We start from the raw sequence: 57671 nt of genomic DNA on the forward strand, positions 1-57671 counted from the left end.
AGGATAGCTTTTTTTCAAAACTATCAACTTCCAATCCTTGAATATACGACCCAGAAGTAATGACGTTTTTAATTTTTTTATCAATAGTGGATGCATGACTATTATACATTGAAACCACATCTACCATATGAATTTTTTTCATAACACTTATTTTACATTAATGTAAATCTTAAACTAACACCCACGTTGGTGTTTGATGTAGGAAATGACGATGAAACAACATAATCAGTCACTACTTGATCATAAAATAATTTTAAATTAACTCTATTATTCACTACATAATCAGCTGAAAACTTCAATGTAATTAAAGACTGACCAGAAGTTGGTTGATTACTTTCTTCTTCAATACGGCGAATAATTGTTTTGTTATTTCTGATAGAAATATCTGCTCTTAAATCTAAGTCACTACTAACTTGCTTTTGACCAGAACCACCATCAAACATAAGTTGAACACCTTGCACACGATAACCAAAACCAAATACATACTCATATCCTTTAACTTCTGTAATTTGACTATTTGATAAACTCAAACTGATTGTTCTATCTTGCTTATACTCAAAGCGAGTAGTCATACTATTTTTCATTGTTAAATCTAATTTGAAAAAAGGAGCAAACTGCTCAGTTATATTAATTTGATCAATTTGAAATTCACTTATAAAATTATTATTCGAGTCATATAATTGGTCCTCAAATAATAAGTTACTTATAAATGAACCAACTGAGTAGCTAGAACGATAGCTATGGCTCATAGTTACGTTCTTAAATGATCGTTTAATCCATGGAACTTTTGTAAAACCATTAAAATTAATATTCCAATTAGGCATAGGAATGGAGGGAAATTTATTTAAAAATTGTTTATTGGGATTAACACCCGAATAAGCGGCTAAAAATGCTGGAATCATTACATCTTGTGAATTTGGTCCATAGCCATCAGGGTATGAGTTAGTATTATTATTAAAGGCTGTACCATCAGCTAATCTTTGAGCAATATCATATCTATAATTAATGAAGTTGTCAAACAAAGAAGATGAATTATCAATTCGATCTTTTACAAATGCAGTTTTTATGGGTAAAAAAGAAATATTAAAATTACCGGTTCTAGAGTTACTTACATGTTCAAAAATCGGACTACCAGCAATTGCACTAGGAGAGTTTCTAAAATACTCATTTTCATTTATTGTATATCTTCTAGATGCAGTTAACATAATTTTAAAACGACTTATTGGCTCAACTGTAGCTCTAATATTAAGATTATTTGAAAATGTATTTGTATATAAATTGTTTAAATCTGGATTTGATGTAATCCAATTATTATTTGCTGCGGGGATTCTAATATCATTTTGACTTCCTAGTACAAAACCCAATGTTGGAGCAGAACTAGATAAAGGATTATTTAAACCAAAGAAATCTGCTTGTGGTAAGAATCCAGGTAATAAAGTTCCATTTGTTTCGGTGTAAGAAAAGGAAATATTTTTTAAACTAAACACACTTTTGACAATTGATTTTAAGATTACACTGCTTTTTTGATTAGTTTCTTTTTGATTAGTTATATTTTGACTTCTGGAGTTAATTCTTGATCTATCTTGTGAGTTGTTAGTGGATAACATTTTTTTCAAGAATGGAACTTTATTATATAAGGATGTTAAGTTAAACTGTGTATTTACTCGAGTGGAATTATTATTCTGAATAGTGTTTCCAAAATCTTCTGCTGCTAATGAACTAGATCTCCAATCATAGCCAGCATCATAATTTACACTTGTATTAATCCAACTCAAAATAGGAATTTTACTAATAGGCAAATTATAACGAATATCAAAGTTATGATGATATTCTGTAGGGCGACCGAGAGAAAAGATATTCGAAAATAAACTATCACGCTTTTGTTTTGTATCGATTCTACCATAAGGTTCATCAACGATTGAATGACTTCTTGCAGAGAAATTTAATTTAACAGACCTTGACAAATCATACTTCATATTATAGATTCGACTCATCGTAAACAACTTACTATACATCTCAGGCAAATCTATATCAACATTAGATGTGTTTCTCATTTTTGTTTCTAAATAAGATCTATTTAGGTCTGTTCTAAATGAAAATTGTTTAGGTAAAGTATAAAAATTTAAATCCTTTATTAATCTTAAATACTTTGCTTTTTTTAAAAACTTAACTTTAGAAAAAGGTTTAATATTTTTAGGTTGAGTATTGAAATTATAACCTAAACCACCATTAAAATCCTTTCTAATAGAGTACTCTGTATTTATACTTCGACTAAAGATTTCATTATAAGAATAACTCAAAGTAAAGTTTTCTATGTCATAAATTTTTGAATTATTTTGGCCAAGTGCACGCTCTTTTCTAACATTAGTAAAATTAATACTTTTTATTTTGGTATAATCCTGTACAATTTGTTTTATCGAATCTTTTTCTGACTTTGTATCATATGCATCTAAACTAGCACTTAACAAAATATCTGGATCCAATGGATTATATTGTGGATTTTCAACAGATTCTGAAACAGATATATACATTGGAAGTTTAATATTAGACTTTTCAGGAAATAACTCTCCTAATTCTAGACTAGCTGTTAAATTATAACGCTTGGATTCGTTAAGATTTCTTTCAGAAATATTTTTTTCCAAACTACCAAAACCAACAGTACTCATCGACCCTGCAAAAGCTAAATTTGCAAAGTCAGCTAATCTCAATCTCACCTGAGTTCTAGCTGCCCAGCCACCCTTTTCGTTAAAATCGCTTAATCTTAATTCATTAACCCAAACTTCACCCGATTTAGATGTACCGTTACCAGACCCAGGATTTCTGACTCCAATCATTATTGTTTTTACATTTCCTAGATTTGGATTTCCTTTTATTGAAATAGTATTTTCATTTTCGTCAAAACTATATATATCTTGATATGTAAATTCACTATTCACACGCATAGAATCATTTCTTAATTGTTTTACTGATTGTAATAATTCAAGAGGTATGTTAATTCTATTTTGTGATGGCCATATCAACTGTGGGTCTGAATCACCCCATTGAGTAATTTTTAATGGTATTTCATATTCATAATAATTACTAATATAGTCTGTGCCTATTCGTAAAAACAAATTCAAAGAATCATCTTCTAAACCATTCTCCTGAATACTTTCTAAGTGACTATACATTTCAATTGTTTTATAATTACGCATATCCATACTAACATTTTTAAATGCTGCACGGGAATCGCCATCCTCTAAATCAATTATTTTTAAGACCATTGACTGTTCATTTTGTTGCTGCAGGCTAGTTGCACCATAATATGTTTCTCTTTGAATACCGGGTGGGAGTACATATGGAACAGGAAAACGTGATCCATTTTCTTCAAAATTTACAACCGATATATCAAATTGCGTGGTACCATTATTAATATCCAAATCATTCAAATCATTTAAATATCTACGCCATTCTCCTCTTACTAAATCAAATGATGCAAACCTACATACTATGCTTTCATTAAATCCACTAAAAAATGTTCTAATAAATCTAATCGACTTAAAATCCTGAATACTACCAATTTTATCACTGTAAGATTGTATAGGAATTTTAAACTGTATCCATCTAGCATTATTATTTGGTCCTACATTATCAATTATGTCATTTATATAATTTGAACCTATTTCTAAACTTTCAGGTTTTAATGAAATTTTATATTGATAATAACTCTCAACTTCACTTAAAGTTTGGTCGTTATTAATATCCTCAACATCTGGTAAATTTGTAGAAGATGTTGGATATTCCTCAGTTGATTGCTCTGAAGTTGGTGAATTTCCTTGAACTCCGTTATAATTCTTATATCTTTCTAAGATTGATGTTTCATTATTATCAAAATCCGAACTTCTAAAATATTTAAAATTATCAGATGAAGGATCCTCAAATGCTTTTTGGTATGCTAATGTATTCTCTCCAAAATAATTAAAAACTCGGTCTACATAAGAAATATTAACACCTCCATTTTCGTATGTAAATGATCTTTCATTTTCATCATCTAATCCATCATAACCTAAATCTTGATTAATTCTTGCACCCTCATTATTATCAAAAGCATTTACTAAAGATTGAATTGATGGGACCCGTCCCCAAACTGTCGTATCTATATTATTATCCGAACCATCAATAGATAATCCGTTCTCAAAACTTTTTCTTGAATCCTTTAAAATATCCTCCGATATATTCCCTAAATTGAGGTATAAATAACCTCCGTCATGATTTGGATTGTCTAGAAAGGGATCTAACATCCAGAACTCTATAAACTCAATGTTGGCTGCTTCGAAGTCATTAGTTTCTATTTTTCTTGTTATACCACCCCATCTACTTTCAGGTGAATTTAAATCTCCAAACTCATTAATACCTGCAGAATAAATTGAAGGTTCAACATCAAAATTATATGGACCTCTTTCAGCAGGATAAAAAGCTACATCAAAGGTTCTTAATCTTTGTGGTTGACCATTAACAATATCTTTGTTTGGAAAAATTTCAGTTATTAAAACCTCTCTTACATAATTGTTTTCTTGTTGACCAGGATCATTACTAATGTGTGATGGAGTTATTGAGCTATTTCTTTGAAATAAAGGGTCTATTACATACCATGCTAATTTGGCTCTATTATATCCATATTCAATATTATTGCTTTGAAATGCCTCAGCGAAATACCCCTCTGCATTATTTAAATTGCCTGTAGGGGCAGAAGATAAAGACCATGCAGTTGAATTTCTAATATCAATAACAGACTGACTATTTTCAAAATCATCAATGTAAGAAGTACCCGTGTCATCAATATTTATGGAATTCGGATGTCCAGGAATAAAATAAGCAAATTCTGAGTTTACCGCAATATTAGATGTTTCCTTTGTTTCTATTAATGGTAATTTATCAATTAATTTTGTTAAAAAACGTGAATCTCTTGAGAAGGAACTATTTAAACCTACTATTGTATTTGAAATTGGCTCATCTCCAATATTAATTTTTTGAGTTAGGGGCTTTTCTGTTAAGTTTAAAGCACTTACTCCTAAAATGAAATCTTTATTGAATCTATAATCTAAATGTGCACCCATAAATCTCTTTGATTGGAAATTAAATAAAGAATTATTTTCTAATGTGATTCTGATTGGTTCAGAAGAACTTAACACACCCTCATCAATAATCCTAACTCTACCCATTGTATAATCAACAGTATAATGGATATTTTCCTCTAAGGATCGGCCTCCAGATGTAACTTTAACTGAACCATCAGGAATATTCATTGCATTTAATGATATCTCAGACCCGATAGATGATTTGTACTGACCACGAAGTAAAAATTTATTTAATTCTGCCAACTGTTGTGCGGCAGCTTGTGTTGAGTCATAGAGTGCATCAAAACAATAATTATTTGCAAGATTATCAGTACTTGGAAAATCACAATTATCACCAAATTTCTCCCTCAAGTAACAACCAAATGGCTCCAACATTGGAAAATATACTCGTCCGTTTGATGAATTAATTAATATGCCATCGAGAAAATCAAAAACACCATCAGATCCTGGGTCATTATTAGAATTTAAATTATCAACATTAAAAACTTGTAATAAAGGAGTGTTAATAATACCTTGCGGTCCTTCAGTTAAAAAGTTGACTGGTGCTCCAAGCTCTGGATTTTCATATAAAATGTCTAAAATAAAATCTTGTTGATTTATTTGATACGCACCTAAAGAATAAACATTTTTCATTAATAAATTCCAATTAGGCTCATTTACGTCTAGCACTGTAGATTTCAACAATTTCAACATTAAAGTATTGGGTGATGTCAAGTCAGTAGAAAACTCCCCTACTTGATATGTAACTCCTCCACTAGTGTATTGAAAGGCTACCGCTAACACTTCATCCGAATTTAATGCTTGATTTAATGAAATAAAACCTAACTGGGCATGATAAGAATACTCAGAACTTGATAATCTTCTTGCATTTTCTATTTTCTCATAATCAATTGCTTGATCAAAAAAATTATTACCATCTAAGGTATACTGTGAAAAAGCAGATGTAATTTCATCAATTAATCTTATAGAATCACCCGTTTCGGAAGCCACATTTTCAATAAAACTACCATTAGGATTTAATGAATTATTTGCATTGCTGGGATAATAAGGAGGAAAAGCAACCTGATCGACTACAACGAGCGGACTAGACAGGTTTTGAGCTTCTCCAAGATCTTGAAATGCTAATATATTCCTTGTATTTATAGTTGAAGAATTTTTATTAGTAATATAAACTTCTATTTTAGTGATATTTATTGGTGAAGTAATAATAGGCAAGTTCTGCATGGCCGCATTATAATTCTCATAAAAGTACTGTGACAAGAAAAAATGTTTATTAGATTCATAATTATCAATCGATAGCTCAAAATCTGTCAATTGTGCCCCTCCTTGAATTTCAATCGATGAAGTCTCACTTTTTTGTTCAGAAAAAACAGTAGTTAATGTTGTTTTACCAAATTGGAACTTGGTTTTTACCCCAAATAAACTTTGGGCACCTGTAATTAAAGAACCAGCTAATGGTAAGCTAACATTACCTAACTCAATTTTTTTTACTATATCATCATCATCACCCGTATACTCTAATTTAATTTCATTTTCGAATTCAAATGTAGCTTCTGTGTCATAATTTGCACGCAATTGCAATTTGTCACCAATTGTTCCAACTACATTCATTTGTATTCTTTCATCAAAATTAAAAGATGTTGTTTTTCTTTGTTGTTCTGGTAATGCGGGGTTATCTATTTTATTTATGACACCCGAAAAAATTAACTCTGCTGAACCTTGAGGTTTAATATCAACAAGAGAACCACCGAAAACCTTATTAATTAATTGACCACTAGAATTTACTTTCCCTAAATCATCACTAATTCTGTTTCTACTAATTCGTTCTTTCCAGTAATTATTAAATTTTTGTTTAAATAGATACTTACGATATTCCTCAACTGAAAAATATCTAGGTAAAGACATAGTGTGTCCTCCTATAAATTTAGTGATAAATATCAAATCACTATCATCATCATATTGTACGCTATCAATAAAATTTTCAGGGGATTCTATCCAATTTAAATTGAGCCCAGAATTGGGTATGCTATCATTTTGACAGAACATTTTTCCATAACAAAAAACAACTAGTAACAATACTGTGAGTCTTATATTTTTAGCAAAGAAAACCAAATTTTAAAGATGTTTTAAGGCCATTTTAATTACTTCTTCAACGGAAAAATTCGGATTTTCTTGTGTAATTTTTTCAACAACCTGATTTGTCTTTTTTGTTGAAAAACCTAATTTTTCTAATGCATACAATGTTTCTTGCTTTACAACACTTTTAGCAGAAACAGAACTGTCAGATGTAAATGTGGTATTGTTACTAATCTTATCTTTTAAATCAATTATAATCCTTTGAGCAGATTTCAAACCTATACCTTTAACACTTTTTAATGCACTTACGTCCTCAGTAACAATTACTTTTTCTAGTTCATTAGGACTAAGAGAAGATAGAATCATTCTTGCAGTGGATGCACCAACACCAGAAACTGATAATAATAAAATAAAACATTCCCTCTCTTTCTTATCTAAAAAACCAAATAAAGTATGGGAATCTTCTTTAACCGAAAGATAGGTGTAAAACATATAAATGTCCGATTTTTTTTTATCAAACTGTGTATATGTATTTAAAGAAATGTTTAAAAAATAACCTATCCCATTACAATCTAAGACAACATATGTTGGGGATATCTCTACTATATTTCCTTTTAAAAAAGTAATCATAATTTATTTTCTTTCGTTTGCATCCACTGAAGCAATAGTTGCCATGTGGACTATTTCATTAACACTACTTTCTAATTGCAAAATATGAACTGATTTTTTCATACCCAGTAAAACAGGGCCCATGGTCTCTACATTTGATAATTCCTGTAGAATTTTATATGCAACATTTCCAGCAACTAAATTGGGAAAAATTAAAGTATTCACTTTTTTATCTTGAAGTTTAGAAAATGGAAACACCCCTTTTCTTTTTTCTGAATTTAAGGCAAAATTAGCCTGCATTTCTCCATCAACAATTAAAGAAGGATAATCTGCTTGTATGCGTTTAACAACTTTTTGAATTTTTAATGTTTCTTTATCTCTAGATGAACCAAAATTAGAATAAGATAGGAGAGATATAACAGGTTTTATCCCAAATCTTTTTACTGCATCTGCAGTTAATAAAGTAATCTCTAATAACTGATCTTCAGTGGGATTTTTATTAATAGTGGTATCAGCGAAAAAAATAGGTCCTTTTTTAGTCACGACAATATATATACCTGCCAATATATTAGACTGTTTACCTACAATTTCTAGAGGGGGTTTAAGTGCCTCGGGGTAACTCCTTGTACTACCAGACAATAATACATCTGCCTCATTATTGACTAACATCATAGAGCCAAAATATGACCTGTCCCTCATAATTCTTCTAGCTTGATTTTTAGTAACTCCTTTTCTTTCTCTCATATTCCAATACAAATCAGCAAAGGCGTGCCGTTTTAATCTCATCTTTTCACTTTTAACATCAATAACATCAATTCCTTCTAAATTTATACCTGCTTCTTCAGATAAACTATTAATAAATGACTTATTTCCGAGTAAAATTGGTGTACACAAGTTTTCAGTTTTTAATATCTCAGCAGCTTTTAAAATGTTGTAATTATCTGCTTCTACAAATAAAACTTTCTTTCTATTTTCCTTAGCAATCCTATTAAAACCTCTTATTAACTGATTATCTAAACCTAACTTATCAATTAAATGGTCTTCATATTTTTGCCAATCAGTTATTTCTTTTTTTGCAACACCAGATTTTATTGCTGCTTTTGCAACTGCAATTGATACTCTGGTTATTAACCTAGGGTCATTTGGCTTTGGTATGATATAATCCGGTCCAAATGTTAAATTTTTACCATGATAAGCTAAATTAACATCTTCAGGAACATTTTCTTTAGCAAGGGATGAAATTGCACGAACAGCTGCAAGCTTCATAGATTCATTAATTTCAGTTGCTCTAACATCAAGTGCCCCTCGAAAAATATATGGAAATCCGAGCACATTATTTACTTGATTAGGATAGTCAGATCTTCCAGTAGCCATGATGGCATCAGGTCTAGCTTTTTTTGCATCATTATAAGGTATCTCGGGGTCTGGGTTAGCCATTGCAAACACTAGTGGATCTTTTTTCATGGTTTTTAGCATTTTTTTAGTAACTGTATTACCAACCGATAACCCAATAAAAACATCTGCGTTTTTTATTGCATCTGACAAAGTATATAATCTTCTATTTATAGAAAACTTCTTTTTTTCTTTATTCAAATCCAACCTGTCCTTTCTAACAACCCCCTTACTGTCGCATAAAACTATATTTTTTCTTTTAACTCCTAATCTAATATAAAGCTTTAAACATGATATAGCTGCTGCTCCTGCTCCATTAACAACTACTTTTATTTTATCAATTTTTTTATTTGTAAGTTCTAATCCATTTAATAAAGCAGCTGCAGATATAATAGCTGTGCCATGTTGGTCATCATGCATTACAGGAATAGAAAGTTCATCACTTAATCTTTTTTCAATTTCAAAACACTCAGGGGATTTAATGTCTTCTAAATTGATACCACCAAAAGTAGGAGAGATTGCCTTGACAGTTTGAACAAATGATTCAATATCATCAACATTCAGTTCAATATCAAAAACATCTATATCTGCATATATTTTAAATAACAAACCTTTACCCTCCATAACAGGTTTTGCTGCTTCTGGTCCAATATCACCTAATCCTAACACGGCTGAACCATTCGTAACAACAGCAACTAAATTTCCTTTAGATGTATATTTGTAAACATCGCTTTTTCTTTTAGCAATGCTCTTACACGGTTCCGCAACACCTGGAGAGTATGCGAGCGCTAAATCTCTTTGTGTTCTATATCTCTTTGTAGGAACTACTTCAATTTTTCCAGGTCTTTTCTTAGAGTGAAAATCTAGTGCTTCTCTTCTGTTTATTTCAGGCATAAATTATTCTTTTTTTAATTAACAGTGTATGTAATATTTACCTGCGTATTTTGCACAGGATTATTTTGAAGATAAAACCTATATGTAACTTCGTATACTCCTGGAATATCAGTCTGTAAGTAAGCCTTAAAATAATCATCTTCTTCAAATGGATTTAATGATAAAGGATTTGGTGCTGTATCGGTTGATGAAGGGAAACAAATTTCATTAAAACAAAAGTATACTGTCACATCCTCTTTTAATTGATTATTAAAAATTTTTCTAACAATTAAGTCATTCATTATCTCACAAGAAGAATTTCTTAGATATATTTTTGCAACAAGTTCATCACCTACTGAACCCAAAATTTGATCCTCTAAGTATGTAATTTCAATCGGATTAGGCAGTGCATCTGATTCATAAAAACAATCGTTATTATTACACAAAGCCTCTATATTGTAATTACAAGCAGCTGAATCAGTACAACCATCTGGCAAAATACACGAACCATCATCCTCAGTTGCAGAAGCATCATAATTACATGCTGTATTATCAATACAGCCAAGAACTGGACCCTCTGGAGGACAAGCAATAAAAATTAACATACTAAAGGCAAACATATATTTGATAAATAAAACTTTCATAGAATAATTAATTTTAAGTTGACATGTTAACAAATTTAATCATTATTAGAGTATTTCACTGCAATTAACAGAATATATAGTTTATATTTACTATATTAGTGGACTGATTATTAACGAACTTTTAAACAAAAAATTATGAAAAAACTATTACTATTTGCCATGTGCACATTTTTTTACTGCTCATATGCGCAATTGCCTCCTAATAGCTTTGGTGAAGACTTTACACTAACAGATATTAATGGTAACGAATTTAATTTACATTCTACTCTGGATGAAGGAAAGACCGTAATACTAGATTTGTTTGCTACATGGTGTGGACCTTGTTGGAGCTACGCTGAAACGGGTGTACTAGAAGATTTGCAACAAGCATATCCGGACGATGTAGTTGTAGTCGCAGTTGAAGCAGATGCTACTACTGCTGCTTCTACAATTTACAATAGTGCTAATGGTGATTGGACAACTGTGATTGATTATTTGTTAATGGATGACCCGAGCGGTGATGTTGCAGTAGATTATGCACTTGCATATTACCCAACTATATATAAAATATGTCCTGACAGAATGGTAACTGAAGTTGGTCAAATTGCAAGTGTAAATGCATTTATGACAGAAATAAATTCCTGTACTAGTGCTCAATACAGCAAAGATGCTAGAATTTTAAGTTATAATGGAGCAATGACATTTTGTGGTGGAAGTTTAGACGGTGGATCTGTATCAATTCAAAATTACAGTATTGGTGCATCCATGACATCCTGTGATATTTTAACAAAAGTTAACGGACAAACAGTTTCAACAACTCCATGGTCTGGGTCAATAGACACATACCAAACTGCCACAATTAACTTAAGCTCATTAAATAATATTCCCGATGGTGCAAATATTACCTTTGAAATAGATTATGAAGGTGATATGGATTCAAGCAACAACACCTTGAATCCTGGAATTCTTGGGTCAACAGGTGCTTCTAATACAATATCATTGTCTTTAACAACTGACAACTGGGGCTCTGAAACATCTTGGGAATTAATTGGTCCAAATGGAACTGAAGCTTCAGGTAGTGGTTACGGAAATTACGAAACTATTAATTTAAATTGGGACCTAACACCAGGATGCTATATCTTTAACATATACGATTCATATGGAGATGGTCTAGAAGCATCAATATGGGGCGCTTATGATGACGGACAAGTTTCATTAACTGATAATAATTCTGGAGATGTAATTTGGTCAGCAGTTGCCTATGAATCTCAAGGGTCTGTTGCCTTTGAAGTATTAGCTCAATTTGATATTTCGGAAGAACAATCTATGTTTGAAATTTCTCTATTTCCAAATCCATTTAAAGATTTTACAACAATCTCAATAAACTACTCAAAAAGCAATCATCTTCATAGACACATGCCTTTAGATGATGCAGATATAAGTGTTTACAATAATGTCGGAAAAATAGTTTATTCTGAGAATATTACTCTAAATCCGGGTTTGAACAATATTAGATTTGAGACAAATGATATCTTACCGGGTCTATATTATTTAAATGTAAACTTTGATGGTAAAAACAACCTTAAAACATTAAATATTATTAGATAAAAAATATATTTAACAAAAAAAAAGCCACTCTTGGGTGGCTTTTTTTTTAAAACTTAAATTAGAAAATATGAGAAACTTATTTTTTTTGTTTTGCCTAATTATCAATTACAATACTTTTTCCCAAATACCTTCTGTTAATATTAAAACAGTTGATGGAGGGATAATTAATACTTCTGAATTCAATAATGATGGTCATCCTATGGTTATTAGTTTCTGGGCAACATGGTGTAAGCCTTGTAAAGAAGAATTGGATAATATTCATGAAGTTTATGAAGATTGGAGAGATGAAACAAATGTAAAATTAATTGCCATTAGTATTGATGATGCACGAAATGCCTCTAAAATAAAACCACTTGCAAACTCTAAAAGATGGGACTACGAGGTTTACCATGATAGTAATAGTGAATTTGCAACTCAAATGGGAGTAAAACCTATACCTCACACATTTCTGTTAAACGGTGATAAAAAAATTATATGGAATCATACGGGCTATACTGATGGAGACGAAGAAGAGTTATATGATAAAATTTTAGAACTCCTAGAGTAAAAAAATGAAAACCTATTTTTTTATAATAACATCAATTATATACCTACATGTCAATGGGCAGAAATTTGGGAATATTTCAGGAAATGCCGAATTAAGCATTCAAACATTTCAAGAAGATTCTACTATAAACGCTGAAGCAAGAAATTCGTATACAAAAAGCTATGTTAATTTAATATATAATTATAAAAACATCATAGTTGGTTCTAGGTTTGAATTTTATAATAACGCCATTCCAGGATTGACAGATTATGAGGGTGCAGGGTTAGCTAATAAATTTATACAATATAAAAATCAATTTATTGATATTACTTTAGGAAATTTTTATGATGAATTTGGCAATGGACTTATTCTCAGAACCTATTATGACTCTAATTTAGGAATTGATAATTCAATCAATGGATTTAGACTAAAAACAGTTCCTTCAATAGGCGTATACCTCACTGCTATAATAGGACGGCAAAGATCTTATTGGGAATTATCCAATACAATAATAAAAGCATTGAACACAGATATCTTACTAAATGACATTTTACTAAAAAACTGGTCCTCAACTGTTAATTTAGGAGCAAGTTTTGTAACTAAAAAAGAAGAAGATGACAATCCTTTATATATCTTACCTGAAAATATTGGAGCTTTTAATGGACGATTAAATCTTACAAAAGGTAAAATTAATCTGAATTTTGATTACGCCCACAAAATTAACGATCCATCTGCTGACAATAATTATATTTACAAAACTGGAAATGCTATAATTATCACCAGCAATTACTCAGTTAAAGGTCTAGGCTTGTCACTAGGTTTAAAAAGACTAGAAAACATGAGCTTTAGAAGTGAACGAAATGCCATACTTCAAGATTTAAATATCAATTTCATTACTCCTTTTACTAAACAGCAAAGCTATTCACTTGCAACAATTTACCCTTACACTAGTCAACCAAATGGTGAAATTGGGACTCAATTTGATCTATATTATACAATTCCCAAAAAAACTAAATTAGGTGGAAAATACGGAACAAGTATAAATATTAATTTTTCAAATGTATATGACATTGATAGAAGAATGATAAATGGAGCATCCACAATAAACGAAAGTGGAACATTGGGATACAATTCAAATTACTTCAAAAAAGGCGAAAAGCTTTTTCAAGAACTAAATATAGAGATAGTTAAAAAATTTAATAAAAAATTAAAATTTATTGGATCATATATTTATCTAGAAAACAATGATAAGGTAATTAAATCTCAACCATTATTAAATAACCAAAATCATGAATATATCTATGCGAAAATTGCTATTATAGAATTTCTATATAAGATTAAACCTAAAAATTCTACAAGAATAGAATTACAACACCTTTCAACTAAACAGCACTTTGGCAATTGGATAATGGGACTTTTAGAATATAAATTAGCTCCTAACTGGTTTTGGTCAGTTCAAGATCTTTATAATTATGGACACCCAAATCAACCTCACTACTATTCTATATCTTCAGGTTACACAAAAGGTGCAAATAGACTATCAATTACATATGGAAAACAAAGAGCAGGCTTATTTTGTGTAGGGGGAGTATGCAGAGAAGTGCCTGCATCTAATGGATTCTCCATTAATTTAACTAGTTCATTTTAAATCTATGAAAAATTATATATTCATCATATGTGGATTTCTTTTAACATGTTGCGACACAATTGAACCACCATTTTTACAGAGCAATTCTCAAACAAGCCAAAAAATTATTATGATTGAGAAATTTACGGGCCATAAATGCAGTAATTGTCCAGCTGCAACAATAAAAATAAAAGAATTGCAAGAATTATATCAAGATGCAATAATTCCTGTTTCAATTCATCCAGGTGGTCTTCCTGAATTTACTAACACAGATAACAATTACACCTACGATTTTACAACAAATTCTAGTAATATAATCGCTGATGATATGGGAGCAACTTTTTTACCACTAGGTACTGTAAATCGTGTGGAAGAAGGTATTTCTAACAGATGTTTTACAAAAGATCAATGGGCATCTGAAATTGAAAATCTTCTATATGACTCAAAAGGATTACCTAGACCAAAAAAGTTTGATATTGAAATTTCAACCATTTTCAATAATTCAACAAGAGAACTAACAATTGAAACAAATGTAGCTTCCTTATCATCATTACAAAATTTTTTCAAACTAGCCATAATTGTAATAGAAGATGGAATTATTGCTCCACAAATTGATGGCACTGAATATATTGAAAACTATGAACACAACAATATTTACAGATGTGATGTAAACGGTACATATGGAGAAATTATAAATGATTTAAAAGGTTTAGATGAAGAATTTGTATTTGAATCTTCATATATAATCACCTTAAATCAAAACCTAAATTCTAATTGGACAAATGATTGGGATAATATAAATAATTGCTTTATCGTGGCATATGTGTATGATGCAGAATCATTAATTATTCAGGATGTTGTTAAAAAAGCAATCATAAATGAATAAGTTTTTTATAACTCTATTTTATTTTTTATTTAGTACAATCTGTATTAGTCAAAATTTTCATGGAGGGATTATTGTAGGTGCATCAACAAGTCAAGTTTCTGGAGATGGATTAAGTGGATTTAACAAAATAGGGCCTAGATTTGGAATATATATTAATCAAGAAATTGACTGGTATGGATTACAATTAGAATTACAATATATAACAAAAGGAAGTAAAAAAAAAACTGACTCAAGCAACCCAAATGACAATATTAATAACTTATCATTTAATTCTTTAAATAATTATAACTTCCATTTAGAGTATATCGGAGTCCCTATTTTATTCTTTTCAAGAATTAAAAAAAACATAAAACTAGAGTTAGGAACATCTTTTAATTTTATTATTAAACAGAGTGAAGAAATTGACTTTTATTTAGATAATTCCAATGAAGTACATAACTTTGAATCAGACATCATTTTAGGAATAACATACCCAATAAATAATAAAATACTACTCAACACAAGAATTTCAAACTCTATTTCCCCAATTCGTCCTCATGCATCTGGAGAGACATATCGATTAAATAGAGGACAGTATAATACTGTTTTATGTTTTAGTTTATATTATAAATTATATTAAAAACTAGAAAATTTTTACTTGTGCACCTGGTAAATTTTTATTTAAATAATCATACGCCTTTTTTGTAGCTTGTCTTCCCCTAGGTGTTCTCTCAAGATAACCTTGTTGAATTAAAAATGGCTCTATCACTTCTTCCAAGGTGTCAGACTCTTCAGCAACAGCAGTAGAAATAGTAGTTAATCCAACAGGACCACCATTAAATTTATCAATTATACAAGTAAGAATTCTTTTATCCATTCTATTAAGTCCATTTTTATCTACATGTAATGAAGCTAAAGCAGTTTCTGTAATTTCTAAATCGATAGCTCCTGTTCCTTTAACTTGTGCAAAATCCCGAACTCGTTTGACATATTGATTAGCAATCCTCGGAGTTCCTCTACTTCTACTAGCAATCTCAACTGCTGCATTATCACTGATTTGGATGCCTAAAATATCCGACGATCTCTTAACAATTTTTGTAAGTGTAGTAGCATCATAATAATCTAAACGACAAGGAATACTAAATCTATCTCTTAAAGGCTGAGTTAATAAACCTGCACGTGTTGTAGCACCAATTAAAGTAAAGTGATTGAGATTAATCTGAACAGATCTTGCACTTGGACCACTTTCTATCATAACATCAATCCTAAAATCTTCCATGGCAGAATATAAATATTCTTCAACAACTGTACTTAATCTATGTATTTCATCAATAAATAAGACATCTCTTTCTTCTAAACTAGTTAATAAACCCGCTAAATCACCAGGTTTCTCAATAACAGGGCCAGATGTTATTTTTAAATTAGAACCTAATTCTTTTTTAATAATATGTGCAAGAGTTGTTTTTCCCAAGCCTGGTGGACCGTGTAATAAAACATGGTCTAACGCCTCACCTCTTTGATTAGCTGCAGTTACAAATATTTTTAAATTTTTTAAAATTTCGTTTTGACCAGAAAAATCTTCAAAAGAAAGTGGTCGCAATTTATTGTCAAATTCTAAATATTCAGAGTTTGAGTCATTAAGTTCATCATACTTATCATTTTCTTCCATAAATATTTAAGTTATGAATTATTAATTAAATAAAAGACGAAAAGCTTAATGCGCCTCTTCCTCACCCTTTTTGAGTGGAACTATCTGTGAAACAAAATCATCATCCATACCAGGTTTAGAATAATCATATGCCCACCTGTGCACTTTTGGTATTTCGCCCGGCCAATTTCCGTGGATATGTTCAACTGGAGTAGTCCATTCCAGTGTGTTAGATTTCCAAGGATTTTGTGAAGCTTTAGGGCCTCTGTACATGCTATAAAAAAAGTTGAAAAAGAAAATAACCTGGAATAAGGCTCCAACAATTGCAAAAAAGCTAACTACTTCATTTATATCTAATAAATTATCAAACATTGGAAATGCCGTGTTTGAGTAATATCTCCTTGGTAATCCAGCCATTCCTAAAAAATGCATAGGAAAAAAAGTACCATAAGCGCAAATAAATGTTCCCCAAAAATGAACATATCCAAGTTTTAAATTCATCATTCTACCATACATTTTTGGATACCAATGATAAACACCGGCTAACATTCCAAATATTGCAGATAATCCCATTACAATATGAAAATGGGCAACCACAAAATAAGTGTCATGAACATTAATGTCAAGCGCACTATCTCCTAGGATTAGTCCTGTGAGTCCGCCAGTAATAAATGTTGAAACGAGACCTATTGAAAATAACATTGCAGGAGTAAATTGCAGATTACCTCTCCATAGAGTAGCAATATAATTAAACACCTTAATAGCAGATGGAATAGCAATTAGTAGAGTAGTAAAAACAAATACTGAACCTAGAAACGGATTCATACCTGTAATAAACATATGATGTCCCCATACAATAAAAGATAGAAAGGCAATTGCTAATATTGAACCAATCATAGCTCTATAACCAAAAATTGGTTTTCGTGAATTAGTAGCAATAATTTCAGAAGTTAAACCAAGGGCAGGTAACAATACAATATAGACCTCAGGATGGCCTAAGAACCAAAATAGGTGTTGAAATAAGATTGGGTTCCCACCTGCATGCGATAAAACTTCACCTTGTACTAAAATGTCTGATAAAAAGAAACTGGTACCAAAACTTCTATCAAAAACTAAAAGTAGTGCAGCTGATAATAAAACAGGAAAGGATAAAACACCTAAAATTGCAGTTATGAACAATGCCCAGACTGTTAAAGGTAGACGAGTCATGGTGAGCCCTTCTGTTCTAAGATTCAATACAGTAACAATATAATTTAGACCCCCTAATAATGAGGAAATAATAAATAATGTCATACTAACTAGCCAAAGGGTCATCCCTAATCCAGACCCTGACATTGCCTGTGGAACAGCACTTAGTGGAGGATAAATAGTCCACCCAGCAGCCGCAGGTCCAGATTGAACAAATAGTGATATAATCATAATTACACTTGAAGCAAAAAAGAACCAATATGATAACATATTCATAAAGCCTGAAGCCATATCTCGTGCTCCTACTTGAAGTGGAAGTAATAGATTAGCAAAAGTTCCACTTAATCCTCCGGTTAACACAAAGAATACCATAATAGTCCCATGAATTGTAACTAATGAAAGATAAATATCAGGACTCATTACTCCACCCTCTGCCCATCTTCCTAAAAAAAATGATAAAACTCCACTAGACTCTCCTGGGTTAGCAAGTTGAATACGAAATAATGCAGACATAACCATTGCAACTACTCCCATAAACATACCTGTAATCAAAAACTGCTTGGATATCATTTTATGATCCAAAGTAAAAACATATTTAGAAAAAAAGTTTTCTTCGTGATGTCCATGTTCACTCATAATATTCAATATTTATAGGTTAGAAATTTTATTTACACTCTGTTCTTCAATCCATTTATTGAATTCTTCTTCGGTTTCAACAACTACTTTCATTTGCATATTGTAGTGAGCATTCCCACATATTTTGTTGCACAAAAGAACATATTCAAAAAGATCATTCTCAACTTCTTTTTTCATAGCATCAGTAGTAATTGTAGGAGTAAACGCGAATTGTGTCGTTGTTCCTGGAACACAATTCATTTGAACCCTAAAGTGGGGTAAATAAGCCGAATGAATAACATCTTGAGATCTAAACTTAAATAAGACTTTTTTCCCAACTGGTAAATGAAGTTCTTTTGTAATTATATCATCCTCAGCAGCCAGTAATTGATCTTGACTGGTTGTAACATAATAAGTTGTTAATGTCTTTTTCTTCTTTATTAATTTTTCTATTCTTTGATTTTTTAACTTTTTTTCTGCAGGGTTAGAACTAATTGAAATTTGATTTTTTAATTTTGCTATTTTTTCGTCAATTGAGGCTATCTGACTATTCTTTGTTGCCTCGGATATAACACCTAATTCATTTTTCCCACCAACAAACCTAACATTTGCATTACCTAGCTTATTATCTTCACCAGAATATCTAGCAGTCCAACCAAATTGTTTTGCATAAACTTCAATTATAATTGCATCTTTTATATCTTGGTTAACAATTTTTCCCCAAACATTTAAACCATAACTAATAAGAACTAATAATATAACAGCAGGAATTGCCGTCCAGAAAAACTCCAGCTTATTATTATGAGTTATGTAACTCGCTTTTCGATCTTCTCTTCCACGAAAATAGTAAGCAACGCCAAATAAAATTGGTGTTAGAAGTAGGAATACAAAAATAATTAAACCCATTGTAACATCCCAAAGCTGATCAATCACAGGACCATGTTCTGAAGCAGCGATAGGTAATGTTTGATCCATCCATTCAGCCCGTTGCCAAAAAAAGAATATGACTAATCCAACTCCAGCTATTAAAAGAAAAATTCCATTAATATTATTAGACCCATCTGAAACCTCGTTTTTTGTTTTTGACACTAAATTACCAATCTCAAGTACTCTCACAACTTGGGCGAAAAAAACAATGGCAATAAAAACAATTAATACATTTATCATTTTATAATTTATTAAATATGATGATGTTTACTCTCTACTAACATAGGGTGATTCTTTGGTTGTAAGGCTACCTTACTTAGGTTAGATAAAACAACATATGTAAAAAACCCAATATAACCTAAAAATACACCTATTTCAACAAAACCCATATGCCAATGGGTACCAACGGTTCCTGGCATTATCATAACAAAAACATCAATATAGTGACCTATTAGAATTAGAATTGCAACAAATAAAACTTGTCCTTTTAATCTTTTTGCATCCCTATCTTGAATCAATAACATCGGGTTTACAAAGTTTAAAATAAGTGCAATTATTATTAATATATGATAGTGCTCAAACCTTACAAGATAATATGTTACCTCCTCAGGGATATTAGCATACCAAATTAATAGATACTGAGAAAACCAAGTATATGTCCAAAAAATACTAAATGCTAATAAATATCTTCCAAAGTCATGAATGTGATTTTCATTAATGTCATCTAAATAACCTTTATATTTTAAATGGATTGTAATAATTGCTATAACTGCACATGCAGACACAAAAAAGGACGCAAAGGTATACCATCCAAAAAGCGTACTAAACCAATGAGTGTCAATTGACATTATCCAATCCCATGCAACCGTAGATGTTGTAATAGCTGCGAGCACAATAAATATAGCTGAAAGAGTAAATATTTTATTATGCCATTTAATTCCACCATCCAAATCTTCATTAAGTGAATATTTTCTAAGAATAAAAGCAAAGAAACACCAGATCAACAAATACACCACAGATCTTATCAAGAAAAAGGGAATATTTAAAAAAGCTGTTTTACCTGCAATAATACTATCAAACTTTTTATTTAAAATAACATCATCCGATTTTTCATTTGTATATTTAGGGTAATCTGAATCAATTGTTTCTTGAAATACATATTCTGATGTTAATGCTTGATCCATCCAATGATAAGTATGATGCCAATGTAGAACTCCTGTTATAATTATAAATAACATAATAATTCCTCCATATGGCAAAAATGAACTAACTGCTTGTGGAATTCTTAGTAATGAGGCAGACCATCCAGATTGTGAAATGTATTGAACCGCCAGCCATACTAAAGCTGCTAATGATATCATTAAAAAAAATAAATTACTAACTAGCAAACTTGACCATGGTCTTTGTTTAATCGTATGGAAATAATGTTTCGTGACATATATAACATCATCTAAACTATGAGCATTTTTCTTTTGATCATAATCTAAATGGCAATTAAATTTCTTTTCTATTTTTGCAAAAAGAGAAGCATAGTGATAGTCTTCTAGTTCTCCGTGCTTATAATGATTATCATTAGCATGGTGCATTTCCTTGTGTTCATATTTATTTGATTCAGATTCCTTACTTGAATTTTGCTTATATAATTCTTTGACTATTTTTTTAATTTCTTTATCTGAATAGCTATTATTGCTAGCAGAAACAAAACCATATAATAAAGCAATTGCACCAATAAACATTAGCACTATACACAAAATTTTAGTATTTCGTTCAAATTTATACATCTACTTTTCTTCTTTTTGTAAATTATTAACAAACATTATAATCTTCCAACGTTCCTCAGGTGAAATTTGAGACGCATGGGGTCCCATCGCATTTAAACCATAAGTAATAGCATGATATATATTACCATCTTTTAACTCACTCATTGTTGAACCTGTTCTTCTAATTTGCACATTATCATTATAAGCAGGTATAGCACCATAAACTGGATGAGTAACAGAACCTTTTCCATCACCATTTTTCCCATGACAGTGTGCACAAAACATCCCATATAAAGCTTCTCCATCTGCGATATTTTTTTCCGTTTTTTGCAACGGATTTATTAATTTTTTTCCAGCACGTAGATAATCTTCCAAATTATTATCATATTCAAATGGCATATGGCCTCTCGCAATAGTTCCTACAACTGGTTTTCTAGCAGTAGAATTATTGCTAAAAAGTGGGTTTTCCGAATAGGTTTCATATGACGGAGATCGATACATATTTGGCATATACTCATAGCCAGGATGTGATGTAAACGGTTTTCCATCAGAAGCGGAGTCACCACAAGATGTAAGTAAGATGACTAAAAAAACACATATGTAATTTACAATTTTTAACATAAAATTATTCTTTTTCTTTAACTTCTGTTGCTCCTGTTTTTTTCATTAACTCTTTTATTTTTTCAACCTTTTTTACATCATCTTCAACATGAATTTCCATTAAAAACTTATCGTCAGTTGTTCTAGGGTCTGGACTCTTGGATGAAGAACCTGGATACAATCCACATCTAATCAAAAATGTAATTACCATTAAATGAGCAGCAAAAAAAACTGTCATCTCAAAAGTAACGGGAATAAAGGCTGGTAAATTTTCATTTAAAGTAAAGTTTGGTTTACCTCCAATGTCCATTGGCCAATCATGAATCATGATGTACCAAAACATTAATAAAGCGCAAGAAGCTCCAATACATCCATAAATAAATGAGGTAATAGCAATTCGGGAATACTTTAGACCCATTGCGGAATCTAGTCCATGAATAGGAAATGGAGTATAAACTTCATTAACATAATGTCCTTTTTCTCGAATATTTTTAACTGCATTCAAGATTACATCATCGTCATCATATATACCGTAAATAACTTTTTCTTTAATCATTTTTTCTTTTTATATGTGTCACTAGATGATTTTAAAATTGTTTTTAATTCTGCCTGGGCTATAACTGGGAATGTTCTAGAATACAATAAAAACAATACCATGAAAAAGCCTATAGTTCCAATATAAATCCCAATATCAACGAAAGTTGGAGAAAACATTGACCAACTTGAAGGTAAATAATCTCTATGTAGAGAAGTTACAATAATTACAAAACGCTCAAACCACATACCTATGTTAACAAATATTGACAAAATAAATGTAAATACGATATTCCTTCTCAAGCTTTTAATCCACATTAGCTGTGGAGAAACAACATTACATGTCATCATTGCCCAGTATGCCCACCAATAAGGTCCTGTTGCTCTATTTAAAAAAGCATATTGCTCATACTCAACTCCAGAGTACCAAGCCATGAATAATTCTGTAATATATGCAATACCAACAATTGATCCAGTAACCATAATGATAATATTCATCATTTCAATATGTTGTATTGTAATATATGACTCCATATTAACAACCTTTCTCATAACTAATAATAAAGTCTGTACCATGGCAAAACCTGAAAAAATAGCTCCTGCAACAAAATATGGTGGAAAAATTGTGGTATGCCAACCAGGAATAACAGAAGTTGCAAAATCCATACTTACAATAGTATGAACAGATAAAACTAATGGTGTACATAAACCTGCTAATACTAGCGACATGACCTCATGTCTTTGCCAATGCTTAGCTCTCCCAGACCAACCAAAAGATAAAACAGTATAAACTTTCTTCATAATAGGCTTAACAGCTCTATCTCGAATTAATGCAAAATCGGGAATTAATCCCATGTACCAAAAAACTAAAGAGACGGAAAAATAAGTAGATATGGCAAATACATCCCATAATAGAGGGGAGTTAAAATTCACCCAAAGAGGGCCATATTGATTAGGAAGTGGAAACACCCAGTATCCTACCCATATTCTTCCCATGTGAATCAGTGGAAACAAGCCTGCTTGTACAACAGCAAATATCGTCATAGCCTCTGCAGATCTATTAATTGACAATCTCCATTTCTGCCTAAATAATAATAATACTGCTGAAATAAGAGTTCCAGCATGACCTATTCCAACCCACCACACAAAGTTTGTTATATCCCAAGCCCAGCCAATTGTATTATTTAACCCCCAAACTCCCACACCTGTTCCAATAGTGTAAAAAATACATCCAAAACCCCATAACATAGCTAGCACTGAAACACTAAATAAAGCCCACCACCACTTATTTGCGCTGGTTTCAATAGGCTTTGAAATATCTTCACTAATATCATGAAGCGACTTATTGCCTATTATCAATGGTTCTCTTATTTCCGACTCGTGATTCATTAATTTATATTTTTTTGTTTCTAACCTTGGTTTTATAAAAAACCGAGGGTTTGGTATTTAATTCTTCAATTAAATAATATGATCTTTCGTTTTTCTTTTCTTTACTAACTCTGCTATTTTTATCCAAAGCATCACCAAATACAATAGCTCCAGTATCGCATGCCTTCTCACATGCACATTTTATTTCTCCATCTTTAATTTTTCTTCTTTCCTTTTTAGCGTCTAATTTAGTTTTTTGAATATTTTGTATACACATTGAACATTTTTCCATCACTCCTCTAGACCTAACTGTTACATCCGGATTTAAAACCATTTTACCCAAATCATCGTTCATGTTAAAATCAAACTGGTCATTATTAGCATAATTGAACCAGTTAAATCGTCTTACCTTGTAGGGACAATTATTCATACAATATCTTGTACCTATACATCTATTGTAGGTCATATGATTCAATCCTTCTCTAGAGTGTGTCGTGGCCGCGACAGGACATACAGTTTCACAAGGAGCATTATTACAATGCTGACACATAACTGGCTGAAAAACTACTTCTAAATTTTCAGCTGATGCTGGCTCTTCCATCTTCTTATACATTTCAACAGAACCAATCCCATCTTCTTTTGCTTTTTGTTTTGTCATGTCACTTGAGTAGTATCTGTCAATTCTGAGCCAGTGCATATCTCGATTTTTTCGAACCTCCTCCTTCCCAACTACAGGTACATTATTTTCCGCATGACATGCAATAACGCAAGCACCACAACCAGTACAAGAATTTAAGTCGATTGACATATTCCAAAAATGTACATCTCTCTCATGATCTTTCCATAAACTTAAATCAGAAGGTTTTACATGGCCTTTATGAGAATGGAGTAGAAACTGCTTATTTCCAGAAGTTTTATCTTTAAGGTATTCGGATAAATTTGTTTCTTTTACAATATTTCTACCCATCATAGTATGGCTATTTTGTGTACAAGCAAACTCATGCGTCTCATCAATAATTTCAATACTAACATCACTTGTGCTAGTTTTATTAAAATTACTATAAACACTAAATGCATTAACACCGATATTTTTACCTGCTTTACCTGTTTCAGTACGACCATATCCAAATGAAAGACCTAACGTGCCATGTGCCTGACCTGGCTGAATATATACCGGACATTTTAAAGTTTTATTATTGACTTTTAGATTGACCATATTTCCATCCAACGCACCATTGGATACATGCCAGTTTTTTATATTTAATTCCTTTGCATGAGATGGTGAGATTGTCAAATAATTATCCCATGTAACTTTAGAAATTACATCAGGTAACTCTTGTAACCATGGATTATTTGAATAAACACCATGACCTAAAGACCCCTTAACATATAGTTCTAATTCCAAATTATTAGAGGGGCGACTTATTTTCTTAGTAATACTTGTGTCAAAAGACATAGCACTTAATTCATTATCAGCAATATCCTTCTCAATATATCCATCGTGAAGAATTTGATTCCAATTACTAGAAATATTATTTTTTACAAATGATTTTAAATAAGTCAAATATGACTTTGATTCACCCATCCATTTTAGCAAACTATTCTGAACTTGTCTAGAGTTAAATAAGGGTGAAATTGTAGGTTGCTGCAAAGAATAAAATCCTGTATAAGGATTCATATCTCCCCAGCTTTCTAGATAGTTTGTTGTGGGGCATATATAATCACATAAAATAGCTGTTTCATTCATCGATTCAGAAAAAGAAACCTTGGATGAAACCCTCTTGAGAGCAGACATGAATTTATTTTTATCTGGAAAAGTGTACATTGGATTTGTATCCCAAAACATTACAACATCAACTTTATCTTTATTCATATCATCAACTAAATTGATGATATCAGAGTCTTTAGAGGAAAATAATTTAGATTTACGACTCGTTAAAATTGTTGTACCATAATTTCCTAATAAAATATTAATATGGTTAATGATAATTTGAATATTCGTATCGTCACTACCTGACACAACTAAAGATTTACCCTTGTTTACAATTAAATCATTAGCAATTTTATTAATTAATGAATCATGCTGTGTTTTAGCGGAACCAATACCTTTCTTATTTAGAATTTTAAGTAAAGTATCATACAATCTAGTTACGTATGAAGCCTGATGACTAGCTTTTATTGGAACTCTCTTATCTGCATTGGCACCTGTCACTGAAAGTAGACTTTCAAACTGATAGTGTCTAGACATTTTTCCATTTTCAGGCTTCCTGTTTTGTGTATATTGCCTAGCGTGAGCTGGATCTAACCATTCCGATAAAAAATCTGCACCAAAAGAAACTATGCATTCTGATTTATCAAAACGATAAGTAGAAATAAATCGCTTTCCAAAAGTTTCTTGATTTGCAGACAGAATTGCATCTTTTGATAATGCATCATATGTAACTACACTAACATTTTTATAGTATTGTTTGAATTGCTTTATTAATTCTTTTGTGGAAGGGCTAATTATAGTTGACGTAACAATTGCTATTTTCTTTTTTGCTTCATTAAGCTTTTGTATTATCTCTTGATCTAAAGATGCCCATGATATGTCTTTATTATCTTTTAATGGCCCCTTAAGTCTATTGGAATCATATAATGACAATACAGAGGCTTGGCATCTTGCATTTATTCCTCCACCAAAAGACGGATTATTGTTGGAACTTAATAAAATAGGTCTTCCTTCTCTTGTCTTAACAAGTAAACTTGCAAAGGTGTTTTCAGCAAAGTAAGAGCTTGCATAATACAGTGGATTTCCAGGAACAATCTCTTCAGGCTTATTTAGATAGGGAATAGACTTAACAACAGGAGCTTCACAGGAAGCAAGAGTAGCAGCAACAGTTCCAAATCCAAGAAATTTTAAAAAGTCTCTTCTGCTAGTTGAAGAAGCTGATAGGGTATCAGCATTTTCCCACATAGCCTCTAATGGTAATTTTTCATCAAACTCATTATGAGTTGACACATTCTTTGTAGAATGACCTAAACTATTAAAATATTTTTTTTCTTCTTTCATAAATTTTTTAATAATGACATTTTGCACACTCCCTTCCACCAATCATATCAACCGTTATTTCTTCTCCATGATATTTATCAATCCATTTTTCATGCAAATCATGATAATAGGGATTATCAGTATCAATTTCTTCTTCTCTGTGACAATTTATACACCATCCCATAGTTAATTTTGAATACTGATAAGCTACATCCATCTCTTCCACCGGACCATGACATGTCTGACAATCAAGTCCTGCAACATTCACATGTTGAGAATGATTAAAATATGCCAAATCAGGTAAATTATGAATTCGCACCCACTCAATAGGTTTTTGGTCATAGCCAGGTATATATGTTTTAGAATTAGGATCAAAGCCGATAGCTTCATAAATTTTATTTATTTCTTTAGTGCCTTCTTCACTTCGTCCCTCATTTACATAAGTATGGCAATTCATACATACATTGGCTGATGGAATACCAGAATGCTTACTTTCTCTGGCAGAATGATGACAGTAATTGCAGTCAATTCCTTGTTCACCAGCATGAAGCTGATGAGAAAACGCGATTGGTTGATCTGGTTGATAATTTTGCGCTACACCTATCTTAGATGTGGCGTTCCAACAGCCCTTTATACCACTAAAAACCACCAAAACTGAAAAAAGAACAATAAAAGATGGATTTAATTTAATCCAAGACAGGATATCATTGAAAAAACCAGTTCTTTGAACTCCTGCTGCATCTTTTAAGACATTTTTTACATAAATTAAGAGAACTGTATTGAATATAACTATAAATAAAACTATATAAAGTAAGTTATTATTTTGAGGAATTTCAGTATACTCCGTTGATTCAGACACCACCACTTCCTCGTTAATAGGTCCCTCCTTTATATATGCTAATATATTATCAATGTCTTCATTAGAAAAATATGGAAACGCTGTCATTACAGCCTTATTATATTCTTCATAGATAGCAACTGCTTGCTTATCCCCACTTTCGATCATTTCAGAAGAATTTCTTATCCAAGAATATAGCCAATCTTGAGTGTATTCCTCAAAAATTTCATCATTCAAACCAGGTCCAATAAGTTTTTTGTCTTCCGGGCCTAAATAATGACATGATGCGCAATTGGTCTTAAATAAACTTGCACCAGCTTCAACATCTTGAGAAAAAACTGGTTGCAAAGCAATAGATAAAAATAAAATAACCATGACAGACCCCAATGAACAAAATCTAGCAATAATTGATGTCGGGGAAATTATCATTTTAGTTGAATTCAAATTATCATTTTATAGTGATACCAAAGATATAATTTATTTGAAATCTAAATCATATTTGTGAGAAATATTTTAACTAAAAAAGTTAATTTAGAATGTTTCCAAATAACTCGATAAATCACATTTCAACTTCATTATTTGATAATCAGAAAGTTATATGATTTATATCATATTTTGTAAAAAAATTTATAATTTTGAACTTTATAAAATATGAAATCATTTACAATCTTTTTTTTTATAATTTTTAGCTTCTTAGCAAAAACTCAGGATGAGAAACCAAAATTATATTATCAAAACCAAAAAATAGATTCACTTATAACACAATACCAAGTGTTAAGAAAAAGCAACAAAATATCAGTTTATAGAATTGTTTTAATCTCTAGCGAGTCACCAGAAAGAATTAAAAAGATTAAAAAAAATTATTTAAAAATATTTCCACTAGAAATTGTCGAAGAAGTTTTTGAACCACCATACTTTAAGGCAGTTACTGGAGCTTATTTAGATAAAAAAGATGCCGATAAAAAAAGAAAAGGTATAAGAAATCAATTTAAATCTTCGTTTGTATTCGAAGAGAAAGTATCAATTGAAACATTTAAAAAATACCACAAAAACTAACTAGCTGTCTCCTGAAAAACTTCTACAATATCTCCAACTTTAATGTCATTGAAATTTTTAATAGTTAAACCACACTCATAACCTTTCTGAACCTCTTTTACGTCCTCTTTAAATCTTTTGAGAGAATCTAACAATCCAGTATAAACTACAATACCATCTCTAATTAATCTTACATTCGAATTTCGAACAACCATTCCATCTAACACATAGCAACCAGCAACAACACCTGCTTTGGTTAACTTGAAAACATTTCGTATTTCTACATTACCCAATACTTTCTCAATCATTTCAGCTTCGTGCATACCTTCAATTGCATCCTTAATAGAGTTAATAGTATCATAAATAATCGAATAGAGCCTAATATCTATCTTTTCTTTTTCAGCTAGTTTTCTTGCCGATAAAGATGGACGCACCTGAAAACCTATTATTATTGCATCCGAAGCTGATGCAAGCAGAACGTCAGATTCAGTAATTTGACCAACTGCCTTATGAATAACATTAATTTGTATTTTTTCTGTTGAAAGCTTTAACAATGAGTCTGTTAATGCTTCTATTGAACCATCAACATCCCCCTTAAGAATAATATTTAGTTCTTTAAAGTCTCCAATAGCAAGCCTTCGACCAATTTCATCAAGAGTAATATGTTTATGCGTTCGGACACTTTGCTCTCTTTGTAACTGATCTCTTTTAGCAGCAATACTTTTGGCTTCTTTTTCATCTTTTCTAACATAAAATACATCTCCTGCTTGGGGAGCACCATTTAGACCTAAAAGTGTAACTGGGGCTGATGGTGGAATTTTATTCACTTTTTGTCCTCTCTCATTAAAGAGTGCTTTGACCTTTCCAGTGAATCTGCCAGCTAACATAAAATCTCCAATTGACAAAGACCCTTCTTGAACTAGCACAGTAGTTACATAGCCTTTACCCTTATCTAAAGATGCTTCTAAAACCGTTCCCTTGGCTAGTTTATTTGGGTTAGCGGTAAGGCTCAACATCTCTGATTCCAATAAAACCTTTTCAAGCAATTCATCAACACCTTGACCTGTCTTTGCAGATACATCTTGACTTTGATACTTTCCACCCCACTCTTCAACTAACAAATTCATTGCTGATAATTGTTCTTTTATCTTGTCAGGGTTTGCACCGTCTTTATCAACTTTATTAAACGCAAAAATCATTGGCACATTAGCTGCCTGTGCATGCGCAATAGCCTCCTTAGTTTGTGGCATTACCGCATCATCACATGCAATTACAATAATCACCACATCAGTAACCTGAGCACCTCGGGCTCGCATAGCTGTAAAAGCCTCATGTCCAGGAGTATCTATAAAAGTTATTTTTCTTTCATCATCACTGACAGAAACTTCATATGCAGCAATGTGTTGAGTAATACCTCCTGCCTCACCTGCAATAACATTAGCTTTTCGGATGTAATCTAATAGAGATGTCTTTCCATGATCCACATGACCCATTACAGTAACAATTGGGGAACGCGGTTTTTTATTTTCATCGTTGTCTTCAACATCATCTTCAATAAACTCTTCTAACTCAGCACTAACAAATTCGACAGCATGATTAAACTCCTCGGCAACAATATTTAATGTTTCAGCATCCAACCTTTGGTTCATAGTAACCATAATACCCAACTGCATACAACTTGAGATGACATCATTGACACTCACATTCATCATATTCGCAAACTCACTAACGGTAACAAATTCAGTGACTTGAATTGTAGAAGACTGCTCTGCTTGCTTCATTTGATCTTCTAATGCTTTCTCTTTTCTTTCCTGTCTCTTTTCTCTTCTTATTTTTGCACCTTTTGACTTTCCTTTAGAAGTTAACTTCTCTAAAGTCTCAGCAATTTTATCTTTAACCTCCTTAACATCGGGAAGAGTTTTCTTTGTTTTATTACTTTTTGGCGATTCTCCAATGATTCTTTTACGTTTTTTCTTCTTAGTGTCCAAGTGTGAAGATGAAGCTACTCTTTTTTTTGATTTTTTCTCTGGTAACTGAATGGTACCTAATTTTGTTAATTTAATTTTAGTTTCCGATGGCCGGCTAATTGTAGAAAAATCTTTACTCTCTTTACTATTTCCCTTTACATTATCTAGGGGATCATTTTGCTTATCTTCATTTTTAGACAAATTATTATCAATAAAAGACTCCGATTTTTCAACCTTATCAGTCTCAATAGACTTGTCCTTAACTTCTTCTACCTTATCTTCTTCTACCTTATCTTCTTCTACCTTAACTTCTTCTACCTTATCTTCTTTAATCTCAGTATCATGACTCTTTACATCATCAACCTTAACATCATCAACCTTAACATCATCAACCTTAACATCATCAACCTTGGTATCGTCAACCTTGGCATTATCAATCTTAACATCCTCAACGGTGGATATTTTTAATTCAGGTGAATGTATTTTCAAATCCTTAGACTTTTCAATTTCAGCAAGATCGTCATTCTTCTGTAGTCTCTTCTCTACTTTTAATCTGTTCTCTTCAGAGACAGCATCGGCTTTTTGTTTCTGGCTAAGATCGGATGAAAATTCTTTCAATAATAAATCGTACAAATCTTCAGGCAGTTTAGTATTAGGGGATACCTGTATCTCATGACCGTGAGAAGAAAGAAATTCACCTATTCGTTGAATAGTTATATTTAAACCTTTTGCTGCCTTACTTAATCTCATTTAAATTAATCTTCAAATTCTAATCTTAAAATATTCTGAACTTCTGTAATTGTTTCCTCTTCTAGATCTGTACGTCTACTTAACTCCTCTACTCCTAGCTCTAATACAGATTTGGCAGTATCGCATCCAATTGATTTAAAAACATCAATAATCCACCCATCTATTTCATCTGCAAACTCTGTTAAAGCGACGTCTTCATCTTCATCTATATCACGATAAACATCAATTTCATATCCTGTTAACTGACCAGCTAGTCTAATATTATATCCTCCCTTACCAATAGCTAATGAAACTTGATCTGGTTTTAAATAAACATCCGCCTTTTTGGTCTCATCATCTATCTGAATAGAAGATATTTTAGCTGGACTAAGTGACCGAGTGATAAATAATTTCAAATTATCTGTATAATTAATAACGTCGATATTTTCATTTCCAAGCTCCCTTACTATACTGTGAATTCGAGAACCTTTCATACCAACACATGCTCCAACCGGATCTATTCTCTCATCATAAGACTCTACGGAAACTTTTGCCTTCTCTCCAGGGATTCGTTTAACATTTTTTATCACAATTAATCCATCGGCAATCTCAGGAATTTCCAACTCAAATAATCTTTCTAAAAAAGCAGGTGAGGTTCGGGATACGATAATTCTTGGCTTCCCTTTACTAAACTGCACATCTTTAATAACAGCTCGAACCGTATCTCCTTTCCTAAAAAAATCAGATGGAACTTGCTCATCCCGCGGCATAATTAACTCAGTATCACTTTCATCCATTAAAATAATTTCTCTATGTCTAATATGATGGACATCACCTGAAACTATTTCACTTATTCGATCTTTATAAGACTGATTTATAATTTCATAGTCATGGGCTAAAACTTGGGAAATCAAGTTTTGTTTTAATGTTTGTATTGCTCTTCTTCCAAAGTCCTCAATTTTCTTTTCAATAGCTACTTCATCTCCAATTTCAAAATCATCCTCTATTTTCAATGCATCTGACAATGCAATTTCGCTATGAGAATCCTCTACTTTTTTATCTTCAACTACTATTTTATTGTGAAATATTTGCAAATCACCTTTATTTGCATTAACTACAATATCAAAATTTTCATCTGATCCATATTGCTTTATTAATAATGCTCTAAAAGACTGTTCCAAAAGTCCCATAAGAGTAATCCTGTCAATATTTTTATCATCCTTAAATTCTACAAAAGAATCTATTATTGCTGATGTATCCATAATTATAATTTTTTATAAAAAATAAAGGGCCTAAGCCCTTTAAAGAATATTACCAATACGTTAAAGTAGTGCAAATTTAAATAAAATAATCGTATTTATCATATTTAAACCAATTAAATTACTTAGTTGTCCGACTAGGGCTCGAACCTAGACTCTTCTGNACCAAAACCAGACGTGTTGCCAGTTACACCATCGGACAAAAATGCAAAATTAAATATTCCAACGTAACAAACAAAAATTGTACAAATAATGTTATGAATTCAATTTGTAAATTTTAAAGAATTAAATCATTTTAATGTGTATTTTAGCATTTTGAACATAAAATAAAATTATTGATAATGAAAACCAGTGTTATAGAAAATATATCTGCTTGGTTAGTTTTTATAGTTGCACTAACAACTTACTGCTTGACAATGGAGCCTACAAACAGTTGGTGGGACTGCGGAGAATATATTGCTACAGCTTACAAATTACAAGTTGGGCATCCCCCTGGTGCACCATTATTTTTATTAATAGCCAATTTATTTTCACAACTCGCCCTTGGTGATACTTCTAAAGTTGCTCTAATGGTGAATTTTATGTCTGCATTGTGTAGTGCAGGAACTATCATTTTTTTATTTTGGACAATCCAAAGAATTGCTAAAAAAATTACAAATAAACAAGAAAATGCAATTGCAACCTTAAGTGCTGCAATTGGAAGTTTGGTTTACACATTCTCCGATTCTTTTTGGTTCTCAGCTGTTGAAGGCGAAGTTTATGCAATGTCATCATTATTTACTGCTGTAGTTTTTTGGGCCATTATAAGATGGGAAAGTGAAGTGGATACAAATCAAAAAGCGAATAAATGGCTGGTATTTATTGCATACCTAATTGGACTTTCTATTGGTGTTCATATGCTTAGCTTATTAGTTATTCCAGCAATTGTTCTTATATATTATTTTAAAAATTATTCTTTTAATTTTAAAGGTTTCATCTTAGCGAATATCTGCGCCGTTATATTATTAGGTTTAATTTATAACCTGATAATTCCTCAATTTGTTAATCTTGCTGGTAAATTTGAAATATTTTTTATCAATAATCTTTCATTGCCTTTTAATTCTGGTACTATATTCTTCTTTCTTATAACTATTGGAGGTATTGTTTACTCCCTAATTTTATCTTTTCGACACAAATACTTTAACTTAAATACTTCTATTTTAGCATTTACATTTTTACTACTTGGATACATGTCATTTTTCACCCTAGTTATTCGCTCTAATGCTAATACACCGATTGATGAAAATAGTCCTGAAGATGCTGTAAGTCTTTTATCATATCTTAATAGAGAACAATATGGCACCACCCCCCTTCTATATGGGCAATACTACAATACTGAAGTCATAAACTACAAAGATGGTAATCCTGTTTATGTGAAAGATATTAAGAAAGGCAAATATGTAGTATCCGATGACCGTAAACAATCTGTCCCATTATATGACGACGAAAAAAGTGGAATCTTTCCTAGAATGTGGAGTAGAGATGAAAGACATATTTCTGCTTATCAAGAATGGGCAGGGATAAATAACATAAAACAAAAACCAAAATTTACAGAAAATTTAAAATTTTTCCTTTTATATCAAATAAACCATATGTATTTTCGATACTTTATGTGGAATTTTGCTGGCAAACAAAATGACAAACAAGGTCATGGTGAATTAAATAATGGTAATTGGCTTAGCGGAATTAATTTCATTGATGATACACGCCTTGGACCCCAAAAATCACTACCTGATCATTTAGAAAAAAATGCTGGAAGAAATAAATTTTATTTTCTTCCATTAATCCTAGGTTTAATTGGATTGTTTTTTCATTATCAAAAAAACCCGAAAGACACGTGGGCTGTTTTTTTATTGTTCTTTTTTACAGGCCTTGCAATTGTTGTTGAGCTAAATCAAACTCCATTTCAACCCCGTGAAAGAGATTACGCATACGTAGGTTCATTTTATGCTTTTACTATATGGATTGGACTAGGCACGATTCAAGTTTATTATTTTCTGAAAAAATTAGTTAGTAATAAAACTATCAGCCTACTTGTTTCAGTGACATTATTATTTATTCCAACATTAATGGCTGCAGAAGGTTGGGATGATCATGACAGATCTAATAGGTATACTGCTCGAGAGTTTGCAAAGAACTACTTAAAATCCTGTGAACCAAATGCAATACTATTTACAATGGGTGACAATGACACCTTCCCCTTATGGTATATTCAGGAAGTAGAAGGATATAGAACAGATGTTCGTATTGTTAATCTGAGTCTATTAAACACAGATTGGTATATTGATCAAATGAAACGCGATGCATATGATGGTAAAGGGTTGCCGTTTAGCTTAAATCGCAACCAATATAAACAAGGAACAAGAGATGTTGCAATATTTATTGACAAGGGAGCTAGCGACAGACGTCTAAATTTAAAGGATTTTAATAAATGGATTAAAAGCGATCGCCAGGAAACAAAAATAAATATAGGTAAAGACTATGACTTTTATTACACAAAAAAAATTCGAATACCTGTTAATAAAAATAATATAACCGACTTACATCGTGACTCTGTACTAGACTTTCTTGACATAGAATTGAAAACTAGTCAATTAGAAAAAAAGGATATTATGATCCTCGACCTAATCGAACAAAACAACTGGGAAAGACCTATTTATTTTGCAATTACTATAGGTAGCTCAGGAAGGTCATTTTTATACTTAAATGATTTTTTTCGTCTAGACGGTATGGTTTATAAACTAATGCCAAAAAATTATACAAACGAATCTAGCGAGATGGGTGGTATTGACTCCTCAATATTATATCCCATCCTTATGAAAGACTATAAATGGGGTAATTTAAATGAAGATATTTACCTGGACGAAACCAATATTCGTATGACAATGAATTTTAGAAATAATTTCAGTCGATTAGCTCAAAAATTGATAAAAGAAAAAGAATATATTAAAGCAAAAAAAGTTCTTGATTATTGCATGACAATTATGCCTGGAGAAAAAGTTGCATTAAATTATTTTGTTCACCCGATTATTAAAAGTTATTATAACATAAATGAGACAGAAAGTGCTAATAAAATTATTGATTTATTACACACTACTTATACATCTGAGCTGCAATACTATCTCACCTTCCCAGAAAATAAAATAATAGGGGTATCTATGGAGATCTTAAGAAATTTGCAATTTTATAATGAATTAGTTGAGATAGCTTCAAAAAACAACCACCCAAAAGCTCTTGATATGAAACAAGAATTTGAACAATTTTATAGAAGTTATTTAGTACTATAAATTATTTCTTTCTATTTAGAACCGTATGAATAAACTCTAAAAAGAGATTCTTTTTTTCGACATCTACATCCAAGTTTCTTATTATTTCTAAAATATCAGAACTTAAGCCCTTAATTTTATTGTTAACTATATTCCGAACATTTAAATTATCAAAAATAGAACAAACCCTTTCTAATTTATCATCATCTTGGGAGTGATACACTTTGATTAACTCCTCTTTTTGATGTTTATTAGACGAATCTAGAGCTGTAGCATATAAAAATGTTTTTTTGTTTTCAAAAATATCGCCGCCTAATAATTTACCTGTTTGCGACTGTTGACCATATAAGTCTAAATAATCGTCTTGAATCTGAAATAAAGTACCTAAAGAATCGCCCAATCTATTAATTTCATTTAAATGGTGAATGCTTTTTTCTGACAAATAACATGGGGCTGACAATGCAAATTTAATTAAAACACCTGTTTTTAGGTAAATCATTTTATAGTACTGATTTAAACTTAAATCTTTTGTTTTTTGTAAATCAAGATCCAACTGTTGACCTTCACAAATTTCAATTGAAGTTTGAGTAAAATAGTTAAGTAGCTCCTGACTAAAATTAGATTTTAATAAATGTTTATACGCATGAATAATAAGAACATCCCCTGATAATATAGCCTGATTATTAGACCATTTAGAATTAATAGTTGGATTTCCTCTTCTAAGTAATGCATTATCCATCACATCGTCGTGAATTAGAGTAAAATTATGTAACGACTCAATTGCTAACACAAGATGCTTTATTTTATTAATATTTATATTCCAAAAGTTAGCTGTCAGCAATGTTAATAATGAGCGTGTGTTTTTTCCTTTTTGTTTTAATAAATAGTTTACTGGATTATATAAACTAGTTGGTTCTTTTTTAATCAATATATCATCTAACATAGTAGTTAAAAGCGAAGATAATTTTATAAAAGAATCTGAATAATTATGCATTTAATAAAGACTTAAGATAACTTCCGTACCCGTTATTAAATTGTTTAGAAAGTCTTTCTAATTGCAAATCAGTAATGTAATTCATTAAGTATGCCTGTTCTTCAACACAGCCTACTTTTAGACCTTGACGATTTTCTAGAACATGAACAAATTGACTAGCTTCCATCAAAGAACTAACTGTTCCTGTATCAAGCCAAGCCGTACCTTTATCCATTTTAATTACCTTCAGAAGGTTATTCTGGTAGTATTGTTTTATAACATCCGTTATCTCTAATTCTCCTCTGTGACTTGGTTGAATATTTTTAGCATATTTAATGACATTATTATCAAAAAAATAAAACCCTGGAATTGCATAATTAGATTTAGGAATTTGAGGTTTTTCTTCAATTGAAATTATTTCATTTTGAGATGTAAACTCAACAACTCCATACCTTGATGGGTCTGAAACGTGATATGCAAATATTGTGGCACCTTGGGTGCTTAGTGAATTTTTAATTACATGGCTTAAAGAAGGAAAATAAAATATATTATCCCCTAGAATTAAAGCTACATTGTCAGAACCAATAAAATCTTCAGCAATAATAAGCGATTCAGCAATTCCATTTGGCTTATTTTGAACTGCATATGAAATACTGCAACCCCACTGTGATCCATCTTTTAATAATGTCCTAAACAAATCAATGTCCTTTTTAGTAGTTATAACCAAAATATCATTTATACCCGAAGCAATTAAAGTTGACAAAGGATAATAAATCATCGGCTTATCATAAACAGGGATTATTTGTTTACTAATTGGAATCGTGATTGGGTATAAACGTGTTCCTGCACCACCAGCTAAAAGAATTCCCTTCATATTATCAGACAGTTAAGATATCTTTTTCCTTTGCTTCAAAAATACCATCAACTTTACTAACATTCGTATTTGTTAATACTTGTATTTTTTCTTCAGCCAGATGAAGCTGATCATCGGAGAGACCATCCTTGTTTAATTTTTTAAACTCATCATTTGCATCGCGTCTTACATTTCGGATACTTATTTTACAATTTTCTATTTCTGTTTTTGCTTGCCTAACAAGTTCTTTACGTCTTTCTTCTGTTAAAATCGGAATATTAATAATTATTTTTTCACCTGTATCCTGCGCCACAAATCCTAAATTAGAAGAATTAATTCCATTAATAATCTCACTAACTAGTTGCTTTTCCCAAGGCTGAATAACAATAGTTCTGGCATCTGGGGTACTAAGACTTGCCATATTATGAATAGGAGTTGGGGTACCATAATAATCTATTAAAATTCCCTCTAAAACAGATGTATTAGCTCTACCGGCTCTAATTTTTGATAACTCAGACTGTAAATGATTAATGGACTCATTCATGTTTTCAGTTGCCATGTCCATAATTAATTTTATATTTTCTTCCATATTAAGTTATTTATAAGTGTACCCTAGTACCAATATCTTCACCTTGTACTAATTTAAGTAAATTTCCTTTTTTATTTACATTAAATATATCAATAGGTAAATTATTTTCTTGACACAATGTAAAAGCGGTCATATCCATAATGGATAATTTTTTGCTATAAACTTCGTCAAAAGATATTTTACTAAATTTTTTAGCATTTTTATTTTCTTCAGGATCAGAAGAAAAAACACCATCAACCCTAGTTCCTTTTATGATTACATTAGCCTTAACCTCAATTGCACGCAAGACAGCAGCTGTATCAGTTGTAAAATATGGGTTACCCGTTCCCGCTCCAAAAATAACTACTCTACCTTTTTCTAAATGCCTAATTGCCCTTCGTCTAATAAATGGCTCCGCAATTTCATCAATTTTAACAGCTGTCATTAATCTTGTTTTAATACTATTATTTTCTAATGCAGACTGTAGTGCTAAACCATTAATTACAGTAGCTAGCATACCCATATGATCTCCTTGTACTCTTTCGATAGCCATACCATCACCTCCTCTGAAAATATTTCCACCTCCCACAACTACAGCAACTTCTACACCTTTTTTAACAACAGATTCTATTTCCGTTGCATATTCAATCAACTTTTTATTAGAAATACCCGAACTAGACTTTCCAGCAAGGGACTCTCCACTTAGTTTCAATAGAATTCTTTTGTACATTATTTAAAAATTTTGCAAAAAAAAAGAAGAATTAATTCTTCTTTTTTTGGTTACCCCAAACTAACTCTTTTAAAAGCAGTAATACATAAATCCGAATTTGCATCCTGCAAATATTGCATAACAGTTTTTTTTGAGTCTTTTATATAAGCTTGATTGATTAATGTATTTTCTTTAAAGAACTTTTTTAAACGTCCTTTTGCAATTTTCTCAAGCATTTCTTCTGGTTTCCCTTCTTGACGAGCCAGATCTTTTCCTATCTCAATTTCCTTATCAATAACATCTTGTGTTATATCATCTTCACCAAGACCAACCGGATTCATGGCTGCAATTTGCATAGCAATATTCTTGCCAATATCTTGTATGCCGTCAGTAGAAGACATATTAAAGGCAACTAAAGAAGCTAATTTATTTCCTGGGTGAATATATGCAGTAACAAAATCTGAAGAAACAGCATGATAATTACTCAACTCAATTTTTTCACCAATTACGCCAGTTTGCTCAACTAATTTTTCACCTACAGACATGTTTCCATCAAAGTCCAAAGATTTTAATGAATCTAAGTCATTTATATTATTGTCTAACGCAAGAGATAGTAAATTTTTAGCCAAGTTGATAAAGTTTTCATTTTTTGCTACAAAATCTGTTTCACAATTTAAGCACAAAATGACTCCTAAATGATTATTAGCAGATGTCATGGCAAGAACAGCTCCCTCAGTTGTTGCTCGATCAGCTCTTTTAGCTGCAACCTTTTGTCCTTTTTTTCTCAAAACGTCAATTGCTTTTTCAAAATCTCCGTTGCTCTCGACTAACGCCTTTTTACAGTCCATCATACCAGCACCAGTCTGTTGTCTCAGTTTATTTACTTCTGAAGCAGTTATCTTTGTCATGTTTCTATAAATTAAATTAAGATTTTTTAGTTTTTTTTGAATCTGAATCACTTACTTTTGATTTCTTTTCAGTCTCACGTTCATCTAAAGCTTCTTTAATGGTCGTTGCAACACACGACAAAATTATATCAATACTTTTAGATGCATCATCATTTGAAGGAATTGGAAAATCTACCAAACTCGGATCTGAATTAGTATCTACCATAGCAAATGTTGGTATTCCTAATTTAATGGCCTCTAAAACAGCAATTTTTTCTTTTACAATATCGACGATAAAAATTGCTCCTGGTAATCTATTCATATCAGATATACTTCCTAAGTCTTTTTCTAACTTAGCTCTTTTTCTATCTAATTGTAGTCTTTCTCTCTTTGATAAAGTCGAAATTGTACCATCCTCTTTCATTTTGTCAATAGCCGACATTTTCTTAACTGCTTTCCTAATTGTAACAAAATTGGTCAGCATTCCACCAGGCCATCTTTCAGTTATGTATGGCATTTTTAAAGGCTTGATATGCTTAATTAATATATCTTTTGCTTGTTTTTTAGTAGCAACAAATAAAATTCTTCGGCCTGTTTTTGTTATTTTTTTTAAAGCTTGTAAGCTTTCATTTAATTTATTGACGGTTTGATTTAAATCCAATATATGTGTACCATCTTTTTCCATAAAAATATATGGAGACATATTGGGATGTCTTTTTCTTGTTAAGTGTCCAAAGTGTACACCGGCATCCAATAATTTTTTTACATCTACAATCATAATATGATAATTATCTTTTTGAAAATTGTGTTTTCTTTCTTGCTTTTCTTTGTCCAGGCTTCTTACGCTCTACCATTCTTGGATCACGTGTAATCAACCCTTCTTTTCTTAAATTTGACTTATTGTCTGCATTTAGAATAACTAATGCACGTGCAATTCCAAGACGGGTAGCTTCAGCTTGTCCAGTCAATCCACCTCCAATTACATTAACTTGAATATCAAAGTCTTTAGAACTAGAAACTACGTTTTGTGATTGCTCAATTTTATATTGCAGTAAAGTTGTAGGAAAATAATCCTTATAATCCTTATTATTTATTTTGATTGCTCCCTTTCCAGACTTTAAATATACTCTAGCAATCGAGTGCTTTCTTCTTCCTATTGCATGAATTTTATCCATATTACTTTATATCATCTAAATTTAATAATTTGGGGTTTTGTGCTGTTTGCTTGTGGCTTTCTCCAGCGTAAACATATAAGTTTTTATTAATTGCTCTGCCTAATTTGGTCTTAGGCAACATCCCCTTGACAGCCTTTTCAACTAATCTAGTAGGATGTTTTTCTAATAAATCTTTAGCTAATGTCACTCTTCGTCCACCTGGGTAGCCTGTATGACGAACATATTCTTTTTGATCCCACTTGTTGCCCGATAATTTTATTTTATCGGCATTAATTACAACTACGTTATCTCCACAATCCATGTGGGGAGTATAATTTGCTTTGTGTTTGCCTCTTATAATTTTAGCTATTTTTGAAGCCATTCTCCCTAGCAAAGCACCACTAGCATCTATCAGTAACCATTCTTTTTTCACATCGACTGGTTTTACTGAGTTTGTAACATATTTATTTTTATACTTAACCATCACACATATAACGTTTATAACTTAACCCATTTATCTGCCTAACAAACTAAACAACATAAAAGGGAGTGCAAAAATAACATTTTTTGCTTTACAATCAATAATGTGGGTTTTTTTTTTACTGGATTATTATGAAATAATTTTTAATTCTTTGCCAACAGATAAAAATGCATCTAAAGCGTTATTAATTTGTTTTTTAGAATGCGCAGCTGATATTTGAACTCTAATTCTAGCCATTTTTTGTGGAACTACTGGGTAAAAAAAGCCAATTACATAAATGCCTTTTTCTAATAATTTTTGTGAAAAAATTTGTGAAATTTTTGCATCATACAGCATAATTGGGACAATTGGATGAATTCCAGGTAAAACATCAAACCCCATTTTCACTATTTCAGATCTAAAGTAAGCTGTATTTTTTTGAAGTTTTTCTCTTAAATCATTGGAAGAATTTAATAACTCAAATGCTTTAATTCCTGCGCCAACAATAGATGGTGCTAATGAATTAGAAAATAAATATGGTCTTGATTTTTGCCTCAATATGTCTATTATTTCTGCACTTGCACTAGTAAATCCACCCATAGCGCCACCCATAGCCTTGCCTAGTGTACCTGTTATTATGTCGACTCTTTTTAAAACGTTATGATGCTCTGCAGAACCTCTGCCCGATTTTCCAATAAATCCAGTAGCATGACAATCGTCAACCATAACTAAAGCATCATGTTTATCAGCTAAATCACAAATTTTGTCTAATTTGGCTATTGACCCATCCATTGAAAAAACCCCGTCCGTAGCAATTAATCTTAATCTACTGTCTTTTGATTCATGAAGTTTAGCATTTAAATCAATCATATCAGAGTTTCTATATCTAAATCTTTTAGCCTTACATAGTCTAATACCGTCAATTATAGAAGCATGATTTAATTGATCAGAAATAATTGCATCCTCATCATTTAAAAGAGGCTCAAAAAGTCCGCCATTTGCATCAAATGCAGCAGCATATAAAATTGTATCATCTTTATGTAAAAACTCTGAAATAACAACTTCAAGCTTTTTGTGAATATCTTGTGTGCCGCAAATAAATCTTACAGAGGACATGCCAAAACCATGAGTATCCAATGTAGATTTTGCAGCAGCAACAATCTCTGGATGTGAAGAAAGGCCTAAATAATTGTTTGAACATAAATTCAAAACTTGTTTACCTCCAACCTCAATCAAAGCCGATTGACTAGAATCAATTATCCTCTCAGACTTATATAAACCCTGACTTTTGGCTTCTGAGATTTGACGATTTAATAAAGACTTTAATTCGTTTTTCATAATATAACTAAACAACCCCTTGGTCTAACATGGAGTCTGCAATTTTAATAAATGATGAAATGTTGGATCCTTTTACATAATTGATATTTGAAGTATCTTGTCCATATTGCATGCATGAGTTGTGAATTTGCTTCATGATATTTTTTAATTTATCATCAACCTCTTCCCTTGTCCAATTAATTCTTAGGGAATTCTGTGACATTTCTAAACCTGAAACGGCAACACCTCCTGCATTAGAAGCTTTTCCAGGAGCAAATAAAACATTGTTAGAGATAAAATAATTAACTGCACCAATAGTACACGGCATATTAGCTCCTTCACATACAGCAATACAATTATTTTGCACTAAAATCTTAGCATCTTGTTCATTTAATTCATTTTGAGTAGCACATGGCAACGCAATATCGCACTTAACACGCCATGGTGTTTCCTTAGAAACAAATGTGCAATCATACTTTTGTGCATATTCAGAAATTCTTCCCCTTCTTACATTCTTTAAGTCAAAAACATATTTTAATTTTTCTTTATCTAATCCATCTGGATCTAAAATGTAACCGGATGAATCAGACAATGTTATAACCTTTCCACCTAATTCAATAATTTTTTGACAAGCATACTGAGCAACGTTTCCTGAACCTGAAATCACAACTTTTTTATTTGCAATGGATTCATTTTTAACATTTAACATTTCATCTAAAAAATATACAACTCCATAGCCTGTTGCTTCAGGTCTAATTAATGATCCTCCCCAATTAAATGACTTACCTGTCAAAACTCCAGTAAATTCGTTTTTGATTCTTTTATACTGTCCAAACATGTAACCTATTTCTCTAGCACCAACCCCGATATCACCTGCCGGAATATCCGTATTTGGACCTATATGACGAGAAAGTTCCAACATGAAGGATTGACAAAACTTCATTACTTCATTGTCAGTCTTTCCTTTTGGATTAAAATCGGAACCTCCTTTACCACCTCCCATAGGCAAACCTGTTAAAGCATTTTTAAATATTTGTTCAAATCCTAAAAATTTAAGAATTGATAAATTAACACTTGGGTGAAATCTTAGTCCGCCCTTGTAAGGGCCAATAGCCGAATTAAATTCTACTCTGTAACCTCTATTGACTTGAACTACACCATTGTCATCAACCCATGGCACTCTAAATATAATTACACGCTCTGGCTCAATAATTCTATTTAACAAATTATTTCCTTGATACTTTTTATTGTTCTTTAAAAAAGGAATGATAGAGTGTGAAAACTCTTCAACGGCTTGAATAAATTCAGGCTCATTACTATTTTTTAGTCTTACAGATTTTATAAAGTCTTTTATTTCTGACATAATTACATTTTACACTAAATTATCTGAAACAAATCTAATTATATTTTTGAAAAAATTAATGTAAATTACAAAAGTTTAAAATATGACTATATTTACGAAAATCTAATTTATTATGAAAATAAGATTCCCCCTGTTAAGCTTATTAACTTTAATTAGCTTTCTAGGATTTTCTCAAACAAGTACACTTAAAGGTTTGATATTTGATGAAATTGACAATTCACCGTTAATTGGAGTAAATATATTATTTGGTAATAATCAAGGCTCTACTAGTAATAGTGATGGTAAGTATAATATAAACTTACAACCAGGCACAAATTCTATTAGTTTTCAATATATGGGTTATAAAACATTTACTCTAGATATTTTTATAAAGCCAGATGAAATTCTTAATCAGAATATTTATTTAAAAAATATTTCACAAGAGCTAGATTTAGTGGTTGTATCTGCCGGAAAATTTGAACAAAAACTTGAAGAAGTAACAGTATCTATGGACGTGATTAAACCTTCACTAATTGAAAATAAAAACACTACCGATTTAGAAATACTAATGAACCAAAGCCCTGGAGTGCAAGTTGTTGATGGTCAAGCAAATATAAGAGGAGGAAGTGGATGGAGTTATAATACAGGAAGTAGAGTTTTAGTTATGATTGATGATATGCCCATTTTAAGTGGTGACAGAGGAACTGTGCAATGGAATATGATACCAATGGAAAATATCTCTCAGATTGAAGTAATCAAAGGGGCATCATCTGTATTATTTGGTTCATCTGCAATGAACGGAGTAATAAATGTAAGAACATCTTACCCAAAAGGCCAACCTGAAACAAAAGTTTCATTATTTTCTGGACAATATGATAACCCGAAAAGAGAAGGACTCAATTGGTGGGGTAATGACAAAAGACGATTTCATGGAATGTCATTTAATTATGCAGAAAAAAAAATAAATACTGGAATTGTTTTTGGTGGAAATGTCTATGCTAATGATGGTTTTAAAGGCGGTTATGTTACCGATACAACTCATCACAGATATGGCGAAGAAATACCAGTAAGTGAAAAAAGAGGCCGGTTTAATTTTAATGTGAATCACAACTCAAAAAACATCAAAGGACTATCATACGGTCTTAATGGAAACTTAGTTTTTTCTGACACCTATGAATCNTTGATTTTTCAACATGATTCTGTAGGTTANACACCCATAGGTGTCCCTGACGGAGATAAGCCTGTTAGATTTAACCAAATGATGTTTAATATCGATCCGTTTATAAAATATATTAATTCTAATAACAAAACGCAACACTCCTATAAGTCACGTTTTTTTAGAGATGACTACCAACCTCANAATGATGAAATAGGATATTCTAANGTATTTTTCCAAGAGTATCAATTTCAAAAAACATTTGATTTAGAAAATNAAACAAAANTCGTTTCTACAACAGGNTTTTCATCAAATTATATCAAAGGNAATTATGATGAAATCTATGGAGAAGGAGGTACATCNAAAATTAAACAATTATTCAATTACAGTGGATATTCTCAAATTGATGCTAAATATCAAAAACTAAACCTTTCACTTGGTGTTAGACTAGAACATTTAATCTTTCAAAATGATCACCAATTAGTTCCTGTAATTAGAAGTGGATTAAATTATCAACTATTTGATGCTACATTTGTAAGGACTTCGTTTGGTCAAGGTTACCGATATCCTACAATTATGGAACTATTTGTTAAAACTGATTTTGATCCTGTGTATGTATATCCTAATCCAGACCTAAATGCAGAATCTGGGTGGAGTTCGGAAATAGGCATTAAACAATTATTGAAAATTGGGGAATGGAAGGGGATGTTAGACGTAGCAGGATTTGTAATGTATTATGATGACATGATAGAATTTACCTTTGGAGGCTGGGGTCCAATGGGCGTTGACTCTAACAGTGACGGTAGTGTAACCCCTGACGAATTTGATGATAATTTATACGGATTTGGTTTTAAATGCATCAATATTGGTGAAACTAGAATTACAGGATTTGAAATATCNGCAATGGGTGAAGGAAAAATCGGTAATGTAGATGTAAGTTTATTAGCTAGCTACACCAAGGTTAACCCTGTTATTTTAAATCCCGAAGAAGATTATTATGAATATGTTGGAGGACTTCAAGACGGAAATACCATCAACTATATTGAGTCAAGTTATTATACAGACGGTAATATTCTTAAATATCGTCATGAGAATATATTCAAATTTGATATAAATTTAGATTATGGAATGTTCATGACCGGTCTTAGTACAAGATACAACAGTATGATGAAAAATATGGACTTAGTTTTTGGAAGTTCAGCCTTCAATGATGGTGGAATTGATGTAGGTATCGATCAAATTATAAACCTTGGCGTTCTTGATTCAAGAGACAGAATGCTTGATGGTGACTTAATTTTAGACTACAGGTTTGGTATTCACCTCAGCGAGAATGTAACACTATCATTTATCATAGATAACCTTTTAAATCGAGAATATCAAACGAGACCTGCAGATTTAGGTCCCCCTAGAGCATATACTTTAAAAATTAGTGCAAAAATATAGATATGAAAACCATTGGCATAATTCCCGCAAGGCTTCAATCTACAAGACTTGTTAATAAAGCCTTACTAAAATTTAATAATAAGCCATTATTACAGCACACATATGAAGCNGTTAAAAATTCATCATTATTTAACCGAATCTATATTGCAACAGACTCTAAATTAATTCAGGATACTGCTCAAAATTTTAATGCTGAAGTAATTATGACAAGCAAAGAAAATAAAAATGGTACAGAAAGATGTATTGATGTAGTTCAAAAATTGAGTAAGAATATCGAAAATGATGACCTTGTAATTAATATTCAATGTGATGAACCTTTTCTAGAAGTGAAGCATTTTAAAAAAATTATTCAACAAATGAATAGCGATGTGCAAATAGCAACATTAATGTCACCAATTAAAAAAGAGGAACTTAATAATCCTAACACTGTAAAAGTAAGTGTTGATAAGAATTTCATAGCAAATAAATTTTCAAGATTGCTACAAAATTTTAAACCAAAAGAAAAACTATATAAACATATAGGTATATATGCATATAAAAAAAAGACGCTACTTAAGTTATCAAAACTCAAAGAAGTAAAAATTGAAAAAAAAGAATCCCTAGAGCAACTTAGATGGTTAAAAAACAACTATAAAGTCCATTGTTCACCTATAAGAGAGAATATAGTCTCAATTAATACACAAGAAGATGTAAAAAAAGTTTTAAAAAAATAATCAAATAAGAGATTTTATTCTTTATATTTAGAGTAACATAAATTTTTAAATGAAAAAGCCCATTGAACTACACATATTTGAACTTCTAAAACATAATGACTGTGTAATTATTACTGGTTTAGGTGGGTTTGTCCTCAATTACCAACCAGCATATATAAACGAAATAAACCACACTATTTACCCCCCATCTAAATCTGTTTCTTTTAATAGCAAACTAATTAAAAATGATGGTTTATTGGCTAATCATTTGATGAACCTTGAGGGTATAGGATATAATGAAGCATGTGTCGAAATATTAAAATTTAGTCGAAAAACAAAACTTAAATTAAAAAGACAAGAGTCTATAAACTTTAAAAATNTAGGAAAATTGTTTGAGAATGAATCAGGTAATATTGAGTTTCTACCCAATTCATCATTCAACTTTAATAACAACTCATATGGCTTAACAAGCTTCCAAATTTCGAAATTAAATAATTCATCTCAAAAAACTAATCTTAATATCGCATCCGCTGCAGCTATATTAATTCTTGTATGTCTTTCAATCTTTTCATTAAGCAATAATCCTGTCGATAATCTTTCAGTATTCAACCTAAATCCAATCAAAAATAACAATTATCAACCCAGATCTTCAGATAGCAACCAAGATATTATAGCTAAAGAAACTCCTGGAATATATAATGTGCAAGTTTCCCAAGTGGATTTTGACTTATATAAAATTAACGGTACTAATTATCATATTTCAACAAAAAAGTGCTTCAAATTGGGCTTTGGAAGAGACGTTCAAATAAAAATTTGGATAGATGAAAAAGACAGAACGCAAAGACAAGTATGTTTTTTGAATGTTGCTGAAACAGAATATGATGACTGCTACAAAATTACTGAAGTCTATAATGAGCTAGTATCTAAATCTGATAANGTCATGGTACTAACTAAGAGAGGTCGGATGAAAGAAGCAACACTTGTATTAGAAGAGACATACATAGATCCATATGTCATTGCTAACAGTAATCCTGAGGAAGAATTAGACACACAAAATGAAGAAATTGAATTAGATAAAAATGTAGGTAAGAGATTTATAAATGCCATTCACAGTCTTAGTACTCCTGAAAACAAAACAATTGAAAATAATATCAATGTATCATCATCCGAAAATCTACAAGTAAGAAAAAAACCTTTCCACATTATTGTAGGTAGTTTCTCTGATTTAAAAAATGCTCAAGCACTTTGTAAACAGTTAAAAAAACGAGGATTTGAAAATTCACAAACAATAGAAAAAAATGAAAATGGACTNGTTAGAGTTTCTGTAGATAGTTTTTTTACTGAGGAAGAAGCTAAGGTTATTTTAAGTGACGTGAAAACACAACTATCAAGTGCTTGGATTTTAAATAAAAATTAGGTCAATTTTATAATTTTATCAATTTCATTCATAATTAATACAGGATTTATTTTTTTAACACAACCGCCCTTAGTCCATCTACAAGACTTACCATGTTTTGAACATGGCCTGTGTTTCTTCATATAAACTATATTAACTGGTTCCGGTCTTGTTAAATAAGGCCAAAAACCTAGTGCTGGTTTAGTACAGCCCCAAAAGGATATTATATGTTTGTTTAATGCAGCAGCTATATGCATCATACCTGTGTCATTAGTAAGAACAANGCGACTTTTTTTAATAAGAANAGCAGATTGATCTACAGAAATTAACCCGCAAAAACTTATAACTTCAGTATTAGTTGTTTGATCAACAATATCTTGACCCATTTGCAATTCATTTTCTCCACCAATTAAAACAATTTTTCTAGAAATTGTGTTACATACATTAACGACTTGAGATGTTGAAAGTTTTTTTGATTCATAACTTCCTCCAATACTCCAACAAATAAAATCTTGTTCTGTATTAAATTCTAATTGAATATTTTCAGGTAAAAAATAATCTAAGCCTTTTTTATCATTAACTACTCCTAATTTATTTACAACACCAAAATACATATCAACAACATGCTCTTTAAGTAAACGAACTCCGAAGTTAATGAAGAAAAATCTTTTTAATCTTTTCTTGCTATATGTAATATTTTTTACTCGCAAATTTAATTTAATCCAAAAAGAACGGAGATTATTATGTAAATCAATAATTAGATCATAATTTTCTATCTTTAAGTCATAAATAGTTGATTGTAGTTCTTTTAAAAAAATTAATTTATCTATATATGGATTATTTAACAAAACCACACTGTTACTCTTTTTTGTTAAAAAATGTAACTCCACCATAGACTGTGTTTTTAGGCATCTTAAAATTGGCGAAGTCAATACAATATCTCCTAACGAACTAAATCTTATGATTAATATTTTTTTCATAAAACAAAATATAATATAAAAAGATGAGTATTGGTTAAAATAAAATTTTAATTTTAACAAGATATGTTAACCGATTCTCATATACATCTTTATTTGTCCGATTTTGACAATGACTTTAATAAAGTTCTTAATGACGCAAAAAAAAATAAAATAAATCGTTTCCTCCTTCCCAACATTGACAAGAATTCATTACCAAAACTTCTGTCAATTTGTAAATTAAACAAGCATCTATATCCAATGATTGGTTTACATCCAGTTAGTGTTAAAGAAAATTACCTGTCCGAACTAGACTTTATTTATAATTTTATTGATGGAAATGATTTTATTGCAATTGGAGAAATTGGTATTGACCTACACTGGGACAAGTCATTTTTGGAACAACAAAAACATGCCTTTAAACTTCAAATAAATTGGGGAAAAAAACATAACCTACCTATTGTAATACATTCTAGGAATTCATTTAATGAAGTATTTCAAATTTTAAAAAATGAAAAGTCTTCACAAATGACTGGCATTTTTCACTGCTTTTCGGGGACATATGAGGAGGCTAAAAAAATTATTGATTTGGGATTTTATTTGGGCATTGGAGGGGTTGTAACATTTAAAAACTCTGATTTAAAAAATGTATTAAAAAAAATAGACCTTAAACACATAGTGCTGGAAACCGATGCACCTTATCTAGCTCCTCACCCATTTAGAGGCCAAAGAAATGAACCAAAGTATCTTTCAATAATTGCGAATCAAATTGCTGAAATAAAAAACACCACAATTGAAGAAGTTGCACTAATAACAAGTCACAATACCAATAAAATTTTTTTTTATTAAATAATAACTGATTTTAAATAATTGCTAATTGTAATATATGGTTTATAAATTGACTATTGTTTGTGTTTTTTTTGTAATTTCGTTGCGAGTGGTAAAACTACAAGTAGCTAGGAGAGGTGGCCGAGTGGCTTAAGGCGCACGCTTGGAAAGCGTGTATATGGACAACATATCGGGGGTTCGAATCCCTTTCTCTCCGCAAGCACTGAAGTTACAATCACATACTAGATAGAAATAAAATTAACTAAAAACTAATACAATGAATCAAAGATTCCTTTTCTTTATAATTACTTCCTTATTATTTTGTCAATTCAACTTTGCACAAGACACATCTAACGACACAACATTTACGGAAGATACTGACTCTATTACTCAAATTGATACTAATAGCTCTTTAGAAAACAACAGTAACGATATAGAATTAAACTCAAATGATGACGAAAAAATTGAGCAAAGCTCACCGTCTTTTCACCAAATTTTAAAAACTAAATTTATAGAGGGAGGTGCTGGATTCATGGGAATTGTATTACTCACATTGATTTTAGGCCTAGCTTTATGTATTGAGAGAATTCTGTATTTACATGCTGCAGGTTCCGCTAATAACGAAGAACTATTAACGTCTATTGAAAATGCTCTAAAAAACAAGGGAGGAGTTGAAGATGCAAAAGAAATCTGTAAAAAAACTAGAGGTCCTGTTGCTAGTATTTTCTATCAAGGATTAGAAAGATCTAATAAGGGAATAGATGCGGTTGAAAAATCAATAATTGCTTATGGGTCTGTGCAAATGGGACTGCTGGAAAGAGGAACTACATGGATTTCATTGTTTATTGCATTAGCACCAATGCTTGGCTTCATGGGTACAGTTATTGGAATGATTGGTGCATTTGACGCGATAGAGGCAGCAGGAGATATATCACCATCATTAGTTGCTGGAGGAATCAAGGTAGCACTTTTAACAACTGTTTTTGGTCTTATTGTGGCTATAATCTTACAAGTATTTTACAATTATATAGTGTCTAAAATTGATGACATTGTTAACAAAATGGAAGATGCTTCAATTGCATTAATAGATATTTTAGCGAATAATAAATAAATTTATATTATCATGACTGATTTTGGACTTATTTTAACATATTTAATGATTAGTGTAGCTATAATTGCCTGCATTGTTTCACCCGTTTTACAAATAAAAAATAATCCGCAAAAAATAAAAAAAATGATAATGCCTCTATTATCAATACTATTTATTTTAGGTTTTTCATTATTAATTGCATCTAACGAAGTTCTTCCAAATTATACAAATAGTAACGGAGATCTGATTTCAACAGGTCTTTCCAAATTTGTTGGGGGATGTTTAATCACTTTTTATATGCTAGCTTTAATTGCTTTTGGAACAGTCATATATAGTGAACTTCTACATAAATTATTTAAAAATGGCAAGAAGTAACAGACCTACACCTGAAATTAATGCGGGCTCTATGGCAGATATTGCTTTTCTGCTGTTAATATTTTTTCTAGTAACTACGACAATGGATGTAGATACAGGTATAGCTCGAAAACTTCCTCCTACAGCTGAAGAACAGGAACCTGAAGATATGCAAGGTAATGCTCGAAATATCTACGAGGTGTACGTAAATAAAAAAGACAAATTACTAGTAGAAGAAAATGAAATGAAAATCGAAGCACTAAGGGAAGGAGCTAGAGATTTTATTAATAATAACGGTAAAGATCCTTCTTTATCAGATAGCCCTGAAAAAGCTATTATATCTCTTGTCAACAGTAGAGGTACATCTTACGAAATGTATATTGCAGTTCAAAATGAACTTACTGCTGCATACAATGAGCTAAGAAACGAAGCTGCCATAAATAAGTATAACCAAAATTATACGGAGTTACCTAAAGATAAACAAAAGGAAATTAGAAAAATGTATCCGATGAAAATATCTGAAGCACCTCCAGGAGAATTTTAATCAATCAATCATGTCTAAATTTAAAAAAAATCAAAAGGGTGGTACCCCACCAATTTCTACTGCATCTTTGCCTGATATAGTATTTATGTTATTATTCTTTTTTATGGTAACTACTGTGATGCGGGAAACAGAAATGTTAGTTGACAACACTCTTCCTCAAGCAACTGAAGTAAAAAAACTTGAAAGAAAATCCCTAGTATCCTACATATATATAGGAGCACCTAGAGGGCTTAATAGAAAAAACCAATTTGGAACAAAAGCTAAAATCCAACTTAATGATTCTTATTCAAATGTAGGTGATATACAGGCATTTATTGCAGCTGAAAGAGAAAGTCGAGCGGAAGAAGAAATTCCTTTACTTACTACATCGATTAAAGCTGATGTGGATGTTAAAATGGGTATAATATCCGACATAAAAGAAGAGCTAAGAAAAGCGCAAGCTTATAAAATTAATTATTCTACTCGTAAAGAAATAAAATAAATCATTAATGGTTAAAATTGGAGATTTAGAAGTCGGCGAATTTCCTCTACTATTAGCTCCAATGGAAGATGTCAGTGATCCTCCATTTCGAAAACTTTGCAAAGAAGGTGGTGCAGATATTATGTACACAGAGTTTGTTTCTTCTGAAGGTTTAATAAGACAGGCATCAAAAAGTATACAAAAGCTTGATATTTTCGAATTTGAAAGGCCTATTGGTATTCAAATTTTTGGAAATAATATTGATTCTATGAAGGAAGCAACTAGAATTGCTACCAGTGTTCAACCTGATATAATTGATATTAACTACGGCTGTCCTGTAAAAAAGGTTACTTGCAAGGGAGGTGGAGCAGCTATTCTACAAGATATTCCTAAAATGGTTAAGATGACATCTGAAATTGTAAAATCAACTAAACTACCTGTAACAGTAAAAACGAGATTGGGTTGGGATGAAAAAAGTAAATATATTGTAGAAGTTGCTGAAAGATTACAAGATATTGGTATACAAGCTATTTCAATTCATGGACGTACTAGAAAACAAATGTATAAAGGAGAAGCTAACTGGGAATTAATAAGAGAGGTGAAAAATAATCCCAGAATAAAAATTCCTGTATTTGGGAACGGAGATGTTACGTGCCCTGAAACTGCTAAAAAAAAGAAAGAAAAATATAATGTAGATGGAATTATGATCGGAAGAGCTGCAATTGGAAATCCGTGGATTTTTCTAAAGATTAAAGAATACTTAAATTCTGGGAAAATAATTGAGGAACCGAAAATGAAGGATAAAATTGAAATGGTATTAAATCACTTAAAGTGGTCAATTGAATGGAAAGGAGAAAAACTTGGAATACTAGAAATGCGAAGACATTATTCTAATTACTTCAAAGATTTACCTAAAATTAAAAACTACCGATCTGAATTAGTACAACTTAATGAGTACAACGAAGTTTTAAATAAAATAAATGAAATAAAAGAGATTTATAAAAATTATTAAATTTTATAAAATCGACTATTAAATGTAACAAAATATGTAGTAACCAATCCAAGAAAAATAACAATTAGCTGTATAGATATTATGTCATCTAAATGAACTTTAATTGGATAATAATTGAGAGTAATATTATTTAAAGAACTTAGTTTTACTATATGAAACTTGTCTTGTAAAAAACAAAAAATTAAGCCTAATGTAGTCCCGGCAATTAATCCACAAGTTGTAATCATAAATCCAACAGTTAAGAAAATTTTTTTTACATTTTGAATTCTAAATCCAAACGAAAAAAGTATTTGAATATCTCTTTGTTTTTGCATTAATAAAACAATTAAACTAGCAACTAGACTAAGCATAGAAACTATTAATATAAAACTGAAAATAATATATACAATTAATTTTTCTGATTTAATCATTTTATTTACAAAGGGTCTTTGTTCAAATCTATTTTTTACAATAAATCTTTCACCTAAAACTATTTGTAGTTTTTTTTGAATACTATCATAATGTTTATTTTTTATGCTAATATTTAATGCTGAAATTTTATTTTCATTTTCCGTAAATTTTTGAAGATCTTTTAATCCTAAAATGATATCACCACTACCTAATTTAGCTTGCCCACTAAAAACTCCTGACAAATAAAAAGAATTAGTAACAATATTATTCATCGTCAATAAATTATTGTTTGATTTAAAAAATGACAATTGTAAAGGGTTTTCAAAGTCTAATAGCTTTAAGGATAGCATATTAAAAACAGAGTTTGTAACAATTACAAATTTATCTTGCTCAGAGAAGTATTTACCAATAAAAATTTCATCATTAATTTTATTTACTTTTAAAAAATTTTCATCTACGCCTTTTACACCAACAACAGATTGATAATCCTTATATTTTGCTAGCATTTTATGCTCTAAAACCTTAGAAATAGAATTAACACCATTTATAGACTGTATTTTATACAATATTGTATCATCTATATTAAACAAATGCCCTTCTTTTAATTCAACTTGAAAATCTGAGTCAATATTTTTAAACAAATTTTGGACCAATTGATCAAAGCCATTAAAAACAGACAAAACAACAATCATCGCCATTGTACCAAACATCACTCCGCTCATAGAAATTATAGTAATTAAATTGACTAAGTTTTGCTTTCTTAAAGCTGCAAAATATTTAATGGCTATATAAAATATATATCTCAAACTTTAAATGTCTTTTAAGATTTTACTAATGCTCTCGTAGTGATCTAAAGAGTTATCAATATAAAAAACTAAATCTGGGGTCTTTCTCATTTGATGCTTAAGCTTCAATGCTAACTTATGTTTAATTATTTTTGTTTTTGATTTAATATCATCAAAATATTCTAACTTTCTATCTTCTGGAAATAAACTTAAATACACCTTTGCTAAAGATAAATCTTTAGACACAAAAACATGAGTTATACTAATCATAACATTGGTGTAATGACTCTTACTCTCTTGAAGAAAGATAGCGGACAAATCCTTTTGAATAAGCCTTGCAACTTTTTTTTGTCTTTGTGACTCCATTAAAACCAAAGATACAATTATAAATAAATACTGATATTTAAATGTATAATTTATACATTTCTTATCGTTATATTTAGGTTATGAAATCTACTTTTAAACTTTTAATATTTTCAAAACCTTATTTTATATTAATCGTATTAAATACGATGTTTAATCTATTAGCTGTTATTTTTTCATTATTCTCGATTTCATTAATTATTCCCATACTTGGATTATTGTTTGGAACTATTGAGCCCTCAAATACAATAACAGACGACTTATCATTTAATAATCTAAAGGATTACATTTACAATGTAATATATGATTTAATAAAATTGTACGGTCTTACATATGCCCTCGGGTTTATATGCATTTTAGTTGGTCTGGGGACAATGCTTAAAAATAGTTTTAGATATTGTGCTTTATATTGTTTAACTCCTTTTAGAAATAATATAATTAGAGATATACGTAAAAAAATGTATAAAAAATTGCTTAAACTTCAAATACCTTTTGTTAATAAATTTAAAAAAGGTGATTTAGTAGCACGTATGACCAATGATTTAATTGAAGTTGAATGGTCTATTATGGGAGTTTTGGAGTTTTTTATAAAAGACCCTATACACATTATAATATTTTTAATTAGTTTAATCTACATTAATGTTGAGATAACATTAATTGGTTTAGTTTGTTTACCAATTGCAGCCTTTTTAATAACAAAAGTTAGCAAATCATTAAAACAAAATTCTAAATTAAGTCAAATAAAATTAGCTGATATTATTTCTTTTATAGAAGAGTCAATTAGTAATTTAAAAATTATTAAAGCATTTAACAGTACTTTTTTTATCTCTACAAAATTTAACTCACATAATGAACGCCTAAAAACTTTAAACAACAAAGTATTATGGAGGAAAGATTTAGCATCTCCAATGAGCGAAATGTTAAGTACAATTGTTATGATAATAATTATTTGGTTTGGGGGAAAAACTGTATTAAATAATAATCTTGATGCCGAAACATTTATAGGCTATTTAATTATTTTTTCACAAATACTTCCCCCTGCTAAATCTTTGACAACCGCGTTTTATTCTATTCAAAAAGGTGCTGCATCAGCTGAAAGAATTATGAGTATTTTAGAACAACCAATAGATAATACTCACTCTTTGAAATTTATTGACTCATTTAAAACAATAAGTTTTGATAATGTCTCTTTTAAATCATCTGAGGGCACAATTCTGAAAAATGTTAACTTAAATATAGAAAAAGGGCAGAAAATTGCAATCGTTGGTGAGTCTGGAAGTGGTAAATCAACATTATTAGAATTATTATTGAAATTTTATCCTCATAGTAGTGGTAATATTAAAATTGATGAAGAGCATTTACTTAATCTTAATTGTAATAAATTATTTGGGCTAGTTACTCAAGATGTTTTATTATTTAATGACACTATATTAAATAATATATTATTAGGTAATCCATCAGTATCAGAAACCGAAGTCCATCGTGCGTCAATGAAGGCACATATTCACAAATTTATTGAAACGTTAGATAACGGATATAACACAATTATTGGTGCAGGTGGTATAAACCTATCAGGTGGAGAAAGACAACGGATAAGCCTAGCTAGAGCTTTTATAAGTCAAGCACCGATTTTGATACTTGATGAACCAACGTCTGCATTAGATGCTGAATCTCATCAATACATCCAGACGTCTTTAAAAGAAATCCCCCAATCTACAACATTAATTACTATTACGCATAAACTAAGCTCAATCGTTGAGTATGACCATATTATTGTTATGGAGAATGGTTCTATTACTGATGCAGGCAATCACAAATT

The 57671-nt window shown here is 30.9% G+C and carries 45 protein-coding genes and 2 tRNA genes (1 of these 47 running past the window's edge); 18 read left to right on the forward strand and 29 right to left on the reverse strand.

Features of this window, described 5'->3' with window-relative positions; genetic code table 11:
* Positions 1-152: 152 nt before the first annotated feature.
* From sprA to CBD51_001265, 4 genes are all read right to left on the reverse strand, one after another.
* Entirely contained in the window at positions 153-7163 is a 7011-nt protein-coding gene (gene sprA, locus CBD51_001250; GenBank protein ID RPG60222.1) for a cell surface protein SprA, read from the reverse strand.
* Positions 7164-7232: 69 nt separating this feature from the next.
* Positions 7233-7823 (reverse strand): Holliday junction branch migration protein RuvA, encoded by a 591-nt coding sequence (gene ruvA, locus CBD51_001255; GenBank protein RPG60223.1) that lies wholly within the window; start codon positions 7821-7823, stop codon positions 7233-7235.
* 3 nt (positions 7824-7826) lie between these two features.
* Positions 7827-10088 carry an NADP-dependent malic enzyme gene (locus CBD51_001260; protein RPG60224.1) on the reverse strand — a complete coding sequence of 754 codons (2262 nt, stop codon included), beginning with the start codon at positions 10086-10088 and terminating at the stop codon, positions 7827-7829.
* A gap of 14 nt (positions 10089-10102) precedes the next feature.
* Positions 10103-10711: a hypothetical protein gene (locus tag CBD51_001265; GenBank protein RPG60225.1), complete on the reverse strand. Its 609-nt coding sequence runs from the start codon at positions 10709-10711 to the stop codon at positions 10103-10105.
* Positions 10712-10846: 135 nt separating this feature from the next.
* Between CBD51_001265 and CBD51_001270 the strand changes: the two genes are divergently transcribed.
* The 5 genes from CBD51_001270 (at position 10847) to CBD51_001290 (ending at position 15956) form a co-directional block, all read left to right on the forward strand.
* Positions 10847-12298, forward strand: coding sequence for a T9SS C-terminal target domain-containing protein (locus CBD51_001270; protein RPG60226.1), 1452 nt, complete (start codon positions 10847-10849; stop codon positions 12296-12298).
* Between the two features lie 67 nt (positions 12299-12365).
* Positions 12366-12845, forward strand: coding sequence for a TlpA family protein disulfide reductase (locus tag CBD51_001275; GenBank protein RPG60227.1), 480 nt, complete (start codon positions 12366-12368; stop codon positions 12843-12845).
* A gap of 4 nt (positions 12846-12849) precedes the next feature.
* Positions 12850-14472 carry a hypothetical protein gene (locus CBD51_001280; protein RPG60228.1) on the forward strand — a complete coding sequence of 541 codons (1623 nt, stop codon included), beginning with the start codon at positions 12850-12852 and terminating at the stop codon, positions 14470-14472.
* 4 nt (positions 14473-14476) lie between these two features.
* Complete coding sequence (locus CBD51_001285) at positions 14477-15337, forward strand: hypothetical protein (protein ID RPG60229.1); 861 nt, start codon at positions 14477-14479, stop codon at positions 15335-15337.
* Positions 15330-15956: a PorT family protein gene (locus tag CBD51_001290; protein RPG60230.1), complete on the forward strand. Its 627-nt coding sequence runs from the start codon at positions 15330-15332 to the stop codon at positions 15954-15956. The genes CBD51_001285 and CBD51_001290 overlap by 8 nt, the downstream gene beginning before the upstream one ends.
* A 3-nt stretch (positions 15957-15959) precedes the next feature.
* Here the strand turns inward: CBD51_001290 and ruvB are convergent, their stop codons facing one another.
* The 9 genes from ruvB to CBD51_001335 form a co-directional block, all read right to left on the reverse strand.
* Positions 15960-16985 carry a Holliday junction branch migration DNA helicase RuvB gene (gene ruvB / locus CBD51_001295; protein RPG60231.1) on the reverse strand — a complete coding sequence of 342 codons (1026 nt, stop codon included), beginning with the start codon at positions 16983-16985 and terminating at the stop codon, positions 15960-15962.
* A gap of 45 nt (positions 16986-17030) precedes the next feature.
* Entirely contained in the window at positions 17031-18788 is a 1758-nt protein-coding gene (locus tag CBD51_001300; protein ID RPG60232.1) for a cytochrome c oxidase subunit I, read from the reverse strand.
* A 12-nt stretch (positions 18789-18800) separates the two neighbouring features.
* Positions 18801-19577: a hypothetical protein gene (locus CBD51_001305; GenBank protein ID RPG60290.1), complete on the reverse strand. Its 777-nt coding sequence runs from the start codon at positions 19575-19577 to the stop codon at positions 18801-18803.
* A gap of 368 nt (positions 19578-19945) precedes the next feature.
* Positions 19946-21475: a quinol:cytochrome C oxidoreductase gene (locus tag CBD51_001310; protein ID RPG60233.1), complete on the reverse strand. Its 1530-nt coding sequence runs from the start codon at positions 21473-21475 to the stop codon at positions 19946-19948.
* Entirely contained in the window at positions 21476-22075 is a 600-nt protein-coding gene (locus tag CBD51_001315) for a cytochrome c (protein RPG60234.1), read from the reverse strand.
* A 4-nt stretch (positions 22076-22079) separates the two neighbouring features.
* Positions 22080-22607 carry a DUF3341 domain-containing protein gene (locus CBD51_001320; GenBank protein ID RPG60291.1) on the reverse strand — a complete coding sequence of 176 codons (528 nt, stop codon included), beginning with the start codon at positions 22605-22607 and terminating at the stop codon, positions 22080-22082.
* Complete coding sequence (locus CBD51_001325) at positions 22607-23977, reverse strand: hydrogenase (protein ID RPG60235.1); 1371 nt, start codon at positions 23975-23977, stop codon at positions 22607-22609. Before CBD51_001325 ends, CBD51_001320 begins: the two co-directional genes overlap by 1 nt.
* 4 nt (positions 23978-23981) lie before the next feature.
* Complete coding sequence (locus CBD51_001330) at positions 23982-27008, reverse strand: 4Fe-4S dicluster domain-containing protein (GenBank protein RPG60236.1); 3027 nt, start codon at positions 27006-27008, stop codon at positions 23982-23984.
* 7 nt (positions 27009-27015) lie between these two features.
* Positions 27016-28254: a cytochrome C gene (locus tag CBD51_001335; protein ID RPG60237.1), complete on the reverse strand. Its 1239-nt coding sequence runs from the start codon at positions 28252-28254 to the stop codon at positions 27016-27018.
* 222 nt (positions 28255-28476) lie between these two features.
* Between CBD51_001335 and CBD51_001340 the strand changes: the two genes are divergently transcribed.
* Positions 28477-28881, forward strand: a complete 405-nt coding sequence (locus CBD51_001340) for a hypothetical protein (GenBank protein RPG60238.1) — start codon at positions 28477-28479, stop codon at positions 28879-28881.
* On the opposite strand, the gene CBD51_001345 is transcribed toward CBD51_001340, so the two are convergent.
* The 3 genes from CBD51_001345 to CBD51_001355 form a co-directional block, all read right to left on the reverse strand.
* On the reverse strand, positions 28878-31577 hold the full coding sequence (locus tag CBD51_001345) for a translation initiation factor IF-2 (protein ID RPG60239.1): 2700 nt from the start codon (positions 31575-31577) through the stop codon (positions 28878-28880). The two genes, CBD51_001340 and CBD51_001345, sit on opposite strands and share 4 nt — an antisense overlap.
* 5 nt (positions 31578-31582) lie before the next feature.
* Entirely contained in the window at positions 31583-32818 is a 1236-nt protein-coding gene (gene nusA / locus CBD51_001350; protein ID RPG60240.1) for a transcription termination/antitermination protein NusA, read from the reverse strand.
* 123 nt (positions 32819-32941) lie between these two features.
* A tRNA-Gln gene (locus tag CBD51_001355) sits at positions 32942-33017 on the reverse strand.
* Positions 33018-33156: 139 nt separating this feature from the next.
* Here CBD51_001355 and CBD51_001360 point away from each other — a divergent pair.
* Positions 33157-36141 carry a DUF2723 domain-containing protein gene (locus CBD51_001360; GenBank protein ID RPG60241.1) on the forward strand — a complete coding sequence of 995 codons (2985 nt, stop codon included), beginning with the start codon at positions 33157-33159 and terminating at the stop codon, positions 36139-36141.
* Between the two features lies 1 nt (position 36142).
* Here the strand turns inward: CBD51_001360 and CBD51_001365 are convergent, their stop codons facing one another.
* From CBD51_001365 to CBD51_001410, 10 genes are all read right to left on the reverse strand, one after another.
* Positions 36143-37114, reverse strand: coding sequence for a polyprenyl synthetase family protein (locus tag CBD51_001365; GenBank protein RPG60242.1), 972 nt, complete (start codon positions 37112-37114; stop codon positions 36143-36145).
* A complete protein-coding gene (gene rfbA, locus CBD51_001370) occupies positions 37107-37967 on the reverse strand; it encodes a glucose-1-phosphate thymidylyltransferase (protein RPG60243.1) in 861 nt (286 codons plus the stop codon). Before rfbA ends, CBD51_001365 begins: the two co-directional genes overlap by 8 nt.
* 4 nt (positions 37968-37971) lie before the next feature.
* Entirely contained in the window at positions 37972-38535 is a 564-nt protein-coding gene (locus CBD51_001375; protein ID RPG60244.1) for a ribosome recycling factor, read from the reverse strand.
* A gap of 10 nt (positions 38536-38545) precedes the next feature.
* On the reverse strand, positions 38546-39247 hold the full coding sequence (locus CBD51_001380) for a UMP kinase (protein RPG60245.1): 702 nt from the start codon (positions 39245-39247) through the stop codon (positions 38546-38548).
* Positions 39248-39294: 47 nt separating this feature from the next.
* Positions 39295-40131: an elongation factor Ts gene (locus CBD51_001385; GenBank protein ID RPG60246.1), complete on the reverse strand. Its 837-nt coding sequence runs from the start codon at positions 40129-40131 to the stop codon at positions 39295-39297.
* A gap of 16 nt (positions 40132-40147) precedes the next feature.
* Positions 40148-40891 (reverse strand): 30S ribosomal protein S2, encoded by a 744-nt coding sequence (gene rpsB / locus CBD51_001390; GenBank protein ID RPG60247.1) that lies wholly within the window; start codon positions 40889-40891, stop codon positions 40148-40150.
* A gap of 7 nt (positions 40892-40898) precedes the next feature.
* Entirely contained in the window at positions 40899-41285 is a 387-nt protein-coding gene (locus tag CBD51_001395; GenBank protein RPG60248.1) for a 30S ribosomal protein S9, read from the reverse strand.
* 1 nt (position 41286) lies between these two features.
* Positions 41287-41748 (reverse strand): 50S ribosomal protein L13, encoded by a 462-nt coding sequence (locus CBD51_001400; GenBank protein RPG60249.1) that lies wholly within the window; start codon positions 41746-41748, stop codon positions 41287-41289.
* 126 nt (positions 41749-41874) lie between these two features.
* Entirely contained in the window at positions 41875-43062 is a 1188-nt protein-coding gene (kbl, locus tag CBD51_001405) for a glycine C-acetyltransferase (GenBank protein RPG60250.1), read from the reverse strand.
* 7 nt (positions 43063-43069) lie between these two features.
* Positions 43070-44407, reverse strand: a complete 1338-nt coding sequence (locus CBD51_001410; protein RPG60251.1) for an NADP-specific glutamate dehydrogenase — start codon at positions 44405-44407, stop codon at positions 43070-43072.
* A gap of 109 nt (positions 44408-44516) precedes the next feature.
* Between CBD51_001410 and CBD51_001415 the strand changes: the two genes are divergently transcribed.
* From CBD51_001415 to CBD51_001425, 3 genes are all read left to right on the forward strand, one after another.
* Complete coding sequence (locus CBD51_001415; protein RPG60252.1) at positions 44517-46982, forward strand: TonB-dependent receptor; 2466 nt, start codon at positions 44517-44519, stop codon at positions 46980-46982.
* 2 nt (positions 46983-46984) lie between these two features.
* Positions 46985-47695 carry a 3-deoxy-manno-octulosonate cytidylyltransferase gene (kdsB, locus tag CBD51_001420; GenBank protein RPG60253.1) on the forward strand — a complete coding sequence of 237 codons (711 nt, stop codon included), beginning with the start codon at positions 46985-46987 and terminating at the stop codon, positions 47693-47695.
* Positions 47696-47744: 49 nt separating this feature from the next.
* Positions 47745-49091 (forward strand): SPOR domain-containing protein, encoded by a 1347-nt coding sequence (locus CBD51_001425; GenBank protein ID RPG60254.1) that lies wholly within the window; start codon positions 47745-47747, stop codon positions 49089-49091.
* Here the strand turns inward: CBD51_001425 and CBD51_001430 are convergent.
* Positions 49088-50050 (reverse strand): lipopolysaccharide heptosyltransferase family protein, encoded by a 963-nt coding sequence (locus CBD51_001430; GenBank protein RPG60255.1) that lies wholly within the window; start codon positions 50048-50050, stop codon positions 49088-49090. The genes CBD51_001425 and CBD51_001430 overlap by 4 nt on opposite strands.
* Positions 50051-50113: 63 nt before the next feature.
* On the opposite strand from CBD51_001430, the gene CBD51_001435 reads away from it, so the two are divergent.
* The 7 genes from CBD51_001435 (at position 50114) to dusB (ending at position 54314) form a co-directional block, all read left to right on the forward strand.
* Entirely contained in the window at positions 50114-50875 is a 762-nt protein-coding gene (locus CBD51_001435) for a TatD family deoxyribonuclease (GenBank protein ID RPG60256.1), read from the forward strand.
* A 110-nt stretch (positions 50876-50985) separates the two neighbouring features.
* A tRNA-Ser gene (locus tag CBD51_001440) sits at positions 50986-51074 on the forward strand.
* Between the two features lie 57 nt (positions 51075-51131).
* Positions 51132-51965, forward strand: a complete 834-nt coding sequence (locus tag CBD51_001445) for a MotA/TolQ/ExbB proton channel family protein (GenBank protein RPG60257.1) — start codon at positions 51132-51134, stop codon at positions 51963-51965.
* A gap of 12 nt (positions 51966-51977) precedes the next feature.
* The gene (locus CBD51_001450; protein ID RPG60258.1) at positions 51978-52319 is read left to right on the forward strand and encodes a hypothetical protein; all 342 of its coding nucleotides are present in this window, start codon (positions 51978-51980) and stop codon (positions 52317-52319) included.
* On the forward strand, positions 52306-52842 hold the full coding sequence (locus tag CBD51_001455) for a biopolymer transporter ExbD (GenBank protein ID RPG60259.1): 537 nt from the start codon (positions 52306-52308) through the stop codon (positions 52840-52842). Before CBD51_001450 ends, CBD51_001455 begins: the two co-directional genes overlap by 14 nt.
* A gap of 10 nt (positions 52843-52852) precedes the next feature.
* Positions 52853-53323, forward strand: coding sequence for a biopolymer transporter ExbD (locus CBD51_001460; GenBank protein RPG60260.1), 471 nt, complete (start codon positions 52853-52855; stop codon positions 53321-53323).
* A 7-nt stretch (positions 53324-53330) separates the two neighbouring features.
* On the forward strand, positions 53331-54314 hold the full coding sequence (dusB, locus tag CBD51_001465) for a tRNA dihydrouridine synthase DusB (protein RPG60261.1): 984 nt from the start codon (positions 53331-53333) through the stop codon (positions 54312-54314).
* On the opposite strand, the gene CBD51_001470 is transcribed toward dusB, so the two are convergent.
* Complete coding sequence (locus tag CBD51_001470; GenBank protein RPG60262.1) at positions 54311-55510, reverse strand: ABC transporter permease; 1200 nt, start codon at positions 55508-55510, stop codon at positions 54311-54313. The two genes, dusB and CBD51_001470, sit on opposite strands and share 4 nt — an antisense overlap.
* A gap of 3 nt (positions 55511-55513) precedes the next feature.
* On the reverse strand, positions 55514-55855 hold the full coding sequence (rbfA, locus tag CBD51_001475) for a 30S ribosome-binding factor RbfA (GenBank protein ID RPG60263.1): 342 nt from the start codon (positions 55853-55855) through the stop codon (positions 55514-55516).
* An 80-nt stretch (positions 55856-55935) separates the two neighbouring features.
* On the opposite strand from rbfA, the gene CBD51_001480 reads away from it, so the two are divergent.
* A protein-coding gene (locus CBD51_001480) for an ABC transporter ATP-binding protein (GenBank protein ID RPG60264.1) crosses the window boundary here: on the forward strand, positions 55936-57671 show its 5' portion. 67 nt of this gene lie beyond the right edge of the window; the window shows 1736 of its 1803 coding nt (coding positions 1-1736); the start codon lies at positions 55936-55938; its stop codon lies beyond the right edge, outside the window.

It is taken from the genome of Flavobacteriales bacterium TMED191 (assembly GCA_002171975.2).
In the GTDB taxonomy this organism is placed as follows: domain Bacteria; phylum Bacteroidota; class Bacteroidia; order Flavobacteriales; family TMED113.

Coding starts and splice junctions, on each gene's coding strand:
- sprA (RPG60222.1), bottom strand. CDS start 7,163: ATGTTCTGTCAAAATGATAGCATACCCAATTCTGGGCTCAATTTAAAT.
- ruvA (RPG60223.1), bottom strand. CDS start 7,823: ATGATTACTTTTTTAAAAGGAAATATAGTAGAGATATCCCCAACATAT.
- CBD51_001260 (RPG60224.1), bottom strand. CDS start 10,088: ATGCCTGAAATAAACAGAAGAGAAGCACTAGATTTTCACTCTAAGAAA.
- CBD51_001265 (RPG60225.1), bottom strand. CDS start 10,711: ATGAAAGTTTTATTTATCAAATATATGTTTGCCTTTAGTATGTTAATT.
- CBD51_001270 (RPG60226.1), top strand. CDS start 10,847: ATGAAAAAACTATTACTATTTGCCATGTGCACATTTTTTTACTGCTCA.
- CBD51_001275 (RPG60227.1), top strand. CDS start 12,366: ATGAGAAACTTATTTTTTTTGTTTTGCCTAATTATCAATTACAATACT.
- CBD51_001280 (RPG60228.1), top strand. CDS start 12,850: ATGAAAACCTATTTTTTTATAATAACATCAATTATATACCTACATGTC.
- CBD51_001285 (RPG60229.1), top strand. CDS start 14,477: ATGAAAAATTATATATTCATCATATGTGGATTTCTTTTAACATGTTGC.
- CBD51_001290 (RPG60230.1), top strand. CDS start 15,330: ATGAATAAGTTTTTTATAACTCTATTTTATTTTTTATTTAGTACAATC.
- ruvB (RPG60231.1), bottom strand. CDS start 16,985: ATGGAAGAAAATGATAAGTATGATGAACTTAATGACTCAAACTCTGAA.
- CBD51_001300 (RPG60232.1), bottom strand. CDS start 18,788: ATGAGTGAACATGGACATCACGAAGAAAACTTTTTTTCTAAATATGTT.
- CBD51_001310 (RPG60233.1), bottom strand. CDS start 21,475: ATGTATAAATTTGAACGAAATACTAAAATTTTGTGTATAGTGCTAATG.
- CBD51_001315 (RPG60234.1), bottom strand. CDS start 22,075: ATGTTAAAAATTGTAAATTACATATGTGTTTTTTTAGTCATCTTACTT.
- CBD51_001325 (RPG60235.1), bottom strand. CDS start 23,977: ATGAATCACGAGTCGGAAATAAGAGAACCATTGATAATAGGCAATAAG.
- CBD51_001330 (RPG60236.1), bottom strand. CDS start 27,008: ATGAAAGAAGAAAAAAAATATTTTAATAGTTTAGGTCATTCTACAAAG.
- CBD51_001335 (RPG60237.1), bottom strand. CDS start 28,254: ATGATAATTTCCCCGACATCAATTATTGCTAGATTTTGTTCATTGGGG.
- CBD51_001340 (RPG60238.1), top strand. CDS start 28,477: ATGAAATCATTTACAATCTTTTTTTTTATAATTTTTAGCTTCTTAGCA.
- CBD51_001345 (RPG60239.1), bottom strand. CDS start 31,577: ATGAGATTAAGTAAGGCAGCAAAAGGTTTAAATATAACTATTCAACGA.
- nusA (RPG60240.1), bottom strand. CDS start 32,818: ATGGATACATCAGCAATAATAGATTCTTTTGTAGAATTTAAGGATGAT.
- CBD51_001360 (RPG60241.1), top strand. CDS start 33,157: ATGAAAACCAGTGTTATAGAAAATATATCTGCTTGGTTAGTTTTTATA.
- CBD51_001365 (RPG60242.1), bottom strand. CDS start 37,114: ATGCATAATTATTCAGATTCTTTTATAAAATTATCTTCGCTTTTAACT.
- rfbA (RPG60243.1), bottom strand. CDS start 37,967: ATGAAGGGAATTCTTTTAGCTGGTGGTGCAGGAACACGTTTATACCCA.
- CBD51_001375 (RPG60244.1), bottom strand. CDS start 38,535: ATGGAAGAAAATATAAAATTAATTATGGACATGGCAACTGAAAACATG.
- CBD51_001385 (RPG60246.1), bottom strand. CDS start 40,131: ATGACAAAGATAACTGCTTCAGAAGTAAATAAACTGAGACAACAGACT.
- CBD51_001395 (RPG60248.1), bottom strand. CDS start 41,285: ATGGATAAAATTCATGCAATAGGAAGAAGAAAGCACTCGATTGCTAGA.
- CBD51_001400 (RPG60249.1), bottom strand. CDS start 41,748: ATGGTTAAGTATAAAAATAAATATGTTACAAACTCAGTAAAACCAGTC.
- kbl (RPG60250.1), bottom strand. CDS start 43,062: ATGAAAAACGAATTAAAGTCTTTATTAAATCGTCAAATCTCAGAAGCC.
- CBD51_001435 (RPG60256.1), top strand. CDS start 50,114: ATGTTAACCGATTCTCATATACATCTTTATTTGTCCGATTTTGACAAT.
- CBD51_001445 (RPG60257.1), top strand. CDS start 51,132: ATGAATCAAAGATTCCTTTTCTTTATAATTACTTCCTTATTATTTTGT.
- CBD51_001450 (RPG60258.1), top strand. CDS start 51,978: ATGACTGATTTTGGACTTATTTTAACATATTTAATGATTAGTGTAGCT.
- CBD51_001455 (RPG60259.1), top strand. CDS start 52,306: ATGGCAAGAAGTAACAGACCTACACCTGAAATTAATGCGGGCTCTATG.
- CBD51_001460 (RPG60260.1), top strand. CDS start 52,853: ATGTCTAAATTTAAAAAAAATCAAAAGGGTGGTACCCCACCAATTTCT.
- dusB (RPG60261.1), top strand. CDS start 53,331: ATGGTTAAAATTGGAGATTTAGAAGTCGGCGAATTTCCTCTACTATTA.
- rbfA (RPG60263.1), bottom strand. CDS start 55,855: ATGGAGTCACAAAGACAAAAAAAAGTTGCAAGGCTTATTCAAAAGGAT.